A 56857-nucleotide genomic window follows, 5' to 3' on the forward strand; every position below is an offset into this window, starting at 1 on the left:
ATATGAAAATTCGATAACCCAATTAGATGCTAATCTCAATATATTGCTCAAGGAAGAAAAGGAGGCCGAACAGAGTTTAAAGAGAACTTTTGAGTATGTTGGCAAAATCGAACACGCTCTATCAAACTTGAAAAAAATTGAGCCTTCGAGTGAGTTAAACAAAGAAATTGAAGTACTTAACGGTAATATCGCATCAAAAAAAACATCATTGAAAAAATTGAATGAAAAGTTTGATAAGGAATCTTCTTTGAAAAAGCTTACAAAGCTAATTGGCAAATATGTAGCAATCTTATCAATTGAGTCAAAGGAGAATAGATTAGTCCATCTTGACCCAGACAATAGTTTAAACATCAAAATTGAAGATACTAAAACAAAAAATAGATATTACTTGGCAAGACTTGGAAGTGGAGCAAACTATATGGGATATCATCTAGCAACAATGTTTGGACTACATGAGTTTTTCTGGCAATTAAAAAAAAGTAACAAAGTAAATTACATACCTTCTTTCCTTATTTTGGATCAACCCAGCCAAGTTTATTATCCAGAAAGCCTTAATTCTAAAACCGACAAACTTCGAAAAAACTCTAAAGATGTAGAAGACACTAAAAAGATTTTTGAAGCTTGTGTTGAATTCTTGAAAAACACCGGAAACGAAATTCAACTTATTCTTTTGGAACATGTTCCAAAAGATATGTGGAGTGATATTGACCCAGAATACATCAACCTAGTGGAAGAATGGAGAGGAACAGAGGGGAATAATGATTTTAAAGCCTTAATACCACAGGAATGGTAAATTAGTGACTATGTATTAGTAAAGATTCCTTTTTACATTTAATTGTAAATTGAATAAATCCCATGTTTATTAAATCACATTACTCTAGTTAAAACTATGACCAAATATCATTTTTTAAAGATTAGGTTTTTTTGGATGTTTAAACTTTTTAAACTTAACCACTCCATTTTTTTATATAATTTAACACCAATCTGCATCAACAAACAACATCCAAAACTAAATTTAATTTTATTCACAAATAATTGAAAATCAATCATTTGAATATGATTCTATTGTACTTTTCACATATCAACAATCGTCTAATCTTTAAGCGTTTACGATATGCGAAAATCAAATTTCATCACCATTCTATTTCTATTTGTTTCCAGTTCCATTTTGGCCCAGATCGGGGGCATTGAGAATTCCGTCAATGACATTTCCGATACCATTCGAACCATCTTTCCCATCATCCTTGGTGTCATCTTTTTAGTAGGTTTCCTGTTCAATGCCGGACACTTCTTCGGCGAGAATGCCGATCTTAAAAAAGGCATTACCCGGGTATTGGTCTTTGTCCTGATCGCCGGGGCGGTTGTGGGAATCTTTACCTATCTCATTGGAATCGTGGTGTAAAATGAAAAAGTACGAAATCTATCGAAATATCCGTAAGAAGGCCATGATTATGAGCCTGCCAATATCCTTGTTTGCCTTGATGATGGTATCGGTCATCGGTTCCCTGCTCATTATAATATTCTCATTCAGTTTTGGTGTCATCGTTGCCCTGCTGTTGTTCAATGCCCTATTGTTCGGGGCATTGGCGCAGTGGGCCAAAAACCCGCAATTACTTTCCGTTCAAAAGGTCTTCCCCTATTGCATCAGCAACAAAAAATTAAGTCCCCTTTCCTATGCATAAGATCAACCTGAATTCCCATCATCCCATACTGGATATCCAGAACCATCTGGTCTTTGCCAACAATGGCAATGTGGTCCTGTGCTATGGGGTAACCCTTCCCGAGGTGTATTCCCTGTCCGAGCAAGATTTTGAGGAACTGCACAGCATGTGGTTTCAAGCATTCAAGTCACTTTCCACAGGCACTGTCATCCATAAACAGGACATTTACCAAAAAGTGGGATATAATGCCGAACAATTGCCTAACCGCACCTTTTTGGAAAAGGCAACCCATGACTATTTTCAGGGCAGGGAGCACTTGAGCCATCAAAGTTATCTGTTTTTTGTACTGCCCTTGGACAAAGCGCTGAATGCCTCCAAATACGTCAACCCCTTTCGCAAAGCGGAAAAGGGCTTCCATCGAAAACTAGATGTACAAGTGGCGGAGTTCATCACTGCGGTCAATGATGCGGTGTCCTTTATCAATAACAGCCAGCACGTGTCATTGATGCCAATGTTACCTGATAACATTCTCAACCATACAAACAATTATTACAATGGTTTCAATGTTGGTTTTGACACGGATGTTCTACTGGATAAAAAACAAATCAAGATCGGCAACCATTTCTTTGATGCCATTGCCGTCAACAACGAAGCTTGTTTTGGAGGACCTGTCCAGAGCAGTAAGACCAATGAAAAATTCACCTCGGACGATTTTACCTTTCACCAAGGTTTTCTCGATGGATTGGGATTGAACCTGACCGAGAACCATATCGTCAACCACATCCTCTATTTGGATGACAAGCACAAATGGCGCAAGCTCCTGGACAAGAAAGTGGAGGAACTGGGCAAAAGTTCCAATTTCGGTTCCCAAAACAAGGTGGTCCTCAAAAAGGTCCAGCATATTCTTGACCAAATCAATACCGATGATTCGTCACGCATCATCCGGGGACATCTCAATATCATCTTCTGGCATTCGGAATCCGAACAGGTAAAACGGATTGCGTCCCAAATCAAGGCGGGATTTAAGGAGTTGGATATTGTACCCTACCACCCCAATGGAGAGGAACGCAAACATTACTTTCTGAATTCCCATCCCTGTCATGCCACCAACTTCTCCAACGAAGATCTGTATGTAACAGATTTGAAGCATGCACTATGCCTCTATATCAACAACACCAACTATACCTCGGATGCCACGGGGATCATCTTTAATGACCGTCAGTACAACATCCCCGTATTGAAGGATGTATGGGACGAACAAAAGGAACGCATCAAGGCCCGGAACTTTGCCATTTTCGCCCCAACAGGTGAGGGTAAATCCTTTCTCGCCAACAATATTTTGCGACAATACTTTGAGCAGGGCGTTCGGCTGGTCCTTATCGATCTGGGCGGCTCCTACGCCAAGTTTGCCAAGCTCTATCCCGAACAGCATATCATCCTGCGCTACGAGCAGGGCAAGAATCTGGGTATCAATCCCTTTTATATTTCTGATGATTCCGGTCTGTCCCCGGAGCGTTTGGAAGACCTTGCTGTCTTTCTCTTGGAACTCCTTGCCCAAAACAATGCTTCCAAATCCCAAGAGGTGGCCATTAAAAAGGTGTTGCTGCTTTATTACAAAAAAGTCAGACAGAATCATTCCCTGACTTCCCTGTACCAGTTTGTGGATGACCGAAAGGATACCCTTATCCAAGAACTGCAGATCAAGGAAGCCCACTTCAGTACCTATGAATTTTTACATATCCTCTCTGAGTATGTGGAAGACGGGCCTTACAGTTTCTTGTTCAATACAGGGGCCGATCAGACCTATACCATCGAGGACAAAAGGCTGATCATCTTTGAACTGGACGAGGTAAGGGACAATAAGGAGATCCTGTCCGTGATGCTCAAGCTCATCAAGTCCGCCATCCAACGGACCATCTGGCAAAACCGTTCCGAGCGTGGCATCATTTTATTTGATGAGTTTGCCAAGCAGTTGAAATTCCCCAACGTCCTGGAGAGTGTGGAATTCTATTACCAGGCCATCCGGAAACAGAACGGAGCCATCGGCATCATCCTGCAATCCATCAACCAATTGCCCAATAATTCCACGTCCGCGAGCATTTTGGAAAACACCCAGGTCATTTACAGTCTGCGGAACGAAAAGGGATATGATGCACTTCAACAGCGACTCAACCTATCCAGCCATGATTTGAACCAACTCAAATCCATTCGCAATAATCTAGTGGGGGAACGGAAATACACCGAGATCTTTATCAAGATCGGAAAGGAAAGCAATGTGTTTCGATTGGAAGTCCCGCCCGAAGTATATGCAGCCTACCTGACTGACGGAAAGGAAAGCATCGAGATCATGGAGCACTATGAAAAGACCCAGGATATGGAACAGGCCATCAAAGCATTTATTCACAACAAAAAGCAATCCTATGAAAACCATTAAGAAACAGTCCATCAGTAAAAAGGCCCTGATCTTACTATTGGCCCTATACCTGCCCGGCCGTGCCACGGCCCAGGGGATGCCGGTGTATGACAATACGAACTTTATCAGTATGACCAAGTCGTTGGTGGAGTCGGCCAAGCAGACGGCCGAACTGTTGAAGACCGTACAGTTTTTAAAGGAACAAAAGGACAATATCGTCAAGGTCAACAATGCCATCAAGCAATTGAAGGCCCTTCAGGAGCTGACCAAGAACAATGAGATTCTTTTCCGTACCGTACAGACGGATCTCAGGGAGATATTGAACTCCCCCTATATAAAGGCAGGGGAAGTGGAACAAGTATCGCGCTCCTTTGAGCAAATCATGGATACGGCCATTGATGATTTGGACTTTGTCAACCAGATCCTTTCCAGCGACTTTCTGAAGATGACCGATGCTGAGCGTACTGCCATATTGATGGATAAGAAAGTCCAATCCCAAGAAATGGTGGCCGAACTAGAGGTCAAGACTAAACGCTACAGGGAGATCATCTCCTTTCGGAAAATGCAGGACATCATCAATAACCGCGAAACCAATTACTGATGGCAGGTATATTCTTAGGCATCGGATTGGAATATGTGGATGCGGTCTTCCAGACCATCAAGGACAGTGATTTTTCCCAATACACCATTGTTGGGATGAAAACCTTGGCCGTATTGTTCTTTCTGATCAACATCCTCAAAAAATACAACGAGGGCATAGCCACCACTGATGGCCACACCTGGGGCCTCACCCCTACGGACTTGGCCAAGAACATTTTAATTGTCCTCTTGGCCATCTTTTCCACACAGGTATTGGAGGTATTCGATGGTATTTTGGTTGCCATCGAATCCCAATACCGGGACACGGCTCCGGCACTCCTCCCCTTACAGCTACAGGATGTAGATCTGGAACGGGATGTGGGTGCCTTGGAAGCCGCCAAAAAGGCCATGGCCATCCTCTATGAGGCCTTGGTCACTCCTTTGTACGGCCTAAAAATGTTGGCCTTTATCATAGGGGTCATCCTATGGCTGCTGGATATTTTTATCTATCCAATCTTCTTGGCCGAACGCTATTTCCTATTGGGGATTATGCAGACCTTTTTTCCTTTGGTCATCAGTCTGTCTGTTTTTGAAAAGTTCCGAAACCTAGCCTACACCTATTTCAAGCTCTATGCTGGGGTCTATATGCTGGTTCCCGCATTTTTTTTGGTCAATGTGTTCGTCAATAACCTTTATACTGAGATCAACACCAACTTTTGGGGCAGCCTGTTCGGTTCGGATTGGGGCAGTGAATTCTTTGCCCCGATCATCCAGCTGGGGTCCATCGGATTTATCGTGTTGCTCAAATTCAAACTGTACCGAAAGGCCACAAGTTTTACACTGCGTTTGTTCACCGGATAAACAATTCTATAATGAAAATGAAAACACCTTTTAAAAACATCCAACAGGTTTTACGGCTGAACCGATTTGTGGTCTTGGCCTTGGTCATCATGACAGGGTTGGTCTGTATCATATCAGTCACACTGGTTGTCAAGATACACAGGGAAAGCCAGGAAAAGGCTTTTGTGGTGAGTTCCAGTGGAACTGTCATTCCCCTTCAACTGGCTTCCCAACGCGAAAACTTGGAAGTTGAGGCCCTCGCGCATTTAGAGCAGTTCCATAACTGTTTCTACGGCGTGGAAGCCAACAGCTATGAAAAGAACATGGAAAAGGCCCTTTGGTTGGGCAACTCCTCCGTGGATGCTGTATACCGTCAAAAAAAGGCCGATGGCTTCTATAACCGTTTGTTGCAATATTCCTTGGTACAACAGGTGGAACGCATCGATTCCCGAATCGATATGGACCAGGAACCCTATGCCTTTCAGACCCGGACCCTGATTCGCATCAATCGAGGTGCTGTCACCGACACCTATGAATTGGTTACTACGGGCAAACTCATCCAAGTGGCCCGAAATTTCCCCCATAATTCCCATGGGTTATTGATCACTGATTTTTTTGAAAACTCCATCCGTAAAATAGAAGCCTATGAAACCCCAGCAAAATAAGATTGTATTTGTATTGGTCCTGATAGGGGTGGTCCTTTTTATCGTGGCCTACTCCATCTTCACCTTTGGTAAGGACAAGAAAACCGACCTTAGACCGGACCGCATTCCGATGCCCGATCTGGAGGAAAACCAAAAAGTGTATGAATCCAAGATGGAAGCCCTGGATGCCCTCAAGGAGGAGCGCGAGACCACCGCTCCCCAGGTCTATCCCGACCATATGGTCGATGACAAGGGCTATTTCAATCCGGACTATATGGAATATGAGAAACAGCGTATTATCGATAGTGTCTACAGTACGGGCAATTTGGCCACACATCGAGAACCCGTTCCACCTTTGAAAGAAACCTCGCCAAGCAAACCGGAAACCGAACCAATCCAAATCGAAGAACCGCTGCCGGACAGCTCCATAAGTGTTAACGAACTGGCCCTTGAACACCAATTGTTCTTTGCCTCCCATCCTAAGGTTCTAGAAAGTGAAACCACTAAAGGCATTTTGGTCGAAGTGGACGGCAAACAGGTCTTGCGTAAAAACAGCCGCATTAGGTTGCGTCTGGTGAAACCTACCACAATCAAAGGACATCGCTTCCCCAAATACACCCTTTTGTTCGGCACCGTACGTTTCCGTCCCAATCGGACCATCCTGAACATTTCCCAAATCGACCACGTTCCCTTGCAATGGGAAGCCTTTGACCTACAGGATGGCATAGCGGGCCTCTATCTGGAGAACTCCCTTCGTGAGGAAGCCACCCAAGAGGTGATGGACGATATGGTACAGGATATCAATATTGCCGGTTTGCCCCAGGTCAGGGGTCTAAAGAGTGTTTTCCAACGCAGCCAGCGTAAGCAGAAAGTGACCGTTTTGGATGGTCATCGCCTGCTTCTAAAACCAAAACAGTAACATTAAAAGCAAAACCATGAAAAATCATATCCTTTTCCCCATCATCTCATGTCTCCTTTTCTCTATCCAAGCCCCAGGTCAAACCTTGGACACAATCTATGCCAACGACCATCAGGTGGTGTCCCTTTCCTTTACGGATCCCATCCAAACGGGCATGATCGGTTCCCCTAACTATGCCTTCAGTTTCAATAGGGAACAAGCGGACAACTTGGGATTGCTGCAGGCAGAAAAAGGCCAAGAAAGCAATCTATTGGTGCGGACCACCACAGACAACCTTTACTCCTTTATCCTCGCCTATCGGGAAGACCTCTCCCAATTGCATTATTTCATAGCCCCGGAGCAACAACTGAAGAACCCTTTTCAACATTCGTCCAATAGCTCCGCAACACATGATTCCATCCAGAAAACACCATCCATCAAAGAAGAGCGGTATACGCTTTTATGTACCCAATTGCTGCACAAAAAATCATCCACCCGCCACAGCAAACATCAAAAAGGAATAAGGGTCAAACTCATGGACCAAGTGTACCATGATGACCATGTCTATATAGTTTATGAATTGAAGAACCGTTCCACTATTCCCTATGCGCTTGGAAAGTTTCAATTATCCAAAGTATTGGGCACTCCAAAACGGAAAGCCTCTTATCAGGAATTGCCCATCGCTCCCTTGTTTGAATTCCAAATGCCAAATCAAATCGGTTCGGGCACTTCGGTCCGCTTTGTGGTGGTCTATCCCAAGTTCACCCTGAATTCAGAGGAACGCTTACAAGTAAAAGTCTTGGAGGCCAATGGAAGCCGAAATCTTATCCTCAAGTTGCGTTGATTGTTTCTCGAATAAGCCCCAGACTCCAATGGGACATTCATCATTGAACATATAATCTACCCTAACTTATAGACTGAAAAAGAAAGGATTCAACTTTACAGGGTTCAAAAAGAAAGAATGATTGGAATAGGAGCCAGAAACTTTAATACCCATGGAATAAATCGAAAAAAACACGCGCAATACTGGCGCCTGTTGCACAAAAAAGGGGAAAAGCCCGTAATGACCTTTGCCTATTGCCGGATTGATCGTACCTTTAGATATGCAGGCCAGTACGGGACAACCGCTTGGCCGTTGTTAGTAATTAAACCAAAAATTCTGCTGAAAGAATACTCCATATCGGATATAATACTATCCAATCCAAAAGACAGGTTTTTCTACGTTGGAACTTTTGAAGGGACAGAGGACCCAAAAGTAGAATGGCCACATAGACACGATTTTTATTCCATTGTTTGGTTCACGAAAAGCACAGGAATCAATGTCATCGACTTTGAGGAATATGAGATCAAACACAATAGGCTTTTTTTGATGCGACCAAAACAAGTACATAATTGGTCCTATTCAAAAAGCTCGAATGGATACATCGTCGTTTTTGACAGGCATCTAGTAAAAGAAATAACAGATTTTGCAACCCAACCCTTTATTGATTTATCCAATAAGAACACAAAACTCTTAACCCCTTTGTTTGAAAACCTTATCGATGAATCTGGGAAAAATGACGAATTGGGCAAAAAAACAATCATTCACGGGATTTCATTTTTATTACTTCAACTTAAAAGGCTATCAAATGAAAATCCTCAAGACAAAGGAATTAAATCAAAAGGCATTTTAAGATTTTCAAAATTAGTATCAGAGACTATTGGTGAAAATATTTCTGTCAATGAATATGCCTCAAGATTGAATTTGACCGTTGATAATCTCAACCAAATCTGCAAGGAAAATTACGGACAAAGTCCAAAAACTATCATCTTGGAAAAGAAAATTACAGAGGCCAAGCGACTTCTATATTTTACGGATTTATCGGTAAAGGAAATTGCTTTTCGATTGGGATTTGAGGATAGTTCCTATTTTTCAAGAATATTCAAGCAGAAAACAAACCTCTCGCCCACTGAATTTAAAAGTACCTGAAAACCTGGAAAAAATACTGTGATGGGACTTCCCTTACCCATTAGTTTTGCCTAAAAACAAAATGAAGTATCCATCAATTATCATTTTCACTTTGTGCGTTGCTCTAAGTGGATATGGACAATCAGAAAATCAGACAAAAATGGACAGTACAAAAACAGAACGATTTAAAAGAGGTTGGGAAAAACTTAAAGAAATAGACGGGCAAGCAGGCGTGAATGTCATCGAAAGTTTAAAAGACATTTCGCCCGACCTGGCAAAATACACCATTGAATATCCGTTTGGCGATGTTTACAGCCGAGAAATTTTGGATAACAGAACAAAAGAAATCGCAGTTGTTGCCGCCATGACGGCAATGGGAAATGCCAGGCCCCAATTAAAAGTCCATATCAACGCGGCTTTGAATGTTGGAGTATCTGAAGAGGAGCTTTCGGAAATTATGATCTTGATGTCGGTTTATGCAGGATTTCCATCCGCCTTAAACGGGACATCAGCCTTAAAAGAAGTCATAATGGAAAGAAAAAAGGAAGAATAACTGCTTTTACATAGATGTTAAAGGCAATAGCGGTTTGGGTGTCAACTCGAACCGCTTTTTTTATTGAATACAGTATCTTGTAAGTTGAAAAGTAGTTGCGTAAATCCGCTGCCTTTTATCCATAGAACGTAACCTTGAATATCATTAACGTTTGAGCAACAAAAAAATGTCCATAAATGCGAGAAAATAGTCTTGATTGGAAAGAATACGAAGCTATAACTAAATACATCTATGAAACCTTGGGTAAAGAATTTGGTGTTACTATTGAAGGTTATGGCATAACCTGCAAAGTAGAGGGGAGATCAGGAAGTTTTCATCAAATTGACGTTTTGACAAAGCAATCCAATGGAGTGCATCAGTTTCGAACCGCAATTGAATGCAAATGTCTAAAGAATAAAGTAACCAAAGGTACCGTGATGAAGTTGGTAAGCACCATCAAAGATGCTCGAATCGACAAAGGTGTCATCGTATCAAAAAGTGGTTTTGCCAGTGGTGCTGTAAATTTTGCACGTGAGTATAATATTGGACTTGTTGAACTAAGGGAAGCACAAGAAAATGATTTTCAGGAACATTCCAAAGAAATTCATATTGGTGATCTAAACCTGAACAGTAAAGTACGTATAACACGGCCACAAATTTTGAATATAGACATCGGCAACAACCAAAGTATTGAAATCAGGGATGAGTGGGATTATTATAATTATATAATAACATTAAAAAACCAGACCAAAATTCCTTTGTTAAAATATGTGAACGAATTTCGCAATGAAGTTAATCTCCAAAATAAAAAAGGAAAAATAATCAACAAGCATTATGAAATTCCAAACGCCAATCTTTTTAATAAAAAATCTTTGACCACTATAGAAATCAATGAAATCATCTTCACAGGGCAATTAATAGAAATCGATGCCAGTCAAAGCTTAAGCTTTAAGTTGGTCGATCAGGTTTGGTTGATCATGAAATCCATATTTGAAGAGCGGGTATTCACTTTTTCAGAGAGTGGTTTGATTGTAGAGCGCAAAAGCAAATAATATTTCCGACAACTAAGATGGCAAAGTATCATTGCTCATTTACCACCCTGAACTAAATTCCTTAATTTACAACTAAAGGAAGGAATCCTAAATCTCATCGTACAACTAAGATGATCATTTCCCGAACAGGGCCCTGATCTCTGCATGGATGCGATAAAAGTTCCCCTCCAAATCTATATTCTTAGGTGGTTTAGGTAACCCCTTCAGAAGCTGGGGCCTTTTGAACTGCACTTTTTTTTCCTTCCCATCAGCAAAGGCGATAAACTCCCCTTGTTGCAACCGAAAGAACACATCGGCCCTTATTTTGCTCACCTCCCGCTCACCTGTGGTCACACGGGTATCAAAATTAATGGTATGGCTACGATTGATGCTGGTGGTGGGTTTCTTTACGAGTTCAAAAAACCTCTCATAGTACTTGGCCGTCTCCGGGTCGTTCACCTTCCCAAAAAATTGGTAGGATAGGTTACTCAGAATCGCTCTACTGGCCTTGTCCCCATAGAGGATATCGTTCTGTACCTTGTCCTGCAACACATATACCGTAGCAATATCATAGCTCCGCAAGGTAGCTGGGATGCGGTGCATGTTCAATAGCCGTAAGGTTGGTGCCTCCTCCATCAAGAGAAAGGATGGCTTGGCGTTGCGTATGGCCATCTGCTTAGTCAGGGTATGTATGATCGTGGCAATAGCAGGGCTATAGGCCGTTTCATATTTGGGATTGTTGACCACAGACACGATGACGGGACGTTTTTGTACCTTGATATCGAGGGGCACTTCATCCTCGGATAGCACATAAAAGTTGCGCTGTGTGGAGATTTTCTTCAGGGCATTAGAGAGCGTACTGCGTACCCCAGCGGTCTGGCGTTCCGACTTGATGCCATTGACAAAGGCATCGGCCATGGCCTTGGCCGTATGGTTGCCCCGGAGAAAGGCTTCCAAGCTTTCCATGTCCAGATATTGGTAAAGGGCCATCAGATGGGGCAGGGTACAATAGTCAGGATAGTCCGATTTCAGTTTCCAGATCATCCCGCCCAACAGTCCCTCCACGGCATCGGTGAAAAACTTACCGCTGCCCGTGGCACCGGATTCCTTCTGTTCCAAAAGGTTTTCGACCAATACGCGGGAGAGTTCGTTGACACTTTCCTCCGAGTCCATATACCGTGGAGCAATGGGATTGACCCGGTAATGGATGGGATCAAAACCAACGGGGTAAAAGTCCACCTTTTCAGCATCAATCAAGGGGTAGGCAATTTCCGTAAGTTCAAAATCCTTGTAATCATGGATGACCCCTGAAAAGCCGTTTTGGACAAAATGGTCCAACAGGGGTGCGACCACACTTTCCGTTTTACCACTGCCTGCGGCCCCTATGATGGAGATGCCCCTACGGATGTTCTGCAAAACGAGTTTTCCTTTTTGCAATGGTATATTCACCAGAAAAGGAGTGGGCTTGATGGGGAGAGCTTCCCTAGCCACAAAGACATAACCTACCACATTGATTAAAAGCAGTGGACAGACCAATCCCAAAATCAACTGCGGTCCAGGGAATCCTGCAAAAACATAAAGACATATGCCCAAGCAGACCATGAACAACAAACCGATTCCCAAGGCAAAACGTATCCACCGGTAAAGTGCAAGTGAAAGCAAGGCCCCCACGACTGTGATTGCAATAAGTAAGTTCCATTCTCCTTCCATATGCGATGTGATTAGATACCGATAGAGCCTGATTTGATGGCCAGCTCCACACCCCGTTTCAGGGCCTTGATGGTCTTTAGGGCCAGCTGTACTTTGTTGGTCGGGATCTGTGGGAGATGGACACCTGATTTGCCCAGCAACTTAAGGGCGAAGGCCTTTTCATTGGCGGGCAGGCCCAAAATAGTACTATAGTACAGCTTCGGGTTCTGGACCATCAGTTTCCGGGACGGATAGTGTTCCACAAAATTCCGTTGGTATTCAAATTTTGCATCGAACACTTTTTCCGCTTGCGTAAAAAACTGGTCCCGATCGAACCCCCGTTTGACCGGCTTTCCATGGAGCATCACTTCTGAGGCCCTGTATTTACTCCCTGGCGAAAGACTGACGGAGTTACTGGCATCCCTTCGGCTGACAATAAGGTGCACATGGGTCTGGTGACCCAGTTTGGCCATCCCCTGGACAATGCGTTTCCCGTCCAGTTGGTGGGGAGCGGATTGTTCCAATTCGGAAATCTTTTCTTTGATCTGCTCTAGATTACCTGTTTCCTCCCCTCGCACTATCCTGCGTTTTTGATGTTGGAGCTCCAAGATCTTTGAGGCTATGGGCTGGTTCTCCCTGACCTCTCGGTCCTTGCCCTTGAAGTAGCGCTGGTGTTCCACTTTGGCGAAATATTTTATATCATCAACATTCGGTGCCCGTCCATGTATTTCCCGATGGAAGGATTGGGCATAGGCCTTCATCAGTTCCCGGGTATATACTTTCAAATCTCTTGAATGGTCCTTCAACCGCCTCAGCTCCGCCTGGCTCGGACTGACCGTAATGGCATAGAACTTGGGCTCGTGCCTGCTGAGTTTTTTCGTATTGCCATCGATTTCCGAGATGACCTGTTCCGCGGTGATCTTATCCCCATGCTGATTGAAAAAGTGTTCCTGTTCAGAAAGGGAAAGGGACTCGTTTTCCTTTTCAAGATAGGCCACATAATCGGCCGCACTTTGACTGAAATTTCCTTGTGTCTGTTGGGGTGTGATGGTGATATACATAGCGGTTCATTTTTTAGGTTCTTGGTGTTTTTGGGCCTCCTTTTTCCTTATCCAGTTCTGCAGTTCGGATTCCAGGGTCTTGGCCGTTTGCTTGCGTTCCGTCAACAGGGGCTTCTTTTCCGAGGGGTCCTCTCCTTCGAAGAGGGCATGCATCATGGCCGCGGTGGGTTTGGTCTGGTTCTTTTCGATGTCCTTGATCACGGCCAATACTGCATTGATCCGTTTTTTGATCAGGCTTTCCAAGGTATGGATATGGGGTCCCAGGGATTCTTTTGGGGAAATCCCATTGGCCTCGAAAAAGTCCAACATCAACAACAAGGTCATCGATTGGGAAGCTCCCAACTGCTTGCTGAATTTCTTGAATTTTTGGGCGATCGATGTTTTGATGCTCAAGCTTTCAAAACGCTCCTTTTCGTATCCTTTATCCATTTTTCCGTGAAAAATTTGCCGGTTTTAGGGGGCTGGCGGCGTTTTTCCGTGAAAAACGCGGACCATCTCCCCAAAAATCATTTTAAAAATTTATGTAATAGTTTAAATATCAACGTTTTGACAAAAACCGCAAACTAGTAACATGGCGCTAGCCTGTTACCCTCTTGCTTCTCCTTTGTCCCGCGATGCGGGACCAAAAACTCGAACAACCTGGCCAAGGCCAGTTGCCTTATTATGTACATGTCAAATTGATGGGTACGGACTTAGGGAAAGTCAAATCAAATGGATTTCCGCACTCAAATTATGGTGTTTACCAATACCCTAAATTTATGGAATTTAATACGTTGAACATAAAAAAAGCCCATCATAATGGATGGGCTTCGATGGTGTGTATTAGGGTTCACATATTGAATACAAAATCATAATTGTATAGATTTCGCATCGCTTCATCTTCCAAGAGGGCTTCATAGTCCTTATCATGGATTTTTGCAAATTGGCGCAATTCGGTCCCGGAACGACTTTCCACATCTTCTTTGGAATCGGAAAGTAAACGTTCCTGGGTCTCGCTATCAAGGTTTGTAAAATTCAAATAGACCATAATTCAATGTTAATGAAATTCATTGCTCACAAATCGTAAAGACTAGGATCAAATCCATCGGGATAATCCCCAAGATCTTGTTGTAGTTCCGACCCTATTTCAAGATCCGTCATATCTGTATTCGCTTCCATGAACATTGGATTATAAGATTCCATTATCGGCAAAACTGTAATACCGTCCATCGGGCGCAAGGATGATATGGTCCAAAACCTTGACATCAAAAAGCTGGGCGGCCTCTTTGATCTTTTGGGTCAATTGTTTGTCCTGATAACTGGCCTTGAGTTGTCCAGAAGGATGGTTATGGGCGAGTATGATCCCCACGGAAAGGGTCTTTAGCGTAATGGCAAAAAGGATGCGCAGATCTACCAAGGTTCCCGTGATGCCTCCATGGGATAAGGGGTAAATGCCCTTTACCTTGTTGGACTGGTTGAGCAGCACGATCTTAAAGGTTTCGTGTAGGCCTATGGTCTTGTTGTCCCAATTTTGGAACAATAGACTCGCCACCTCGTTGGAGTTCGTTACGGAAAGGGATTTCAGGGTACTGAGCTTTTCCCTATAACTGATCTGTATTTCATTGACACGGTGTTCCATTTCAAATGTTTTAAGGATGAAAAAAGAAAGGGATGCCCATAGACTGGACACCCCCTATCCATTTTACTCGGTGGTATTGTTATCACCACCGCCCAAAAGCAGGATCTCACTGGCCACGATCTCGGTCACATATCTTTTGTTACCCTCTTTGTCCTCATAGGAACGGGAGGTCAATTTCCCTTCGATGGCAACTTCCTTGCCCTTGGTCACAAACCCTTCGATAATGTCGGCCAGCTTGCCCCATCCAATGACGGTGTGCCATTCGGTGTTGGTGATGCGTTCCCCTTCGGAGTTCTTGTAGTGTTCATTGGTGGCCATGGTGAACCGTGCCACACGTTTCCCTTTGTCAAGGTCTGTGATGGTGGGATCCTGCCCCACGTTTCCGATCAACTGCACTTTGTTTCTCAATGTACTCATGATAAAAAGTTTTAAAGGCCTGCCGTCTTCCAGTATGGACAGATCAGCAAACAGGGTTAAAAATTTCCCCTCTATTTTTTTGGTCATTATTTCCCAAATTTTAAGGGGCGTTTGTTTGCTTCTTACGTGCGTAGCACTATAAAAGAAGGGGGTTCTGTCAAGGCTTTTGGCCGGAAATCGGGAGGCTCCGCGACGTAGCAAAACCTTTAGGTTTTCAAGGAAGTGGAAACCCTATTTATGGACAAAACCTGCCTTGGCCTTGACAGGTTCGATAAGGGCCCTAGGTATTCCTTCAGACCCATTGGCAAGGGAGCGTACGGGAAGTTAAGCGACTGCGGGCGATGGTGTCCTGATAGGAAGTCCTTGGGCACTGCCCTGTTTTTCGATGCCCCGAAAAACAACCAGGGCTTCTTTTATTAAGGACCCCTTAAAATTTGATGGGCGGACGGACGGATTTGCGTCCCTTCCCGCAAAGCCCCAAGAAGGGTTTGCAAAGGAAGGACGCACCAAAAATCCATTTGGACGACTTCCGTTTAGGCTAAATGCCGATACCTTAACTATTGCGATGGTAATGGGTCAATAATCCTAGAACTTGGTTTCTTTTTAATCTTTCCCGAACAGCTCTCCCTGATCGTGAGGGGAAGGTCCGATCAATTTGGGCGTTGAAGTTTTCATACTGTCCTTTAGGGCTTGTCGCCGTTTCTCATAGATCCAGACCCTTAACCCTTTCAAAAGACCCATCTCATATTCGGACAGTTGTTGGGGTGCCACATCCTCCATGGCCTCCATCTGCCCTGTTTTTTTGAAGGTCTTGGTATACTGTAGCCCACACCATGTGTAGATGTTCACCCATTCACTGGGCATGGGGGATTCGAAGGTCCTGGGCATCATGTAGGCCACTACCTCTGTCAAGGAAGCCATCTGTTCCCCACGCATCTGGGTCAACATCCGTGCCATTGTAATATTGTTTAAAAGGTCTTTGGGCACGGCATCCTGCCATTGTGATGGATACACAATGATGGGACTTTGCAATAGGTCCATAAAGTCAAGGACAAAATCGGATTTGGCCTTTTTGAAAGACTTGGGTCTTAGGTTTGGAATTGGTGTTTTCGCTGGCTCCAGTTCAAAGCCAAAATCCAGTTGCACTACGTTTTGTTTTTCCATGATCTGCGTTTTAAATTGAACAATAGTGGCAGACCGCCAAACGCAAGGGAAAATTTTGGAGTGGTAAGGAAACGGAATAAATAGTGACATCGGCAACGGCTTTATGCCGTCCCTTGTCCGAGAAATATTTTCCGGGTTTATCTTTGGGCAGTATTGATCGGAATAGGTTCTACACCCTTCTATTTGGCCATCAGTGCACCCGTACCTACCTGCCTTGGGTCAGGTTTCAAAGGCTGTTTGAGGGTCGAGATTACCTCCAAACTGAAATGCCCGAACTCCTCAGTCACCGTTCCGTGGCACAGATAGATGCCCTTTCCATGAATGGGTGTGGATGCCATTGTTTGGGGAAAGTGGACACAGTCAAAAAAATGCCCTTCCAGATCGAGCATGGTGGTAAAGCGCATGGTGTCCCCTTTGGATGTGGTGTTCAACCGGGTATGCACCATGGAGCCATAGATCCATATCTTTTGGTTGCCATTGGCCTCAAAATCACCGGCGGTTAACCGGCTCTTCACCTTGCCGTCCATGAGTTCATAATACCCGCAAAGCGGAAAGCCCAAGAGTTCCAATTGGTCATAGGCATCCTCAATGGGATGGGAAGGCAAATTCGGCAATGTGAAATGCCTGTGGTTGGGTTTGAACAGTAGTTTCTGGACCGTATCCTTTCGATGGGCCTTGGTCTTGAACACGGCCTGCCAAAGCACTTGTTTCTTGGGCATGCCAAAGACACGAAAGGCATCGATACGCACCAAGATGGTCAACTGTTCGATGGCAATGGGGACACGGTCGATAAAATCATCAAAATCCCTGAACTTGCCATGAAGCTGCCTTTCGTTGAGGATGCGTTGGATGACCAGACGTTCCAGACTCCGAAGCTGTCCCAGTCCCAAATAGATATGCTTCCCATAAATGGCATTGACATGGTCACTGCGGTTGATACAGGGCGGATGGATAATGCCTCCCCACATCTTGGTCTCATGGACATAGAGTTCCGTATCGTAGAACCCTCCCCCATTGTTGAGCACGGCCACCATGAACTCCAAAGGAAAATAACATTTCAGATAAAGGCTCTGGTAGCTTTCCACGGCATAGGAAGCGGAATGTCCCTTGGCAAAGGCATAGCCTGCAAAGCTCTCGATCTGTTCCCAGACCATTTGGGTCAGGGCGGCATCATGCCCCCTTTGCTTGCAGTTTTCAAAAAACTTGAGTTTCACCGCCTGAAATTCCTCCCGGGAACGGAATTTCCCACTCATCCCCCGCCGCAGCACATCGGCCTCCCCAAGGTCCAGTCCCGCGAAGAGGTGGGCCACCTTGAGCACATCCTCCTGATAGACCATGATCCCATGGGTCTCCGGCATGATTTCCAAAAGGATGGGATTGGCTTCCTTGCGTCGTTCCGGTTCACGTTCCCTTCGGATGTACTCATCCTTCATTCCCGAGGAGGACACCCCTGGTCTGATCACGGAACTGGCCGCCACCAGTCCCAAATAGTCATGCGTCCTTAGTTTTTTCATCAGCCCCCGCATGGCAGGGGATTCCACATAATAGGCCCCTATGGCCCTCCCTTGACTCAATAACCGATTGATATGGGCATCCTCTTTCATCGCCTCCACGCTCTTGATGTCCCAAAGCACGGCATCCGGTTGGTTGCCCTTGATGACCTCCACCGCCTCTTTTATCTTGGCCAATCCCCGTTGCCCCAAAATATCGAACTTGAACAGGCCCACATCCTCGGCAATGATCATGTCGAACTGCACCGTCGGAAATCCTTTGGGTGGAAGGGTCGTGGCCGAATAGTAATGCTCGGAACGGTCCAGAATCAAGATTCCCGAGGAATGCACACTGATGTAATTGGGCATCCCATGGATATAGGTGGCGTATTTCAGCACCAATCGGGCCAGTTCGTCCAAGCTTCCCTGCTCATAGCAACCCGCACTGAGCTTATCAATTTCCTCGGTGGGCAGACCGAACACCTTGCCGAGTTCCCGAACAGCGGCCCGGTACTTAAAGGTGTTGTAGGTTCCCAATAGGGCCACATGTTCGAAACGTTCAAAAATATAGGCCGTGACATCATCCCGGTCCCAAGTGGAGAAATCAATGTCAAAATCCGGGGGCGAGGCCCGAAAGGGATTGATGAACCGTTCGAAATACAGGTCCAGTTCAATGGGATCTACATCAGTGATCCCGATCAGATAGGCCACCAAACTGTTGGCCCCGCTCCCCCTACCCACGTAAGGGTATCCTTTGGACTTGGCATAGGAGACGATATCATGGTTGATCAAAAAGTAGGACACAAAATCCAACTCTTGGATGGTCTTCAGCTCCCGGAACATACGTTCCTTGACTTTTTCCGTGGGATGGGCATAGCGTCTGGGCAGCCCATCCAAGGCCAGTTCCCGCAACCGTTCCACATCCATGGCCTTGGACGCCAAAAAACGGGACTGGTTTTGGGAAACCCTATCACTTCCAAACCCAAAGGCAATGGAACAGGAATCCATCAACCGCTGTGTGTTCTCCCAGATATGCGGAAAATCGACCAAGGCATTTTTCAATTCCTCCATAGGCCGAAGGGTATCGGTGGACTTGGCCTCTTCGGACTGGGGCAATTTGCTCAAAAGTGTGTTCAAGCCTATGGCCCGAAGCAACCGATGGGTATTGAAATCCTTTTTGCTACGAAAACTCACGGGCTGTAACAACACCAATCTGTCGGTATAATCCCGATACTTGGAGAACCGTAATTTTCGGAGTTCGTCTACCGAGACCCCAATATATTCATAGGCCTTAAAATCCGTTCGTTCCTCTTCCTGTATCTTCTCGAAAGGATAGATCACATGGACATGTTCAAAAATTGGAGCCACAGCGGGAATGGGCGTTCCCTTGTGCAGGTGTTCGGATAGAAAGGCATTGATTTCCCGAAACCCCTCATTGTTTTGGGCCAGTCCCACAAACTCCTGTACGTTCCCGTTCCGAAAATCGATGCCCAAAATGGGACGTATCCCCTGCTCATTGGCCAATCGAACAAAGTTCATGCCCGCCGAACTGTTGTTGATGTCGGTCAGGGCCAGCGCTTCTACCCCATGGGAACGAGCCAACACCAATAGCTCCGTTTCGGAGAGTACCCCATAGTTCAAGGAGTAATATGTATGGCAGTTCAAGTACATGTTATTGCTGTCTATGGGCCAATAAAATGGGTGGTTGTCCATCAAAGGGGTTTCCGCCCCTTCCTATACTATGGGCACCCATGGCCGAGGCACGCATCAAACTGGACTCCCCAAAACGGTTCCTTACACGGTCCATGGCCTGATAGAGGTTCAGCAGTTTTTCATCATCGGCAAAAAGGTCTATCTGATAATGCCCACCAACGATATGACTGTAGTTGACCCCAACAAGTCGGATCAGCATCCTTCGGTCATAAAGGGAGGTGAAGAGTTCCTTCACCAAGGGCACCAACACATGGTCCGCAGAAGTATAGGGAACCCGTTTCTGCTTGGTGTAGGTCTTGAAGTCACTGTACCGGATCTTCACACTCACACAGCCCGTCATCTTATTGGCCCTTCGGAGTTGGTAGGCCAGGTTCTCCGCCATGGCGAACAAGGTGGTCTCCAGTTTGACCATATCGGTGGTATCCTTACCATAGGTCCGTTCCGTGGAAATGGACTTCCGTTCATGAAACGGGACCAAGGGGGAATTGTCCAACCCTTGGGCCCGCATCCAAATGGTTCGTCCGTGCAGGCCAAAGGCACTTTCCAGCATCTCCAAGGGCAGCTCCTGTACGGTCTGTATGGTGGTCACCCCCATATTGGAGAGAAGCCCATAGGTTTTCTCGCCCACCGAGGGCAGCTTACGGATGTGCAGGGGTGCCAGGAACTCCTTTTCCAGCCCAAGGTCGATCTTCATCTGGTTGTTGGGCTTGGCCTCCCCGGTGGCCACTTTGGAGACCACCTTGTTCTGGGAAAGTCCAAAGGAAATGGGCAACCCTGTTTCTTTAAGAATCCGTTGCCGCATTTCAGAGGCGTACTTATAGCAACCAAAAAAGCGGTCCATCCCCGAGAGGTCGGCATAGAACTCATCCACACTGGCCTTTTCAAAGACCGGGACGCTCTCCTTGATGATCTCGGTCACATTGTCCGAGAACTTCATATAGGTCCCCGCATTGCCCTTGATGACGGTGGCCTCCGGACACAATCGCCGCGCCACTTTCATGGACATCCCCGAGTGCACCCCGAAGCGACGGGTCTCATAGCTACAGGCCGCAACCACCCCTCTGTCCCCCATCCCTCCGACCAATAGGGGTCGCTTCATCAGACGGCTGTCCAACAGCCGCTCACAGGAGACGAAGAAGGTATCCAGATCGAGATGGAGAATGGTGGGTTTCATACAAATATTGGATTTATTCCTATTATTTGGAAAATATCCAAATGTACGGAAAGGGACGAGCCGTTTCAAAACTTTAACAATTTTGACTATCTTAATACAGCATAATTCAACCTCAAGATGTGCTACTCGACCAGACAGACCCGGGAACGGAAGGAGCTGGAGAAATTGCTCTCCGTAAAGGCCATGTACGGTGACATCGACACCGACCTGGAACTCATTTATTTCCATGCTAACGGCTGGAGCCATCCCGTGATGTGGACCCTGGGCCAGGAAGAGCCCAACAATATGCTCCCTGCCATGTGGGGCATCATGCCCCCTAAGGAAAAACAGGAAAATTACACGGAGTATTTCAAAAACCCAAAGACCTTTGGGGGATTGAATGCCAAATCCGAAAAGCTCTTTGACCATTTCGTGTACCGGTATTGTTGGGAGAACCAGCGGTGCATCATTCCCGTGGATGGTTTCTTTGAGCCCCACAATACGAAAGTGAAAGTCAAGGGCAAAGACTTTAAGGTTCCCTTTTACTTCCATAGAAAGAACGGCGACCCCATATACCTAGCGGGCATCTATACCAACACCGCAGACGGTAGAAGGACCTTTGCAGTACTTACCAAGGACGCCACCCCCATGTTCGCCGAGATCCACAACGAAAAGAAACGGCGTCCGGTGATCATCGACGACGAGAATCTGGAATCATGGCTATATAACGGAAACAATGCATCCGATGTCCAGGATCTGATTGATGACGACCTTTGGGAAGGGGATCTCGAAGCCCATCCCGTCACCAAGGACCTCTATAGCAGAACTGTGGATTCCAACTACCCGGGAATCATTGACAAAGTGGACTACGAAGAAGTTTCCATTTCCCATGGGTGACCATAAAAAAAGAGGAGCCTCTTGCCAGACCCCGCTATATGTGAATTATTCTATAATTATTTTGGTCTGCTGCTCCATGGGAAGCTGCAAAGGTAGCATTACATCCCTAAAGCACTTATCGGAGCATCTTGAAAAAACAAAAAGTCATACACCTATTTATCAAAGTTAAGATTCAAAATGGTTCCAATCAACCATTTTTGGTGGTTTTGATTCCCATCAAACATACTCCAACCCTACCAATTCTATTAAAAAATTACATCTCAAAAACTGCCTCCAAGTGACCAACGACCCTAATTCGAAAGTAGCCCGATTTTCCATCAATTTTAATACCAGCACTTAGGCCGAATAGGAAGGTCGCTTCATCTTGGTACGGGAATGGCCAAACTCGTATTCTTTGCTGTGGAGCATTCGATGGTACACGGTCTCGTCAACGTTGACGGGAATCTCAAGATTGGGGAACTGGATCTGATAGGAATTTCCCTTTTTTCCGATGAGCCTTACCTTAACTGGTTTTTTTTCCATAACCTAAATTTTTAATAAAGTTAAACCATAAAAAAATACCGTTTCATTATTGTCAAACGCTGTTCCAAATCTGGAATTCCATGAATCCCATAGCTTTATTCATGGTAAAACGCCATTTAAAATGTCAATATGACGTATTAATTGTAAATATTTTATTAAAATGACATTATAAAACTCCGAATATTCCGAAAAAATGACATGAATTTTTAGAGGCTCTTAACAAAAAAATGACAGAAATCTATTTTGGCATTCCCTTTGTCCATTTAAAATTGGGGTATGGAAAACCCAAAATTTTTGGACAATATGTTAAACTTAAATTTTTTAAATCATGAGTAATTTAATTTCTGTACCAAAAAATGGAAGTTTGGCAAAATCAAACCTGGACTTCCCGACGTGGTCCAATTGGATCGACAGCTTTTTCGGATCGGACCTGCCTTCAGTGTTCACCTCCAACTTCAGCACCGGAATCACAGTGCCCAAGGTCAACATCAGGGAAACGGCGGATGCCTATTGGGTAGAGATGGCCGTGCCCGGAATGAAAAAGTCCGATTTCCAGATCGATCTGGACAACCAACAGCTTTCCATTTCTACCGAGGTAAAACAGGAAGAGGAATGCAAGGAGGACAACTACACCCATAGGGAGTTCGGCTACGCATCGTTCCGAAGGTCTTTCACACTTCCCGATTCCATCGAAGAAGAGAAGATCAAAGCCACGTACAACGATGGTATCCTGGTCATCCATCTTCCGAAGAAGGAGGAAGCAAGGCAAAAGCCTGCAAGAACCATAAAGATCTCCTAACAATATACATAGCTAATGGACCGGGGGGCCGAACCACGGCCCCTTCCATTCAACCCATCAATTGTTGAACCTAAATTTTTGCAACATGAAAGTATTTGGCAAAGAGGTGGGTACGGCAATCCAATTCCCACCCATCCTAAAACGGTTAAAGAAATGGACAGAGCATGCACTGGGCATGGACAAGCCCAGGTCATTGGCCATGCCATCGACGGGCAGCACTATCAGTGAGACCGATTTTGGCCTTTCCATTGCCATGCCCGGGTTCGATAAGATCAACGTAAAGATGGAACTTCGGGGCTACACCCTTATCATAAGTGGCAAGAAGAAAGAATCACGTGAGGTCAAGGAAGGCCATAGTGTGCACAGGGAGTTTGTGCGCCCCACCTTCCGCAAGACCTTGGACCTCCCGCGGGATGTCGACCCTGAAAGCATACATGCTACCCTGAAAAATGGGCTATTACAGGTTCGTTTTTCCAAAAGGGAAACGATGTACAAGCGGGTCCTTAGGGTAGCCTGAGCCAATTGTTCAACACATTAAACTACCGGCACTTATGGCACGCAAATTCAAAGCAGGCGATTGGGTCAAGGCCAAGGGAGCTTCCGACGGTCCCAAAATGGAGGTGTCCAAATATATGGCAAAGAAGGAGCCGATATTTGGATTCATGGACAGGGACACTTATGTGGAATGTGTTTGGTACCGCGATGGTGAGCGAAGGTCCCGGATATTCCACCAGAACCGTCTATCGAAAATATTGGACACGAAAGGAATCTTCAAGACCTAGCGAAGAATCGATGATCAAAAGAATGTTGAACCAAAAAAACATGAGAAATGAAAATTCAAATTCTATTTTGTACAGTTCTGTTATTGGTCCTTACCAGCTGTCAGGGCCAAGAGAAGAAGGAAAACGAAATGGCCAAGGATGGTGAAAACAAAGCGATGGCCCGACCCAAGGGAAGTTGGAAGGTCGACCGAGAATTCGACGAGAACGGAAACCTCATTCGCTACGACAGTATCTATTCCTGGTCCTCCGATTCGTTGAACGACCTTTCCGGTCTGGACAGGGACAGCCTTTTGAGCAACTTTGAATCCAAGTTCTACAGCCACTTTTCCCAGTTCAGGGACCAAGGGTTCGGGGACCTTTTCGAACCGGACTCACTTTTCAGCAAAAGGTTCTTTAACGATGGTTTTTTTGAAAGCGATTTCGGGGAGGACTTTATAGAACTTGACAACATCAGAAAGCGAATGATGGAAAGACAAAGAAAGTTCCTGGAAAAGTACCGCTCCGACTTGGGGGTGGAAGAAAAGGACAGTGTATAGGGAGCAATTGACCGGTCATTGACCAAACCCAGCTTCTTTTAAAATGAACACTTGAAGAAAGGGGGTGCTATACCTCCTCCTATAAAAATTTTTGAAGATGAAATCGGAAAAATTGATCGATGCCACACTTGGATTGGTACTCTCGGGAGGAGGGGTGAAAGGGATGGCACATATTGGGCTCTTGAAGGCCCTGGAACAACGTGGGATCTATCCAAGCCAGATATCTGGCGTAAGTGCCGGGGCGCTCGTTGGTGGACTTTACGCGGATGGGGCCACCATTGAGGAAATGCTCCTTTTCTTCAAGGAAACCCCTTTGCTCAAATACAATTTTGTAACCTTGAACAAACCAGGGCTGTTCGATACGGACAAGTACCTTCACTTCTTTGATGACTTTTTCACGGCACGTCGGTTCGAGGAACTCGACAAACGGCTTGTGGTGGTGGCCACCAATCTGTTAAAGGGTGAACCGGTGTATTTCGAAAAAGGGGAACTGTTCGGGCCCTTGTTGGCCTCGGCGGCCTTGCCTCCGGTGTTCAGCCCTGTGTCCATCGATGGGCAGCTCTTTGCCGATGGCGGGATCATGAACAATTTTCCCGTGGAGCCCCTGACCGGAGCCGCCGACGTGATCATAGGATGTTATGCCACGTCCATGAAGGAAGTGGGTAAGGGACAGATCAAGAGCGGCCTTCAAATTTCACAAAGGGCCAACCTTTTGATGCTGCACGCCAATGCCATGGACAAACTGTACATACCCGATCTGTTGATCATGCCCGACGAGCTTGGAAAAATTGGGGTTTTGGACAAAAAAGGAATCGACAAGGCATTTGTCCTTGGCTACGACCACGCCAACCGGAGGCTGGATGAATGGTTACAGTAAACCGGAAGTGTTGAGCAGAATAAAACACGCAAATGACCTAAAACTATTCGGATATGGGAAAATTGGCAATCGGAATATCTTTGATAATGGCGATCTACGCCCTTTTCCTGCACATCACTTACCTGTATTTCTTTGAGAATGGAAGTTCCCGGCACTTAAGCCTTAATGGATTTATCAAAAAATTCAAAGGGTTTTTAAGGTCGATAGGGAAAGGTTTGCCTGATGGTACAAGGCTTTAAGAAATAGCCCCACAGTACCAACAATTGTGAAGGCCCATACCTGATTGTCTGATTGAACGAATCAACGTCATCTATGTGCATGGCGTCCCTGAATCCGCTTTTTAAGGGAAGATACAATGGATGTGAATATTGGCCTGAGAATGGTAAAGGGTGTAACAGGAAATTGGGCTGTGGGCCTTGACAGGGGCTACCCAATCGTATTTTCATATGAAATCATCATTCGGGCAAGCTTGCCCGAATGAACAGTTAATTATTGTCTGACCAATGGTTTCAAAAAGGTGTGGATTTGTATGAAAAAGTGGAACAAGATTTATCCTATTGATCGCTTAAATAGAGCATTGCATAATCAGCAGCAAGCAGTTGAAAATCAAAACTCATACGTCAAAACCTACAATGGTTCAAATTGTCCGTTTCTAGGGGTGTTCAGTATCCAACCTTCCTTACGCCGTAAGGGCAATATAATGGATGACCATACCAATGGCTTGACCATAAAAAAGAGGGGCCTGTTACCAGACCCCTCTACATATTATATTTAATCTTCATTGGCCTTGGCCTGCTGTTCCAGAACTGCAATCCTTTCCTTGATCCGTGTCTCTCGTTTTTGACGCCTTTCGGCATAGATTTCTTCAATCGCCGTGATCTTGTCCTTGAAAAAGGAGTGCATCGCCCCGTAAAAGGATAGGTTGGTCAGGTCATTCGTATGATTACTTTCACCAAGATGCACCTGCCGAGTCAATAGAAACCTTAGCAGTCTATGGAAAGTCTCCTTCTTGAAGTTTGCTTTGAACCGGGCCACCAGTTCATCGTGGGATAACCTTGAATCATCCCCAAAGAAGTCCTTAAAATGTTTCCTTTGGCTATAAAACCCGATGTTGTTTTCGAACAATGAGATGGAAATGGCCACCATTTCATCAGTGGTCAAAGGTTTCTTTCGATCAATATAATTGGTATCTCGGATCATGTCGACCGCCTCCTTGAACTGGTTGTTGTTCTCTATCTCCTTTTTCCGAAGTTCCCGGTTATTGATCTTGATGATCTGCTCTTCTGGGGTACACTCGGCCATTTTCCGTTTCTCCAAGGATTTGGTGCCTGAACTACCCCCATCGTCTTCTTCCCTGACCTTTACATATATGGCCTGGGTCGAATAGGTCACCGTATCCAGAAGGATCCCCTCTTCAAAGCCATGTTCCGTAGCATTGTCCCATGCCTCCTTTTTCTCGGTGAAGGATTCCAAAGCCTCGTCCAGGAATTCAGCCAATTCTTCCTCTGTGTATTCATAGTGCCGGTGCTCCTCTTTAATGCTTTCCATGGTAGGGGCAACAGGCTCTTTTAAAATGTCAAGTTCATTGGTCAAATGCACCTCAAGGCCCACCTTTTCCATTTGGGCCATGAACCATTGGTTGTGTTCCTCGTCCACCCAATATTTGCTGATGTTGGGCACCAGTTTCAATCCCTCCTTTTTCACTGTTTTCAAGAGTTTCATAAAGGTCTTGGTCTTTTTGTTCTCAAAACAGGAGGTCCGTGTACAGACCATCTTTCCCTCCCCGAACAGGTTACCCTGGTTGGCAGCGTTGAAAGGACAAACGGTACAGGCCCCTGCTTTGGGCACCAAGGTCTTGTCGGTAACGTCAAAACAGGCTTTGGTCAAATCATAGGTCCGGCTTTCGATCATCCGTTTGATCCGATGTCCCTGAAAATCCCCTTCCAGACTGTCCAACATTAGCTGCTGCTCCTCGGGCTCAAAAAGCGCCACTGCCACAGCAAGGGAGATGGTCATTTCCCCAGTTCGGACGAAGACCTTGAATCCCTCGATCAAGCCGGCCAATTTGATGCGCTGCCGGATAAAGTTCTCGGAACGCCCCAGACGTTTTGCAATCTCACCAGGTTCGTAACGGTCCAACAGAAACTGGATCGCCTCGGCCTCCTCTGTGGGTTCCACATCCTTCCGTTGCAGGTTCTCGATGATCTGGACCTCCAGGATTTCAGTATCCTTATAGTCCCTGACCATGGCCGGGATAGTGGTCAACCCTGCCAATTTACCGGCTCTAAACCGTCTTTCACCCATGATGATGATATAGCCATCATCGGATTTGCGGACCGTGATGGGCTGCAATACCCCATGTTCCGCTATGCTCTGTGCCAACTGTTTCAAGCTTTGCGCATCAAAGGTCTTTCTGGGTTGTGTAGGATCTGGAGAAACCGAACCGATTTCCAACATCTGGATCTGTGGAAAGTCAACTGCTTTTCCAACTGTTTTGGATTGTTTCGGTTTCGAAGATTGCTTCGCATTTCTTTTTCGTGTCGCTCTTTGTTTTGTTTGTGCTTCCATGATTTTTGGATTTTGGTTAAACAATATTTGAGCGGTTACCAAGCGGAAGACAAAATTTTGGAGCGGCAAGGAAACGGAATAAACAGTGACCATTGGAACGGCTTTATGCCGTCCCTTGTCCGAGAAAAGATTGCGAGCTTATCTTTCGATACTATTGGATTAAATAGCTTATGCTCTGAAGAGATTACTTTTTTGCCCCATTTTTATTGGCATGTATTCATTACCTTAGTAGCATGAAATTCCTTGCGGTAATACTGTCCTTGGTCACTTTGACGCTTTCTTCTTATCCTTGTTGTCAGGAGACAAGTGCCTGTTCCGGTATTTCTGATATTGTGGACCATTGCGTAAATGACGATCTACCGGAAGCCCCTCACGACAAGGACACTCCCTGTTCTCCATTTTACACATGTGGCAGGTGTCCCGGTTTTACCATTTCGTATGAGACCCTGGAATTTATTTCCATGGATTGCGAGCTGCAGACAGCTCCCATTCCCTATATTGAGCAACTACCCAAGGAAGTATATTTTCATTCGCTGAAGCCCCCACGCACATTTGAAGTATAGTCAATTCTCATTTTAAATGTTCTAGGTCAATTCCTTTTGGCCTGGATTCAACCTACTTCAAAAATCGTAATATGAAAGTAAAAGTAATTTTGATACTATCCCTTTTGGGGATGGTATCGATTCATGCGCAGAACAGTCTTGATCTTGTGGTCAAGGATTCCCTTAATGGTGAGCCTCTCATTGGGGTCACCGCGGTATTGGTCTCCCTGAACAAAGGGGCCATATCCGATGAGATGGGAAGAATACATATGGAGGATATCCCCAATGGTACCTTTCAACTGCGGTTGAGCTATATTGGGTATGCCACTTTTGAACGCAACCTTGCCTTTCCCTTGGATGAAAAAGCTCAAGGACAGGTCTTTTCACTGATACCTCAGACGGAAGAAATGGAAGAGGTGACACTTGTCTCCACCAGGAGCAGCCGGACCATTGAGGACATCCCTACCCGGGTCGAGGTCATTGCAGGGGAAGAACTCTCCGAAAAGGGTAATATGAAACCTGGGGATATCCGGATGCTGCTCAATGAGAGTACTGGGATCCGTACCCAACAGACTTCTGCCACCAGTTACAATAGCAGTATCCGCATCCAAGGGCTGGATGGGAAGTATACCCAACTCCTTCGGGATGGATTTCCCCTGTATTCAGGATTTGCCAGTGGCCTCAGTCTTATGCAAATTGCCCCTTTGGACCTGAAACAAGTGGAGGTCATCAAAGGGTCAAGTTCCACCCTCTATGGAGGAGGGGCCATTGCCGGTTTGGTCAATTTGATTTCAAAAACACCGGAAGAGGAACCCAAGCTCAGTTTTATGGCAAACGGAACCTCGGCCCTTGGTCTGGACCTCAGTGGCTTTTATTCACAAAAGTCCGACAAAGTTGGCACCACGGTATTCGCCTCCTACAATCTGGGGACACCTTATGATCCTGCGAATATCGGTTTGACTGCCATTCCAGAGTTTGATCGCTTAACCCTTAACCCCAAATTGTACCTCTATCTCGGGGAGGATACCGAACTCCTGCTGGGAATAAATGCTATTTGGGAGGACCGCCTTGGGGGAAACATGGACTATGTCAAAGGGGAGGCTGTGACAGATCCTTACTTTGAATCCAATGAAACAGAACGGCTTTCTACACAACTGGGATTCAAACATTCCTTTAATGCCCGAAATCGATTGGAAGTCAAGAATAGTTTTAGTTTTTATGACCGTACCATCGAGATACCGGATTTTACTTTTTCGGGATACCAACGTTCGTCCTTCAGTGAACTGAATTTTTCCACAAACACCCCAAATGATGTTGAATGGGTATTTGGAGCCAACCTTTGGACGGAATATTTCAACGATACAAGGGAAGATCAGACCGGGGCCTTGGACCAATCCTACCAGATTTTTGGCTTGTTTGCCCAAAATGTTTGGCCCATTGATGAAACGCTGTCATTGGAGACTGGTCTTCGGGCAGATTTCCATTCTGATTACGGAGCCATGGCTCTTCCTAGGCTTTCGGTGCTGTACGAACCCAACCGAGCTTTAACTTTTCGGTTGGGCGGTGGTATGGGATATAAGACCCCTACTGTGTTCACTGAGGATGCAGAGCGGGTGCAATTCAGGGACGTTCTGCCCATTAATGTGGATCAAGCGGAACTTGAACGCTCATTGGGAGGGAATTTCGATGTCAATTATAAGTGGGTTCCCTTGCCAGGGATGACAATGTCCATCAATACGCTCTTGTTTTATACCAAGATCAATGACCCCATGACTTTGGTGGCGAATGACAATGGGTTGTATGAATTCCAACAATATGGAGGATATGTGGATACTCGTGGAGCCGAGGTCAACCTAAAAATAAAATATGGGGATTTCAATCTCTTTACAGGGTATACACATGCCAATGTCAAACAGCATGAAAATGGGATGGTATCGGATTTTCCATTGGTGGCCAAGCACCGTTTGAACAATGTTTTGATGTTTGAAAAGGAAGACAATCTTTGGGTGGGCCTTGAGGCCTATTACTATAGTCCACAGAAACTGGGCAACGGGGATACCGGGCAGTCCTATTGGATCGTAGGCCTGATGAGCGAAAAGAAAATCGGGGAAAAGTTTTCGGTTTTTTTGAACTTTGAGAATTTTTTGGATACCCGTCAGACCCGGTTCGGAGCCATTTATACGGGCAACATATCCAATCCCCAGTTTTTGGACATCTGCGCACCCATGGATGGTTTTGTGGTCAACGGCGGGTTTAAAATTCGATTATGAGCTTGGGTCAGCAACCAAACCCATTAAATGAACCTAAAAAAATACTGGGGAATAAGGATGCTTGGCCCAAGGCGATTCCAAATCTGACCTATGGAACGGTATTATGTTGTCCCTTGTCCGACAAATCGTTTTCGGGCTTATCTTTCGGGGTTGGATTGTAGGGCAAAGACAACGTTCGAACGGCGCAAGGCAAACTTACACCGTCAAAGTTTAAACCTATATCACATTCTATCAATATAGTATATTTTCAAATCCTATAGTATCAATAATTCATTTGACAGTTTGACCATGGGGCCGTATCTGTTGCTTTTACGTTTTAATGAAGAAGACATTTGTATCCGTACATCACAAACGGAAGGCGAAATATAAACGCCATCAATTGGGATCTTGGCAGCTTTCAGAAAAGGAATAAATCACACTAGAAGCACTATTGGTCCCTACGGCCCAAGTGATTGTCTTTAGCTGAAAAGTTGCACTAATTTCTTGTTGGCCAATAGAACAATGGAGCAAATAGCAGTGAGAAAAAAACAGCCCCAAGGACAACATGCAAAAGGGAGAGGGAGTGATGGTAATATCTGCTCAGGCCATAACCCGTCATACTACCATAAAGAACCATGGCATGGAGAACATAAATGGACAATGTATTCCGGCCAATATCAAGGAAAATCTTTTGGTTCAGCAAGTTTCTCAAACAAATGAAAATGGCAAAGACCAAAAGAACCAGAACTAGACGGGCAAATAGGTAGCTGTCGTCAAGTGCACTATGAAAAAACCGCATATTGGTCAGGTTTCCAAGATACTATACGAATCCATAGGATTGCAAGATTAGCAGTGTACCAAGGGACAGCTCCCATTTTGCATGTCCATAGGAGAGCGTCTCCAGATACTGAGTGCCATCATTAGGGGATGACAGGGCCCAATACCGGACCGACCCCATATAGCGTGTGAAACGGGATTGAAACAGGAATGCTTTGTGTTGTTGCGGGCGTATTTGATAACGAAAAAAATGGAGGTCAACCATCAGGAACACCGGATATATCAATTTTCCAAAAATCCTTTTTCCATCATATCAAAAAAGACCTTGCCCCAGTGCCTATACCAATCCGGGCCCTAAAACAGGGAAAAAACCTATATAGGTCCTTTTGATAAGCTTCCACGGTCAAGGCGGGTCATTGCTTCCCTCTTACATTTAGTTTCCGGGCACTTTCCAAGTTGCCTTTGTATATGTTCAAATCCTGACCATACAAGAAACCCAAGTCAATCCAACACTTCTGAAAGGGATGTATCCATCAAACTAAAGCGTTAAAAATGCCAGGACGGACAAACAAACCGAAATGAGAAAAGTGGTTGAATTGATGGTGCCGTATAACAAATTATGAGCCAATTTCCCTATAAGTTTCATGGAAGGGTCATAATAGTTGTATTGATGTTTATCAATCATGAGGTATCTATAAAACCCTCTAAGGGATCCCACTATGAAGTGAATCAGAATGAACTTTGTAATCATGGTCTCCATGTTCATATCCGAGGATCATTTATCTGTTTTGATAACATCGCCCACACCTATAAAGGGAATGGCGCCTGCACCCGTTACCCGGGGCAAGATCCCGTTCCATTTTTCTATGGCCTTTAGGTTTGCCTCTATTTTCCTGAGTTCGATCAGGTCGGGTGAAATATTCATTTTTTGTAGCCGTAATGCCTCTGCTTCAGCTGTTGCTGCAGCAATGGTCTGTTCGGCTTCGACCTTTATCCTGTCCAGGTCCCTTTTGGCCTTCAATGCATTTTGTTCAGCGGTTTGTTTTGCCTCTATGGCATCGGTAAAGGTCTGGGAAAAACTGAATGAGATGATCGAAAAGGCATCAACCGATATGTTTGATGCGAGCAATCTTGAAGTAAGGGCTTCTTGCATTTCCGAGCTTACCGAAGGTCTTTTGGTAATCAATTCCTCTGCGGTATACTTGGCCGACACTGCTTTCATAACCTCTTGAATGGCAGGGTCGATGATACGTTCCTTAAATTCCACACCGATGGTCTGATACACCAAATTGGCTTTATCGGGTATGATATGATAGTTAAGTGCAACGGACAAATCCACATCCTGAAGATCAGAGGATGAGGAAGCGGCATCGGTCATGATCTTTTGGATCTTTACATCCATGGGGATCACGGTCTGTACTATGGGTATTTTGAAGTGGATCCCTTCATCCAATACCACGTCCTGTACCGCTCCAAAATTCTGGACAATACCTCTTTCACCTGCACCGATCTGCACCCATGGTTTAAATAGGAAAAGGAACACCACTAACGCAACACCGATGATCAAACCTCTCCATTGCCTTTTTTTCAGTACATTTTTTATCTCCCTCAAAGGGTCATTATCCATAATAATTGTGTTTAATTGCAAAGATGGGTTTTAGCATCCCCAATATGTTATACCTGATCGGTAAGGTCTTACATAAATCACACTATGTCAAGCCTTGGTACATGGCCCTTTCCCATATTCCGGTAACCAAAAAATCCAGAATTGTGAAAGAAAAGGTGAATCCGATAGAAAAGGGATTATGGGAATTTGGCCTTTGGCGAAAGACCATTCCTGGAACAAAGAGTGTTTTAAGCCCCTCCGAAGCGTTTCGGGAGCGTTTTATCATTATCTGGCATTATGGACTTTACAGCACTTTGCCGGTACGGGGACAATTTCAAAATCTTAGGCCATTAAATAGTCCACATCACCCATTTTATCTGTCTTAGCGCCATGTTAAACCCATCCCTTTTATGTAAAGCTTAGACTATCTTTACATGCTACATCCAAGTGTTTATAAGGGAGCGTTTTGCCCCCATCACTAATAGTTAAATAGAGAAGAGTTATGAAGCCGAAAAAGAAAGTGCCCCAGGAAAACAGTCCGAGCATTGACAGACCGATAAGTCGTCATGAGAGCTGGAAAAGCCATCGAAGGCACACTGCACCGATGCTAATGCGTTTTTCTTAATACCATAAATCGTAAAGAGGGCTTTCGCCCTCTTTTTTGTGGAATATATTCTTGTCCAGCACATCCATTTTCCTAGTGTATCCTGACATAATTTAGGTTATGGTACCATACATGGCATATTCCTTTTCTTTTCCAATGGCCCACATGACATTGCCATAATCAAAATGCCAATATTCTTTCAGATCACACACAAAATCTTCATCTTCAAACAATCCGATCAACAGCGCCCTATTCTTCTTCGCTTCAGGGCCAATGCCCGGGTGGTAGGGGTAACATTGCTTTGAGAGCTTGATTTCCAGACCAGTATTCGTTCCAAAGTCCATGACACAATCTTGAACGGCATCATAGATCAATGCATCTATTGCACCGCCTGTGGTATGCATTGACTTTTGGGGCGGAGCAATAAAATGGCTGACCATCTCTTCGATCTCATCCGAAGGTTTTTTAGGATACATTCTTTGCATCCGTTGAAAGGATATGAATTTGGTTTCCCAAAGTAGTTGTTGGTGCTCAAAGGACCTCCATGCGGAGCGAATGATCAGAATCTTGTTCTGTGCGCCCAACTTTCGACTTATTCGGGCTATTTTTTCGATCATATCCTCCCGGACCAGATATTGATAATCATCCATGAACGAAGGTTCAAAAATCAAATCAAGACCTGTCGCTTTTAAACTTTTAAGGGCGGTGTGATTTTCCCGGATCGGAATGGTCGGGACCAAGATCTTGTTTCGGGCATCTTTGGCTTCCACGGCTTCACAATACTTCTTGGCATTTTTGATAGTTGACATGGTTTTTTGTTATATGTATAGAATTCAGCCCTCTCAAGAGGGCATTGTAGTCAAGGTCGAATGTCACGGTATCCCCCACTGTTAAATTTGCCTTATTGTTATCCACCACAATATGATCGCTACTTGCCCCTAAAATGGTTACCTCTTGTTTTGGTACAATTCCGGAAACCAAAACATCCTGTTGGCCAATGCCCAAAATGGCCCTGCTCATTAATCCAATATCTTTAAAACAGGGGATTTCACCGTTCATGTTTTGATAGGCTTTACCATAAGGCATGGAAGGTTTTTGTTTTGCCTCTATTACCTCGGTCACAAGGGTAAATATATCCGTGAAAAGCCCAGGGATGGGTTCCCTGCAAAGTGCTTCCCTACCCAGAAAAATGGATTCGCCCAAACGCAAACTGTTAATTCGGCCCAGTTTTTTTGACGATTTGAACCAACGGTAGTTTGCGGAGTTCCCCCCGGACACAATGTCCAGGCAAATATTGAACTTGTTTTCTAAATGTACAGCTATGGAGGATAGCTTGGCCATGTTATCAGGGTCAGGTGCTATTCCACCAAAACAGGCAAGGTTTGTGCCGATTCCCACCAAAACAATTCCTTTCAAGCCAACCACTTCCCGTACTATATATTCCATTTCAGAAGGCATGATCCCTTCACGCAGATCTCCAAGTTCCACCATTAGGATCACTTTATGGATACTATGATTTTTCAAGGCATGCTTTGAAAGTTCCTTGAGCACTATGAGTTCCGAATTCAAGCTGATATGGGCATGGGTGACCACTTTCTCCACTTGGCTGAGTGCGGGAGACCTCAGCAACATGTACTGTGCCCTTATACCGGCTTTACGCATTCTCAATATGTTATCCAATCTGGAGTCCGCAAGGATCTTGATGCCGTTGTCCACCAAGATCCCAGCGATGGTCGGATCTCCACCAATGACCTTGGTTACACCTATTATCTTGATGCCCTTGGAACCATATAGTGTTGTCAATTTTTGGACGTTATGTGCAATTTTCGCAGAATCGATATCTATTCTCGGAAGGTTCAAACGGATACCGATTCCCTTGCAAGCTCTGGAAATGTCCGGAGCAATGCTTTTACCAATTTATCGCACCCATACTTCAAAACATCTGTGACGGGCAGATTAAATTCGGATTCATATCGCTTAATGAATTGGCTTATTTCGGCATTGTCCATCTTTTCATGATTAATGGTAATAGCTATGATTCTGGCCTTGGAGAACATCTCTATCATTTCAATCTCACCTACTAGCCCCAACATTGGAATTTTCGGATAATCACAATAGCTTTTTCGCTTGGGGGGGTGTTGTAAAATAATGGCATCGGGCATTGCACCTCGCAATATGGCACTTGAAGAGGTAAATGCGGGATGGCTCAACGCCCCTTGCCCTTCCACTACAATGATATCAGGTTCCTCTTTCTCACAGGCATTCAGAATGGCATGCTCAACTTCCCCCGTGGCAAACCCAGAGGTCAGTACGTCCACTGCCACCCCATATTCGGAACCTTGGAGGAGGCCCGTTTGACCGGTGGTGACAAAAACGGCATTCAAGCCTTCATTCCGAAGCGCCTCCACCAAAAACAAGGCAGTGGTTCTTTTGCCGACCGCACAATCAGTTCCCATGACCGTTACGATCGGAACCTTTATGTATTGGATACGTCCTGTAAAATTGTGGAGGTTTTCACGTGCGGGGGGCTTTCGCACATCTTGGATGGCCACTCCATATTCATGGGTCATTTGGGCAAATTGCGGGTCATCATTGAAAAATTCGGGAAGACCGTTAACGATGTTCATCCCATTTTTGATAGCCGTAAAAATAACCTCTCTTTGTTCATTGCTTAAAAACGAAGCGAGTGGTGCGATACCATAGATAAAGTATTTGGGGATCCTGCCCAATTCTTCCAATGCACTTTCAATGCTCTTAAAAATTGGAATTGCCCTTTTTACTCCATCAAGATACTCTCCTGCATCTTGTCCGGCTTTGGTACTGTCCACTACCCCAACAATGGTATACTTTTCCGATTGCCTAATGAGTCCATTGGCCACTTTACCGTCTATATTCCCAAATTCGTTTTCACAATAAACCAAAGCACTTTGTTTCATACTATTTGTTGTTGATGTTTAACAATCGACAGATTGCCTGTATACGGCCTAAGCTCGCTATCGAAATAAACCAGTTCATTTGCGGCAGTGTTGTTCTGGATGGCACAGTAATAGACCTTTCGGACATACAATCGTACAACAAGAATGACACAGGGCCTTACCTTGGCAAAAACGAGATCTCCTTTTTTGTATCTATTTTTCATGGTCTTCCTTCTTGGTCCCACTTGCTTTTGAATCTTTAAATTCATCAAAGTGTTCATTCATTTTGGATCGTGGCACAAATCATTTTGAACTTATGGTTTGCTTCAATGGAACTGGAAGTGTATGCAGGGATAAGTATTGAATCCCCACGCTGCATAAAAGTGGAATTACCTTTTATGACCACCTCGGCCTTTCCTTCAATGATATGGATGAATCGAACAAAAGGGGATTCATTATGGGACAACACCTTGCCAAAATCAAATGCGAATGCCTGTATGATACAGCTGTTCTGGACACTTATGTTTTTTACCACGATGGCATTGGAATTGAACTCCAGTATATCGGCTAGGTTAAATGTCTTGGATTCCTCAAACTCACCCTTTTCCATAATTAAACAATTTAATATTGGTCCCTTCCTGCTATTCCGACCTATTTTTGGCGTTGCGCTTGGCCTTTTTGGCCGCTTTTTTTTCTTTAGGGGTTTTTGAGGGCGGTGTTTTTCCTGACCTTGGCTTTCCTTCTTTTTCTTTTGACATGGATTATATTTTTAATTGATATGGAATATATATTTTATTGTACGGCAAGGAGAAAAAGCATTGCCAAGTAGACGATGAAAAGGATAAGACATTTTCGCATCAGGGTATTGATTTAAAAGTGCTGGGCGCTATCGTGTGCTTGGGATTTCATAAAGCCAAGACCATGGAGGCCATCGCCCTTTGGGGAGTTTGGAGCTGAGGTTGAAAAGGGCAGTGTTTTTTGGTTCCTGCCCTTTTCTGAGCCTCTGACAAAAATTCAGAAGCATTTACCGACCAATTAAACAAGTACTGTTGTTAAACTGAAAGTTTTCCCTTTTTCCGTGAATGCTTTCATCTTCCTTGGCATTAAATAAACCAGGGCAAATCCTTGTCCATTTTTTGTCCTTCCTTGATCTGCCCGTTTCTTCCATTATAAAACATGGGTCTAAAGAAACGCCCGATCTTTTCAAGGGCCACATGTGCAAAATTTTTCTTTTTCATAGTGTATGATCGTTGCTGTTTAATTTTTTGATTAAAAACGAACAATACAAAGATGGTGCATACATTTAGGGAGTCCACAACACAAATCTTTATAAATCTTACATATATCCTAGGTGGTGGAATCTGGATTACATTTTCCAAAACAAAATGACCACAGACATAACCTGATCCCATAGGGTTCGAACCCATGACCGTTCCCTTCTCGAAAACCCGTGGTTGTACCTGGAGAAATTTGTAGCGCCCCTCAAATCCGATTTTTGGACACCCCTTTGTATTCATGGCTTAAAAAAGTGGAGTTTCCAATAAATTATCGTATATTCCATGGAACTCCATTTGGAAAGAAAGGGTCAGGTCAAAAATCTCATTTATCAGTGGATTTTCTGTTTCTTCATTTTACATGGCCCTATTGCTCTTATCAGCAGAAGGTACGTTGAAATTCGCTCCTGATGTTTGCATGATTCCCACAAAGGGTCATATAAAACACCCAGTAACGAACACATTGCTTCGCTTGCCCTAGAACTACAAACACAAAAACAATGTTGCTATATATAAAATACATGGTAAGCCTGCGCTGTAAAATGGCAGTAAAGGAGGAACTCAAAAAACTCGGCATCCATTATGTCAATGTAGACCTTGGAACCATAGAGATCTTGGAAGATATCACCGATCTTCAAAGAGAGCAGTTACGTGAAAGCCTTATGAAATCCGGTCTCGAACTTCTTGACGACAATAGGAAGATCATCATTGAAAAAATCAAGTCGGTGATCATCGAAATGATCCATTATTCTGATGAACTGCCCAAAGTGAACTACTCTGACTACATCAGCGAAAAATTGGGATATGACTATACCTATTTGGCAAACACGTTTTCGGAAGTAAAGGGGATTACCATTCAGCAATTCATAATCATGAACAAAATAGAAAGGATAAAGGAACTTTTGTTGTATAATGAGTTGAACCTGACCGAAATATCCTATTTGCTGCATTACAGTAGTGTCTCACATTTATCGAACCAGTTTAAAAAAATCACGGGGCTGACCCCTTCCTACTATAAAAAATTGAAAAAGAAACGCCTTAAGAACCTGGAGGACATCTGATCCTTTTTGGAAAAAGGAACATTATCCGGACAATATTCGCGGTCTACCACCGAAGCTACTCCTGCTCCTAAAAATCCCTTGATAAATGTGGGAAAACTGTAACTATTCCCGTTTCCCGTGTAATACATTATCCTTAGAAATGACGCACCTTTATTCAGGTGGCAGGAAGGAATAAAAACGCATAACCCTCCTCCCATAAAACTTTGGATATGGAAAATATAGAGGTCGAAAAATCAAAAGTCTTCATCATTGTCGAGATCATTGAATACGTTCCCAATGCAGTGGTCATCAAGACCATCATAAAAAAAACCACTGGAAATGTCACGGCGGTATCTTTTGACTCAGGTGAAAACCTAACGGAAAAAACATTGCCATTCGATACGTTCATCCAAATCATAGAGGGCAGGGCCGAAATCTTGATCGAAGGCCATTCGCATACCTTGGAGACCGGACAGGCCATTATCATCCCTGCCCACTCCAAAAATGTCATAAAGGCCAACGAACGGTTCAAAATGATCTCCACTATCATTAAAAGTGGTTATGAGTAGCCCCATCTTGAAAAAAGCCATCAACGAACAACATTAAACTAGTCTGACATGTATACGTATCCCATGATTATCGTTCCCGTATTGATCATCCTATTGATAGGGATTAAAATCGTTCGCCCCACCCAAAGGGGCCTGATAGAAAGATTGGGGAAATACTCAGGTTTTGCCGGTCCCGGTTTCCATTGGATCATCCCGATCGTTGACCGTATGTTCATTGTCAACGTTACGGAGCAAATGGTGGATGCGGAGCCCCAAGAGATCATCACCAATGACAACCTGAATGCCAGCGTGGATGCCCAGGTATATTTTAGGGTAAAGGATGACGAAGAAAGTGTTAAGGGATCTATCTACAATGTAAACGATTATAGGTATCAAATCGTAAACCTTGCCCGTACAACGCTCAGGAACATCATTGGTACCTTGACCTTAAAATCCGCCAATAGTGAGCGGGGAAAGATCAATGCGGACCTATATAAAACACTCCACACGGAGACCATGGGTTGGGGCATTGAGATCGTGAGAACGGAGCTAAAAGAAATTGACCCACCCAAGGATGTACAGGAAACCATGAACAAAGTGGTAAAGGCGGAGAATGAAAAAATCGCGGCCGTGGATTCGGCCACAGCTGCGGAAACTGTGGCAGATGGTATAAAAAGGGCCAAAATAAAAGAAGCCGAAGGATATAAACGGGCCAAGATATTACACGCCGAGGGGGAGGCCGAAGCAATAAAGCTCGTGAACGAGGCGGCCGACAAGTTTTTTATCGGCAACGCTCAGATCCTTAGAAAGCTGCAAGCTGTGGAAACCTCCTTACAGACGAACACCAAAATAGTGGTTCCCACGGGCAGTGAACTGGTAAACATTATCGGTGAAATGGCCGGAGCGGTACTTCCGATCACCCAAAAATCCAAAATGGAATAAACCCGATAGTTCAATGAAAGCACTCAAAACCATGGAGAAAAAGAACATCTTGGTGATCGTTGCACATCCCGACGACGAGACCTTGTGGTGCGGTGGCACCCTACTGATGTATCCAGGGCATCATTGGTTCATTGCCTGTCTATGCAGAAAAAATGACCGTGATCGCGGCCCAAAATTTAAAAAAGCCCTTGCCATTTATAACGCTGAGGGCTGTATGGGCGATCTGGACGATGGTGAGGAGCAAAGACCCTTGAACAAAAATATGGTAAAGAAGGCCATCTTGGACCTACTTCCCGAACGGAAATTCGATCTTGTCCTAACGCACAGTCCTACAGGTGAATATACACGGCATTTGCGTCATGAAGAAATAGGAAGGGCCGTAATCGAATTGTGGAACGAACAAAAAATTTCCACGGATCAGTTATGGAACTTTGCCTTTGAAGACGGATACAGAAAATACTATCCCCAGGCGATAAAGGATGCAAATATCCATCAAGCGCTTCCAAAAACCATTTGGAAGGAAAAGTACCGGATAATCACTGAGGTGTATGGATTTGAGAAAACAGGATTTGAAGCAAAGACAACACCCAAGGAAGAGGCCTTCTGGAAATTTGAAAACCGGATAGATGCCCAAAAATGGCTGGAGCACGAGGGAATTCAACAGCAACCCACTTAAGATTCAGGAAATGAAAGTTCTGGTCCTTTACGATTATCCACCTTCTCCCGGTGGTCTTGCCACGCAGGGCGACCTGCTTTATCGTGGGCTTCTGGAACTTGGAGTGGACGCACATGCGGTCCATTTTGAGTCGGCACAGGAAAAAGAATGGTATTACAGATGGTTCGAGCCCGATGTGGTGGTGGGCATTGGTTATTGGGGCCATACTCCCCACTTGGTACTGCACCCCCAGCGCTATGGCATTGTGCCCATACCTTGGTTGGTTGCCGATGGTTACATTGCCAACTATCAAGAAGTCCTGAACGATCTGCCCCTGATCCTGGTAACTTCAAACTGGGTCAAGGAAATGTATGTAAGGGATGGCATCAAGGCCTCAACTATCGAGGTGTTGCCCGTTGGTTGTGATACCACATCTTTTGTCCCTTTTGACAAAAATGACCCTAAAATTGTGGCGGTACGTGAATCATTGGGCATTCCCCCGGACCAATTAATGATCTTGACCGTTGGTGGTGATGCCGCTTCAAAAGGTGCCCAGGAGGTCATGCAGGCCCTGGCGATCATTGACGCCAAGGCCCCTGATTGGAAATATGTATGTAAAGTATGGCCACAACCGAGGACCAAGGCCCAGAACCTCCTAGACCTGGAAATGGCCACCCATTTGGGCATTGAAAAGAATGTCACCTACGCCACCAATACCGTTTCCCGAAATTTCATGCCGTATCTCATTGGCGCATGTGATATTTATGCGGCCCCCTCACGTCTTGAAGGGTTCGGTATGCCCCAGGTGGAGGCGGGAGCTTGCGGAAAACCTGTCATAGGGATCAGGGCCATGGGAATGTTGGACACACTTTTACATGAAAAAACGGCCTTTCTCGCCGAGGTGGCACAAAAAATCGTTGTTAAGGAAGTGCTTTTGGGAAAAGAATCTGGCTATGAAAACAAACACAAAATCGTGTTCGATATTCCAAGAACGGTCGATTACCGGGCCAATGTGCAGGAAATTGCCAAGTATATGCTCCTGCTCATGGGCAATGAACAACTACGGATAGCCATGGGCCGTGCGGCAAGGGAACATGTGGTGGAACATTTTGATTACAGGGTCGTGGCCAAAAAATTCATCCAAATAATACAGGATAAATTAGGTATTGTGTAAATGACCTCGGAAAACAAACAATTCATAAAATCCGCGGAAAGGGCCGCTCTGGAAGTGCTCCTGCACAATTCAAAGGGGCCGTTCCTTGATCTGCCGCGAACAGCCGGTTGGGGATATCCCGAACCCTATACCCGTGACCTTTTGGTTTCCGTCCTGGGGATTGCTGTAACGGACAATGCCGACCTTTTGCAAACTGTACGGCATGTTTTGCTCATCTTGGCCCAAAACCAATCCAAGCGGGGCCATATTCCCTCTCTGGTCCATGACAGGGAAGATCGGGGTGCCAGCGATACCACCCCCTTGTTTCTAATTGCTGTCGATATTTTCAGAAAAGTGGCCCAGGAACCTCATTTTTTGGAAACTGCCATCCGAAAGGCCCTTTTATGGATGGAGTATCAAAGTCCGTCCGACCGATGCATCGTGGCACATTTGCCCACCAGTGATTGGCGGGACGAGCAATGGGTGTTGGGCCATGGATTGTTTGTGAACACATTGGCGTACACCTATTTAAAACTGTACGGAAACACCAAGAGGGCCGAACAATTACGGCTCGAAATGGAGCGACCAATCTTTTATCCGGATAAAATGAGCAACAAAGAACCTGAAGGACTGACCATTGACGGTCAACCCTATTACGCCCTATGGTCCTATAAGGTCTATAGTAGCGAGCGCTTCGATCTATTGGGCAACAGTATGGCCATCTTATCGGGTATGGCCTCACCATCAAGGGCAAAGGCCATAATCAAATGGATTGAAACATCATGTTCTTCGATGAGAAAAACAAAGGAACTGTCCATTGACCTCTCCCCTAATTTTTTCCCTTTTATCCGCCCGGGCGATTCGGATTGGGTCCCTAGATACGCTGGTTTCAACCAACCTGGAAATTACCACAATGGCGGTATATGGCCCTTTATAACCGGGTTTTACATTGCGGCCCTTGTGGCCAACAAAAACTATGGTCTGGCGGAAAAAAAACTCTTGGCGTTGACCCGGCTTATCAAAAAAGCCAGGAACAAGGAACTTGAATTCGGTTTCAATGAATGGTACAAGGCCCAGGACGGAAAACCCATGGGGCAGGACTGGCAGACCTGGAGCGCATCAAACTACTTATATGCGGCCCGATGTGTGGCAGAAAAAAGGACGCCTTTTTTTGACGTCCCAGGCTAATGGTCATAAAAAGAAGGCACCTTATTAATGGGGTCCAACCGCCATTAAGGACAAAACAGTACATTTATTGTTCCCTTGATAAATCATACATCTTGTTTCCTTATACGGCCTTTATCACTTTTCAAATACCTTCCATATCACTTGATCGACCAAAGCATTACCGTAATTTCCTTCCAATTTGCTTTTTATATCCCAGACGTTCTGCATGTCCCGTGCCCTATGATCTTCCACATCCATTTATGCAATGCCTTTGCATGATCATGGGACGATCTTAACATTATTGGTTATGCCCCTTACACCGGACAGAAAACGCACAGCACTTTCCGCGGCCTCTTTTTGGTGGTTCCAGGGGAGCTCACCCTCCAATGTGACCCAACCATCCTCAACGTTTACGGTCAACCCATCATGGGGCACACACGGATTGGACATCAATATTTTCAAGACTTTTCCGCCCATTTGCCCATTGGCATTTTTGAAGGCGTCCCTGAACTCCACTTGGATGTTCTTTACCAATGTCTTGACACCAATAACCGCACTGGCCACATTTTCTGCCTCCAATTTTTTTGCGCAGCTATCCACGGTGCCAAAAAGGGAAACAACGCCGTGGTCGGCAGTAACCCCGATCTGATCGGCATGCAACAGGGGTTGCCGTTTAAGGGCATTTTGAACATCCATCCGCAATGTTGCATTACTTTTCATGATCAACCAATTATTTCGTGTAGGAATCACTTTCCACAACCTGATAAAGGTCGAACATTGGATCGGTACCGTCATTGTACATCAACGGAAAGCAATTACATAAATCACACATGGATTTTCTTATGGGATCCCGTGTTCCGTATTAAGGTCAAAAACGGAACCCAAAAAAAGGAACTACCCAATCCCCCATTTTTCAAGCATGGCACAAATCTGTGATTTATGCAACTATACTCCTTTTTTATTCAACTTTTTTTTATTGATTTTCAATATCTTATCCTTGTTTTTCGATGTGGTTTCGGAAAAGCGGATTTCACTAAACCCAAAGAAAATGTCAAAAGGAAACAAGACCCCTGCAAAATCAAACAAACCAAAACTCGCACTGAACCTAAAGAAAATAAGTGCACACAGGGATACCAAAACAAGCATTGTAAATAGAAACTATAAGGGGCGCATCCTATAGAGGGGTTGCCCCCTTGCTCCAACAAAATCCCATCCAAGATGAAGCTAGCCTATATCGGCACCTATCCACCACGTGAATGTGGTATTGGCACGTTTACCCAAAACCTTGCCCACTCCATGTTGAAAAACGGCAAGGGGGTCAAAGAAATTATGGTTTTCGCCATGAACGACCATAACCAGGACTATCACTATCCGCCCGAAGTAAAACTGAGCATCAACCAAGAACAACAGACCGATTATCTGGAAGCCGTCAACTACATTAATCTCAGTGGGGCGGATGCGTGCATATTTGAACATGAATTTGGCATATATGGAGGTCTGGGCGGAGTCTACATCCTGCCCCTCCTACACCGCCTGAACATCCCGTTGATCACAACCTTGCATACCATTCTGGAAACACCATCCTATAATGAAAGGGCCATCTTAAAGGAAATTTGCAAAATGTCCGATAAAATTGTGGTAATGAGCCGTAAGGCCATCCACTTTCTTGTAGAGCTATATGATGTGCCCGAAGAAAAAATAGTACTTATAGAACATGGTGTCCCGGACATCCATTATGATAAGGAGGAGTCGAGAACGGAATTTAAACTGAATGAAAAGAAGTTGCTCCTGACCTTTGGCTTCATCGGTCGCAATAAGGGCATTGAAACCGTGATCAAGGCCTTACCACAAATCATTGAAAAGCATCCTGAAGTGTTGTACATCGTCTTGGGAAAAACGCATCCCAATGTGTTGCGACATTCGGGGGAAGAATATCGAAATTATCTCCAGGTCCTTATAAAGTCACTGAAACTCAATGAGCATGTATTGTTGCTCAATGAGTTTATAGATGAAAATGAGCTCTTTAAATATCTTTCTGCCTGTGATATTTACATCACCCCCTACCTTAGTGAGGCACAGATCACCAGTGGCACACTTTCCTATGCCATGGGCGCGGGTTGTGCCGTAGTCTCCACCCCCTATTGGCATGCCGCGGAATTGCTTGTGGAAAACAAAGGGCGCCTTTTTGATTTCAACGACTCTGATGGCCTGTCCGAAGTTTTAAACGAATTACTGGAAAATCCAGAAAACCTGCACGAGATCCAAGAAAATGCAACGGAATATGGGCAAGACATCACCTGGCCCAAAATCGGACAAAAATATACCGATCTTATAACACAGGTACTATCGAGACCCAAGGAGCCCTTGCCAAAGAAAGAAAACGTCATAGATCCTTTGCTGTTGCCCCCATTTTCCCTGGTCCATATCAAAAGATTGACCGATGACACCGGTATTATCCAACATGCAAAATTCGGGATTCCGAACTTAAAGGAAGGCTATTGTCTGGATGATAATGCCCGGGCGCTTTTAATGGTCTGTATGACCTATAAACAGAAAAAAGATCCACTTGCCCTGGAATTCATGCCCGTATATTTGAGCTATATCCATTACATGCAGAACAAGGACGGCACCTTTCGGAATTTTCTGAGCTTCAACCGTAATTTTTTGGATGAAAAAGGTTCTGAGGATTCCTTTGGCCGAACCATTTGGGCCCTGGGATATCTTTTGGCAAATGCGCCCAACGATGCCTATTATCAAACGGGCAAATTGGTCTTTTTCGATGCCGTTCCCTATTTTGACAGTATCAAATCCATAAGGGGGATCGCCAATACCATGATCGGGATCAGTCATTATCTCAGGACGAATGCTTCCGATGATGCCATGAAAGGGACCTTGCATAAGTTGGCCAATATACTGGTTTCCCATTATGATCAAAACCATACAGAAGATTGGAAGTGGTTTGAGTCACTTCTGGCGTATGATAATGGTATTTTACCCTTGGCACTCCTACACGCGGCGGAAGTTCTGGAGGACGGGGATATTTCCAAAGTTGCCTTTGACACCATGGATTTTCTTACCGAACATACCATGAAGGATGATTATTTGTCCATTATCGGGAACAAGGATTGGTATGTAAGGGAGAAGGAACGTTCCATGTTCGCACAACAGCCCATTGATGCCGAGGCCATGGTGCTGATGTACCATCAGGCTTATGTATTGACGGGTGATCGGGATTTTCTGAAAAAATTGTTCACCTCGTTCATGTGGTTTTTGGGCGAAAACGATATGCGTATGAGTCTGTATGATTTTGAGACCAAAGGGTGCTGTGATGGTTTTGAAAATTATGGGGTGAACCGAAATCAAGGGGCCGAAAGTTCGTTGGCCTATCTTATCTCACATTTAACCGTACTGCAGGCCTATGAAGAGTCTTTTCAATCTAAGGAAAATAAGGGTTCAAATACTAAAAAACTGGTGACAAATACATTGTAACATATAAAAAAAGGGGTTTTCGGTCTTGGCTTGGGACCTACACGCACAGCATATGTCCCTAATATGAGGTAGTCTTGGTTCCACCAAAGTTTTGGCAAAAGCCCATTGGAAACTCATCCGTTTTACCTGTGGTGATGCCATCAATACTGAAGTATAAAAAAAGGGCTTTCGCCCCCTTTTTTAATTGTTATCAAGAAAACCGTATTAGTTTCAACAAAGTATGTCTTCGTTGGTTCCTCCAGCTCGCGTGGCGGCTCAATATTTTCTCAAAACTAGTTTTAACATCGTTTCGCAATCTTTTTTCATGTTTCATTTATTTCTATTTACTTCTTGTGATGGGGCAATAATACCTTTATCTACACTCAATATGACATTAATAAATCAGAAGTGACCCATCTTTGGCAAGAGTTTAACGTATTGTAAATGAAATAATTACGAATAAATGCTTTTTTGCCAGCAAGGAGTCTAGAGATGTCTCTTCTAAGGATACTATCTTCTTAAATACAATACACCGTACTTCTCTCAACCTGCGCTTAAAAGAGCTCTTGGAGGCTTAAAAGTCCATCATGATTTTAAATAAGCTTTCGCGTGGTGGTCAAGGATATTGTCAAAAATTAAATCGATTACCTATATAATTAAAAGAATCATTATCCTTTATCAAGATTCTTTTCATGCTTTATGAAACTGAAGTTATGATATTTTGTTTATCGGTGTTTTTGAAAAATAAAGCAGTAAATTACTTTCTACATTTTTAATTGAGGGAAGCCTTACTTTTTAACGCTTTAAATAATGCAGCCATTTCCACTACGGCATAGGTAGCGGAATAATCCGATACGGCATAGGGCAGAATCAAACTGTCATTATGGATGATAGATCCGCAAGAATAGACCACGTTGGGTACATAACCTTCCCGTTCTTCCTCCAAGGGCATTAACAAAGGTTCTTCCAAACGGCCCATCTCTTTTGACGGGTCCTCAAGATCAAACAAAGAAACGGAGATACAATACCTTCTCATGGGCCCCACACCATGTGTGATGACCAACCATCCGTGTTCGGTCCACAAAGGGGACCCGCAATTTCCTATTTGTGTAAATTCCCATGGAAACCTTGGTTTTTGAAGGAGGATGGGGTCGTTCCATAACGTTGCCCTATCTGAATACATGAGATAGTTGTTCACACCATCGATCCTGGAAAGCATCGCGTATTTCCCCTTGATCTTTTTGGGGAAAAGTGCCAGGTTCTTGCCTACGGCACCATTTCCGTGCAAAGGCATGATCCTGAATGTATAGAAATCATCCGTAGAAAGAAGTTTTGGCAATATGGCATGGCCGTTATAGGCGGTATAGGTGGCATATACCTTTTCGGTGCCATCATTTTCAACAAAGCGGACAAAACGGGCATCTTCGATCCCCTTGCTTTCCGAATCCGAAATAGGGAATATAACGCGTTCGCTCAAATCGGAATCATGCTCAAACGCTATATCGTAATAGGAATCCACCAACCAGGTAATTTCTTCAAGTGCCAACCTTTTCTCAAGACTAATGGCCGTGTCGGCCATTACTTTCCTTACCGCGTTCTTTAGCGCGTAATACTCGAATCTATCCGGCAGGTCATCCATGATACTTTTTGAATACTTAATGGGGATGCGCATCTCCCGCATCTTCTTTACAAATCGTCCTTTATCATAGAGCTTCTTATGGGAGATTTCCGCCATGTCGATAGAATTACCGACACTCATTAAATGCAGGTCGTTGTTTTTATCGATTATCCCCCTTCTGAAAACTATGGAAGAAATATGTCCTTCCCCTGTTGCCCGAAACGAAAGGATCACGCGCATTTCACCCTCTTCCAAATAGGACTGGTCAAAATCTTGGATGATGGAGGGATTAAAAAAGGCCGCGGACTCTATGGAGTATTCCATGGTAAGGTAAGAACCGATGAGCAATTTTCGTTCCATGGAAATAGCGTCAAAATCCATGTTCATTTGCCCAATGATATTCCTGATGCCATCACAATGTTTATGGAAAAGTTTGGTGATGTTACGGTGCCTACTTGCAAATTCCCTTAGGGTCTGTTCCAAGGATTCCCGCACTTGACTTTCGCTCATCCCAAAGATCAGGGACAGCAAATCCTTGGTCCGCTGTTCCCCGTTCATAAAGGAGCGGGCCACCACCCTACTGGCATCTGGCAGAAATTTTACGTGCTTACGTGTTACGGAAACCCTCATAAGTATAGAAAAAAATAGTAGGATAGATTATAAAAAAGTAATTGAGCCATTTTAAAAACATCATGTAGCGTATTTGTTCCAGGCTATATTTTCTCAAATACAAGCCTATAATGATCCATTATCTCTTTTTCAAAGCATATTTTGTTGGGGCTGATCTTAAAGACGGCTACTTGATGCCTAAATTCCTTGTCCATGATGTATTTGGGAACCAAGGATAGATAGAGCCAATATTTTTTCAGGTTGAACTTCCTGAACTTCTTTCGCCATTGGCTTATCGTCTCAATATAGTCCAGTCTTCCACTGCTTTGCGAGATCAATTTAAAATTCGGTTCTGCATTCCGTATCACCATTTCAGGTCCATAGGGCAACCATGAGCCCGGAAACTCCTTGACCATCAGCGCCATGACATGGGCCGCGGAGCCCTTTTTGGCCTTGACATCCAGTTCTTCATAATCGATCATATTTTTACTGAACGTCATGGTCTGCATATAGAACCTCCCACCTTTTGGCAACAAATTGGCAACGGTCTTAAAAAAGTCACTGTACACTTTCTCTTGTTTTCCTTCTTTCCATTCCTCAACGGAACAGAAATGTTCCAATCCCCCAATGCAGCTAATGGCATCAAACATTCCAAAATCTTCCGGTACGATGTAGCGACAATCCTTCACAAGGACCTTCATTCCATGCTTCTGACAGGCTTCCGCCTGTCCCTCGGACAAGGTCAAGCCTGTGCAAATGCCTCCCCTATCTTGGGAAGCATATTTGATAAAGGGGCCCCAGCCGCAGGCCATGTCCAAGACTTTGCTTCCATATTTAATATATAAGCTATCCGCTATAAACCGGTGTTTTTCCATTTGTGCCTCTTCCAAGGACATTGAAAAATCACCATCATACTTGGCTCCGCTGTAATCGGCGGTTTCCCCCATGCTCAAACGGAATATCCTATCTATGGTGGTGTACGTAAAATCCAAATCCTTTTTATCGGCCATTTCTTTAATTTAAGGTTTAAGTACTCAATTCTTTTGAAGGCATCCTTGAGGTGCCATTTCTTATCAATTGCGGTTTTATTTCTTTTCCGCATGTTGGTTTCATTTAAAAACACTGAAGTTTAAAAAGGATACGGTAGTTTCCCAATTGAATCGTGAAGTGTTCGTAAGCAAGTACTGATCCCTTACCTGTTTTTGGACGTAAAGTACCTGTGTAGGATGCTATGCATGATTTTCTAAAGGTAGTCATTTAACTGTTCCCATGGACAAGGGAACTACTATTCTTTACAATATGTAATTCATTTAATCACAGCAATTTAACATACTTTTTAAATGACAGGTTATAATTAAGCCTACCTTTAGTATCAATCGTCCCGTGCTGCGGGCAATCCATTACCGAATTTCATTTTGGTCTTAGTTTGGTCCTGCCCCCACGGAAAAAACAATGCAATAGTGCAATAAACGGTTTAAGCCAAGTTTTTAAGGAATAGCGACCAGGTTATCTGATGTTATTCTTGATGTAAGTATTCGTCTTCATTATAGATATCCTATTTAATTTCCTCACAGTTCCACAAGTTTCAAACAACAACCAAACCTTTGGTTTGCAATAGGGACTCATGATAAAAACGCTTCCATTGCAATGGAAAACGGACAAAGGCTTTAAAAAAGAACAGTATCAAAAATCCAAAATTTGCGAAAAGAGGAGGATCCGACTTTTCAAGAGCATTAAAAACAAGGGTCAACCAGTATTTTGATTCCAAGGGAATCAGTAAATATGCCAATAAGGGCATGATAGTCAAATCAGTCTTAATGTTATCGCTATTTGTGGTTCCCTTGTTACTCATCAATTTGGGAATGGTCACAAGTCCCTGGCTTCTTTTTCTGCTCTATTTTATAGGAGGACTTGGAATGGCGGGAATAGGAATGGGGATCATGCACGACGCCATCCATGGATCGTATTCACGAAATAAGACCGTTAACCGATATATGGGATACACCATGAACCTGGTGGGTGCCAGCTCGGCGGTATGGAGGATACAGCACAATGTTTTGCACCACACCTATCCCAATATTACCGGATCGGACGATGATATCAATGCACCCTTTTTTCTGCGCTTTTCCCCAAATGCAAAGAGGTATGCATTGCACAGGTTCCAATTTATATACGCCTGGTTCTTTTATAGTATATCGACGATTTCCTGGGTCACCACCAAGGATTTTGTCCGCATGAACCGCTATAGGAAAATGGGATTTTTGAGCAAACGCAATGAGTTCCAAAGGGAAATCTCCATACTGATTTTGTGGAAGCTTGTCTACTATACCTTCGCGCTCGTCCTACCATTGATCGTGGTCCCCCTAGCTCCCTGGATCATCATACTGGCTTTTATAAGTATGCACCTGGTGACCGGATTTTTGATCAGTACCATATTTCAGGTTGCGCACATCATGCCCAGTTTGGAGTTTCCCATGCCTGATGAAAACAATACGGTCGCAGGCGATTGGGCCATGCACCAAATGGCCACAACTACTAATTTTGCGCCAAGGGGTGCCCTCTTCTCATGGTTGATAGGAGGGTTGAACTACCAAGTGGAACACCATCTACTGCCCAACATCTGCCATGTACACTATAAAAATCTATCCCGTATCGTGGCAGAGACCGCCAAAGAATTCGGCATGCCCTACCATTCACAAAAAACCTTTGGCAGTGCTATTTGGAACCATATTAAGATGTTGCGCTCCTTGGGAAAAACTGTTCCCGTAAGCACTTAACGGACACGTATTCCCTATTTTGGTGTACCCTGACAGCATTCAGGTTGGTTGAATTACAGTAGATTTCCATTCCATGCTGAAATGCACACAAAATGGTAAAAAAACAACAACCCTCCTAGACTCCAATCCGTCCCGTTGCAAGGCCATCAGGTATAAGCCCGGGTTGTATGGGTTTTTCGATGGGCTTGGATGGGTTTGGTCCAAGGTTCCAATTTTTTGTGGGAATTGCCAAAGGGCCACATTGGTTGTTTCTTCTTTTATCACCCGTTCCAAGAGATTTGTCCTCAATGTACAAGCAATTGGGAAGAATATGGGACCTGCCCCTAGGGAAATGTGTGAATCATGCAACTAATACAGCTTACTGCATAACACTTATCAATGGTTATCGGACCATCTTTGTCCCGTGAAATGTTTCACTTAAAAATTTAAATCATGAACTACAAGACAAAAAAAATATCAACCCTGATCTTTGGATTGGCTTCCGTTGCCATGGCCGTCATAGTGTTCAATGGCTGCAAATCGCCCGTCAAAGACAAGGAGACAACAAATACAGGTGAGGCCAAGGAAAATCTAGTGGAAGCAAAGGAAAGTCTAGATGAGGCCAAGAAAGAATATGTCCTTAGATATGAGGCTTTCAAACTGGAATCGGACAATAAAATTGCAGAAAACGAAAAGGTCATTGCCGAATTAAAGGCGAAAGCCAAAATGGAAAGCAATGCGGCCAAACAGGATTTTGAAAAAGAACTTGCCGCATTGGAACAAAAAAACCAATCGTTGAAAGAAAAAATGAGCTACTATAAGGATGAGGGCGATGATGAATGGGAATCATTTAAGGTTGAATTTGATCAAGATATGGATAGCTTGGGACGAGCATTAAAAGATCTGACCAAAAATAATACGAACTAATCTCTACAAAAAGCTAACATTATGGCAAACTCACTTTACACGGTGGCCGTGGTATTGATCATTGCATGGGCCATTGGATTTCTTGGATATCATGCCGGGGGAATCATCCATATCCTATTGGTCATCGCGATCATTGCAATCATATTAAGTATGGTTCAGGGACGAAAATCCGGGTAACCACAATTTATACATAAGAACGACAAGTACAATCCCCAGAGTATCCAAGAACATGCAGCGATGTTCTTGGATACTCTCTTTTATGCCCCATTATTCTTTAACGGGAGCTCTTTACCCCCTGATTCAATTATGAGTAAAAAGCGATATCTTCTCTTGTGGACCATTGCGATGCCAATTTTGGCATGGCTCGCCTATTTTGGCATTCCGCTGGATCTGGGGGAACTCTATTCTCTGTTCCTTGGCATTTTACTGATCGGATCCGTCATTGCTGCGGTACACCATGCGGAGGTAATCGCCTATAGGGTGGGAGAACCTTTTGGTACATTGTTGCTGGCATCAGCGATTACGGTGATCGAAGTGGCACTGATCGTTTCATTGATGTTGAGCGGGGGGCGGCTTGAGGCAGTTACGCTTGCCCGTGATACGGTTTTGGCATCGGTAATGATAATCCTCACGGGGATCATAGGGATCTGCATACTGGTAGGGGCCATACGTTACAAGGAACAGGTGTTCAGGCTCCAGGGTGTTAGCGCGGCCTTGGTTACCCTTACCGCCATATTGGTGTTCGCCCTTATCCTTCCCAAATTCACTCCAAGTCTGAATGGTTCCACAAACAATCCTACACAATTGCTCTTTGTTGCGATAGCTTGTCTTGTCCTGTATATCACATTTGTAATGGTGCAGACCGTACGGCATCGCGCCTTTTTTTTATCCCCCGAAACCACTGAGAACAAAAATGTGCTACCCCCTCCCCCGACGGTAATGGAAACATTTATAAGTGCCCTATTGTTGGTTTTGTGTCTTGGCATAGTGGTACTGCTCGCCAAGGCCCTTACATCCGATATAGAAAACATCGTTTTGAATGCAGGGGCTCCAAAATCCCTGGTAGGGGTGATCATAGCGGCAGTAGTGTTATTGCCCGAGGGACTTGCCGCCTATCGCGCTGCCAGAAAAAACCGCCTCCAGACCAGCCTTAACCTTGCCTTGGGCTCTGCTCTTGCAAGTATAGGCCTCACCATACCGACAGTTGCTATTGTATCCATTAAAACGGGAATGAAAATAACACTTGGCATTGATATAAAGGCCATGGTTTTATTGGTACTGGCCCAGTTTACCATTGTACTTTCATTGGCCACCGGGCGTACCAATGTGCTGCAGGGAATCGTACTTTTAACGATCTTTGTGGTTTATCTTTTTGCAATTATCTCCCCATGACATGGCCACTTGGCACCGCTATGGGGATTCGAGTCCTTGCTTCCAAATATCATGATGATATAACTAACGGTAAATACTTTATCCATAGTTTTTTTGGCGCGACCAAATACCATGTGTGAAATATGCAATTCATTTTGATCATTGTGTATCGTATTGGTCAGGTATAAGGATGACCTTTATGCCATTGTGAAAATTCATTCACAACATAAAAATAATTCCTATGAAAACGAATGCAGAATTACAGGTTGATGTTCAGAATGCCATTAAATGGGAGCCTTTGTTGCATGCAGCTGAAATTGGGGTCACAGCCAAGGATGGTGTTGTTTCTTTGACCGGCGTGGTGGACAGTTATACAAAAAAAATGGAAGCGGAAGATGCGGCCAAAAAAGTCATTGGCGTGAAAGCCTTGGTTGAAAATATTGAAGTGAGGTTTCCAAGCCATTGGGCAAAAACGGATGCCGAAGTCGCCACCGAGGTCTTGGACGCCTTGAAGGCCAATCACAATGTTCCCAATGATAAGGTGACCGCGAAAGTAGAGGATGGATGGGTCATATTGGAGGGTGAGCTGCCCTGGAATTACCAAAGGGAAGCAGCAAAAATAGCCATACATGGTCTTTCAGGGGTAAAAGGTGTGAGCAATAATATCAAGATCAAATCCGAAAGCAACGGGACAATTGAACTGAGTGCCATTGAAAGTGCACTGAGAAGAAGTTCGATCGATGACAGTGATATCGATGTATCCGTATCCGGAACAACCGTCACATTGAGCGGAAAAGTAAATTCTTGGTATCAAAAAGAAGAAGCGGGCCGCATTGCATGGAAGGCTCGTGGTATCTGCGATGTAAAAAATGAATTGTCAGTCGAATATGATTACCTGTTGGTTCTTTAACCCTTTCAAAATGGTGGGGGAATTATCTTCCACCGTTTTCTCTTACATCGACAGGGATATGTAATGTATTCCAATCCTGACGACTCCAACCCTATTTGAAGGTTCCCCATTCGATTGGGAAAAAACAGAAGTGATAAGGTTGGAGCATGGAAACGGAAGTGGGTTCAAGGAAGCCCGGATATTTCCAATATTGGACCTGACCATTGGAAAAAGCCATGGGAAACGGGACAAAAAATGGATAACATTAAAACAGAACATCATGAAAATAGTGACAGGGATGGTCGAAACCAACCGACAGGGAGTTGCCAAGGTATTGGCAAAAAATTTAGCGGACGAAACGGTACTTTACATCAAGACAAAAAAGGCCCATTGGCATGTTGAAGGGGCCGATTTTTATGATAAGCATAAATTCTTTGAGTTTCAATTTAAACAATTGGATGAAATCATGGATAGCGTCGCGGAACGCATACGTTCCATTGGCCACTATGCACCGGCTACGTTAAAATCGTATCTAAATTTGACCCATCTGACAGAGTCAGAAAGTGAGAGAAACGATAGCCAGGGGTTCATCAAAGAACTACTGGCCGATCATGAACGTATTATTATAGATTTACGAGGTCATATAAAATCGTTTACCGATGATTTTCATGATGCGGGCAGCAGTGATTTCATTACCAGTCTTATGATTACCCATGAAAAAATGGCTTGGTTCCTGCGTTCACATTTAACAAAATAAAGCCACCATGTATTACAACAGTTATCATTTTTTGGGAATGCATTTTATATGGTGGTTCGTTTGGGGCATCCTACTTTTCTGGATTTTTGCCATACCTTATAAAATTCCTGGACAAAGAACCAAGAAAGACACCCCGGGTGATATACTGAAAAAACGCTTTGCCTCCGGGGAAATCAATAAGGAAGAGTACCAAGAAAAGAAGAAAATCCTAGAAGGTTGACCACTCCATTGCCCTAAGAAAACAAGTCCCATATGGATCTCCCCCGATAGTTCTTCCACTATGGTCATCCACTTGCCCTTCCCTTGATCATGTTCCCAATGGAACTCTCGAAGATATCTGGGAGTAAAAAATAAAGGATATCCCTTTGGTCCCGAGAATAGAATCAGGGTAGGTTTTTTATGGCGCGGCAATGTATAGACCTCCCCACAACATAGCAATCCCGAACAGCCAACATTTCAACACTGGCCACTGGCCTGGTACAGGTCCCATTGAATAAAAAACAAGTATAACCCTTTAATAACGAAAACATGAAAAATTTAAAACAGATCGCGAGTATGATAGTACTGCTTGCCATGATACAGGCGCACGCCCAAAATGGCCCGACAGGGATCCTGAACTCAACCACTACCAACACCTTCAACTACATCAAAGAAGGTGTTAAAATGCCTTATTCCGTTACGGTACAAGAGAGCCGGAATTACAAAACCATGTTTGCTCTTGCAGATATGGGAAAAGTTGATAAAGACAGGATAAATACTCCTGTCAAAGTATCGAAACTCATTACCGTCACAAACAATGCCAATCCACGTGACAATAGTGTCATAGCCTTACGATATGACAAACAGGTTGCAGATACTTTTAAATTGGTGTCCACTGAAAAGGGATTTGCCATATCTGTAGCCAATAGGACCATGGATTATATCATGGGCAAGGGAATTCAGTTTGCGAATACCGCGGATAGAGAATTCTTTATGGTTGACGAATTTGATGGTATGGAATAAATGGAATTTATTTGATTTGTTCATGCAGAATCCCTAGAAATAGGGATTTTTCTATTATTGTGGCAGTAATCGCTCTAATTTCCACACCTTTCTTTTACCCCTTTTTGGCCCAAGGGCAATAAGATGGGCCAAAGGAAACTTCGGCCATCAAATGCC

At 44.3% G+C, this 56857-nt stretch carries 62 protein-coding genes (1 of these 62 cut by a window edge); 41 read left to right on the forward strand and 21 right to left on the reverse strand.

All coding sequences use genetic code 11. The features are described 5' to 3' along the window. The 12 genes from PY091_RS10565 to PY091_RS10620 all read left to right on the forward strand — a co-directional run. On the forward strand, positions 1–793 hold the end of the coding sequence (locus PY091_RS10565) for a DUF3732 domain-containing protein (protein ID WP_275649634.1). Its footprint begins 1220 nt before the window's first position; only the last 793 of its 2013 coding nucleotides appear in the window; its start codon lies off the left edge, out of view; it ends in the stop codon at positions 791–793. A gap of 321 nt (positions 794–1114) precedes the next feature. Next, complete coding sequence (locus PY091_RS10570) at positions 1115–1402, forward strand: hypothetical protein (protein ID WP_275649635.1); 288 nt, start codon at positions 1115–1117, stop codon at positions 1400–1402. A 1-nt stretch (position 1403) separates the two neighbouring features. Further along, complete coding sequence (locus tag PY091_RS10575) at positions 1404–1682, forward strand: hypothetical protein (RefSeq protein WP_275649636.1); 279 nt, start codon at positions 1404–1406, stop codon at positions 1680–1682. Further along, on the forward strand, positions 1675–4095 hold the full coding sequence (locus PY091_RS10580; protein WP_275649637.1) for a TraG family conjugative transposon ATPase: 2421 nt from the start codon (positions 1675–1677) through the stop codon (positions 4093–4095). Before PY091_RS10575 ends, PY091_RS10580 begins: the two co-directional genes overlap by 8 nt. After that, positions 4082–4675, forward strand: coding sequence for a conjugal transfer protein (locus PY091_RS10585; RefSeq protein WP_275649638.1), 594 nt, complete (start codon positions 4082–4084; stop codon positions 4673–4675). The genes PY091_RS10580 and PY091_RS10585 overlap by 14 nt, the downstream gene beginning before the upstream one ends. Continuing rightward, positions 4675–5514, forward strand: coding sequence for a hypothetical protein (locus PY091_RS10590; RefSeq protein WP_275649639.1), 840 nt, complete (start codon positions 4675–4677; stop codon positions 5512–5514). The genes PY091_RS10585 and PY091_RS10590 overlap by 1 nt, the downstream gene beginning before the upstream one ends. Positions 5515–5531: 17 nt before the next feature. Then, positions 5532–6158, forward strand: a complete 627-nt coding sequence (locus PY091_RS10595) for a conjugal transfer protein TraK (protein WP_275649907.1) — start codon at positions 5532–5534, stop codon at positions 6156–6158. Beyond that, complete coding sequence (gene traM / locus PY091_RS10600; protein WP_275649640.1) at positions 6139–7056, forward strand: conjugative transposon protein TraM; 918 nt, start codon at positions 6139–6141, stop codon at positions 7054–7056. The genes PY091_RS10595 and traM overlap by 20 nt, the downstream gene beginning before the upstream one ends. 16 nt (positions 7057–7072) lie before the next feature. Beyond that, complete coding sequence (locus tag PY091_RS10605; protein WP_275649641.1) at positions 7073–7879, forward strand: DUF4138 domain-containing protein; 807 nt, start codon at positions 7073–7075, stop codon at positions 7877–7879. 117 nt (positions 7880–7996) lie between these two features. Beyond that, positions 7997–9004, forward strand: a complete 1008-nt coding sequence (locus tag PY091_RS10610) for an AraC family transcriptional regulator (protein ID WP_275649642.1) — start codon at positions 7997–7999, stop codon at positions 9002–9004. Between the two features lie 139 nt (positions 9005–9143). Further along, entirely contained in the window at positions 9144–9536 is a 393-nt protein-coding gene (locus PY091_RS10615; protein WP_275649643.1) for a carboxymuconolactone decarboxylase family protein, read from the forward strand. Positions 9537–9712: 176 nt separating this feature from the next. Continuing rightward, positions 9713–10567, forward strand: coding sequence for a restriction endonuclease (locus tag PY091_RS10620; protein WP_275649644.1), 855 nt, complete (start codon positions 9713–9715; stop codon positions 10565–10567). Between the two features lie 114 nt (positions 10568–10681). Here the strand turns inward: PY091_RS10620 and PY091_RS10625 are convergent, their stop codons facing one another. The 6 genes from PY091_RS10625 to PY091_RS10650 all read right to left on the reverse strand — a co-directional run bounded on the left by PY091_RS10625 (position 10682) and on the right by PY091_RS10650 (position 15331). Continuing rightward, a complete protein-coding gene (locus PY091_RS10625) occupies positions 10682–12256 on the reverse strand; it encodes a type IV secretory system conjugative DNA transfer family protein (RefSeq protein ID WP_275649645.1) in 1575 nt (524 codons plus the stop codon). An 11-nt stretch (positions 12257–12267) separates the two neighbouring features. Beyond that, positions 12268–13296, reverse strand: coding sequence for a MobB family relaxase (gene mobB, locus PY091_RS10630; protein ID WP_275649646.1), 1029 nt, complete (start codon positions 13294–13296; stop codon positions 12268–12270). A gap of 6 nt (positions 13297–13302) precedes the next feature. Further along, entirely contained in the window at positions 13303–13725 is a 423-nt protein-coding gene (locus PY091_RS10635) for a BfmA/BtgA family mobilization protein (protein WP_275649647.1), read from the reverse strand. Positions 13726–14125: 400 nt separating this feature from the next. Beyond that, the gene (locus PY091_RS10640) at positions 14126–14323 is read right to left on the reverse strand and encodes a hypothetical protein (protein WP_149304188.1); all 198 of its coding nucleotides are present in this window, start codon (positions 14321–14323) and stop codon (positions 14126–14128) included. Between the two features lie 141 nt (positions 14324–14464). Beyond that, entirely contained in the window at positions 14465–14914 is a 450-nt protein-coding gene (locus PY091_RS10645) for a JAB domain-containing protein (protein WP_275649648.1), read from the reverse strand. A gap of 63 nt (positions 14915–14977) precedes the next feature. After that, entirely contained in the window at positions 14978–15331 is a 354-nt protein-coding gene (locus PY091_RS10650; protein WP_275649908.1) for a single-stranded DNA-binding protein, read from the reverse strand. 237 nt (positions 15332–15568) lie between these two features. On the opposite strand from PY091_RS10650, the gene PY091_RS10655 reads away from it, so the two are divergent. Then, on the forward strand, positions 15569–15751 hold the full coding sequence (locus PY091_RS10655) for a hypothetical protein (RefSeq protein ID WP_275649649.1): 183 nt from the start codon (positions 15569–15571) through the stop codon (positions 15749–15751). Between the two features lie 183 nt (positions 15752–15934). Here the strand turns inward: PY091_RS10655 and PY091_RS10660 are convergent, their stop codons facing one another. The 3 genes from PY091_RS10660 to dinB form a co-directional block, all read right to left on the reverse strand. Continuing rightward, on the reverse strand, positions 15935–16495 hold the full coding sequence (locus PY091_RS10660; protein WP_275649650.1) for a hypothetical protein: 561 nt from the start codon (positions 16493–16495) through the stop codon (positions 15935–15937). A 179-nt stretch (positions 16496–16674) separates the two neighbouring features. Then, positions 16675–19656 carry a DNA polymerase III subunit alpha gene (locus tag PY091_RS10665; RefSeq protein ID WP_275649909.1) on the reverse strand — a complete coding sequence of 994 codons (2982 nt, stop codon included), beginning with the start codon at positions 19654–19656 and terminating at the stop codon, positions 16675–16677. A gap of 1 nt (position 19657) precedes the next feature. Next, positions 19658–20872: a DNA polymerase IV gene (dinB, locus tag PY091_RS10670; protein ID WP_275649651.1), complete on the reverse strand. Its 1215-nt coding sequence runs from the start codon at positions 20870–20872 to the stop codon at positions 19658–19660. Between the two features lie 117 nt (positions 20873–20989). Here dinB and PY091_RS10675 point away from each other — a divergent pair, with 117 nt between their 5' ends. Then, complete coding sequence (locus PY091_RS10675) at positions 20990–21748, forward strand: SOS response-associated peptidase (protein ID WP_275649652.1); 759 nt, start codon at positions 20990–20992, stop codon at positions 21746–21748. Positions 21749–22084: 336 nt separating this feature from the next. On the opposite strand, the gene PY091_RS10680 is transcribed toward PY091_RS10675, so the two are convergent. Continuing rightward, the gene (locus PY091_RS10680; RefSeq protein WP_275649653.1) at positions 22085–22270 is read right to left on the reverse strand and encodes a hypothetical protein; all 186 of its coding nucleotides are present in this window, start codon (positions 22268–22270) and stop codon (positions 22085–22087) included. Between the two features lie 328 nt (positions 22271–22598). Here PY091_RS10680 and PY091_RS10685 point away from each other — a divergent pair, with 328 nt between their 5' ends. From PY091_RS10685 to PY091_RS10710, 6 genes are all read left to right on the forward strand, one after another. Next, complete coding sequence (locus PY091_RS10685) at positions 22599–23069, forward strand: Hsp20/alpha crystallin family protein (protein WP_275649654.1); 471 nt, start codon at positions 22599–22601, stop codon at positions 23067–23069. An 85-nt stretch (positions 23070–23154) separates the two neighbouring features. Continuing rightward, the gene (locus PY091_RS10690) at positions 23155–23586 is read left to right on the forward strand and encodes an Hsp20/alpha crystallin family protein (RefSeq protein WP_275649655.1); all 432 of its coding nucleotides are present in this window, start codon (positions 23155–23157) and stop codon (positions 23584–23586) included. A gap of 34 nt (positions 23587–23620) precedes the next feature. Continuing rightward, positions 23621–23851, forward strand: coding sequence for a YodC family protein (locus tag PY091_RS10695; RefSeq protein WP_275649656.1), 231 nt, complete (start codon positions 23621–23623; stop codon positions 23849–23851). Positions 23852–23898: 47 nt separating this feature from the next. Continuing rightward, the gene (locus PY091_RS10700; RefSeq protein WP_275649657.1) at positions 23899–24387 is read left to right on the forward strand and encodes a hypothetical protein; all 489 of its coding nucleotides are present in this window, start codon (positions 23899–23901) and stop codon (positions 24385–24387) included. Between the two features lie 97 nt (positions 24388–24484). Beyond that, the gene (locus PY091_RS10705) at positions 24485–25264 is read left to right on the forward strand and encodes a patatin-like phospholipase family protein (protein ID WP_275649658.1); all 780 of its coding nucleotides are present in this window, start codon (positions 24485–24487) and stop codon (positions 25262–25264) included. 529 nt (positions 25265–25793) lie between these two features. Then, positions 25794–26039: a hypothetical protein gene (locus tag PY091_RS10710; RefSeq protein WP_275649659.1), complete on the forward strand. Its 246-nt coding sequence runs from the start codon at positions 25794–25796 to the stop codon at positions 26037–26039. On the opposite strand, the gene PY091_RS10715 is transcribed toward PY091_RS10710, so the two are convergent. Beyond that, positions 26036–27832, reverse strand: a complete 1797-nt coding sequence (locus PY091_RS10715) for a ParB/RepB/Spo0J family partition protein (RefSeq protein ID WP_275649660.1) — start codon at positions 27830–27832, stop codon at positions 26036–26038. The genes PY091_RS10710 and PY091_RS10715 overlap by 4 nt on opposite strands. A gap of 233 nt (positions 27833–28065) precedes the next feature. Between PY091_RS10715 and PY091_RS10720 the strand changes: the two genes are divergently transcribed. From PY091_RS10720 to PY091_RS10730, 3 genes are all read left to right on the forward strand, one after another. Continuing rightward, positions 28066–28395 carry a DUF6660 family protein gene (locus PY091_RS10720; protein ID WP_275649661.1) on the forward strand — a complete coding sequence of 110 codons (330 nt, stop codon included), beginning with the start codon at positions 28066–28068 and terminating at the stop codon, positions 28393–28395. A gap of 71 nt (positions 28396–28466) precedes the next feature. Continuing rightward, positions 28467–30644 (forward strand): TonB-dependent receptor, encoded by a 2178-nt coding sequence (locus tag PY091_RS10725; protein ID WP_275649662.1) that lies wholly within the window; start codon positions 28467–28469, stop codon positions 30642–30644. 544 nt (positions 30645–31188) lie between these two features. Beyond that, complete coding sequence (locus tag PY091_RS10730; RefSeq protein ID WP_275649663.1) at positions 31189–31374, forward strand: hypothetical protein; 186 nt, start codon at positions 31189–31191, stop codon at positions 31372–31374. Between the two features lie 801 nt (positions 31375–32175). On the opposite strand, the gene PY091_RS10735 is transcribed toward PY091_RS10730, so the two are convergent. Then, positions 32176–33027 (reverse strand): prohibitin family protein, encoded by an 852-nt coding sequence (locus PY091_RS10735; protein WP_207098937.1) that lies wholly within the window; start codon positions 33025–33027, stop codon positions 32176–32178. A gap of 23 nt (positions 33028–33050) precedes the next feature. Here PY091_RS10735 and PY091_RS10740 point away from each other — a divergent pair, with 23 nt between their 5' ends. Then, positions 33051–33392 carry a hypothetical protein gene (locus PY091_RS10740; protein ID WP_207098936.1) on the forward strand — a complete coding sequence of 114 codons (342 nt, stop codon included), beginning with the start codon at positions 33051–33053 and terminating at the stop codon, positions 33390–33392. Positions 33393–33723: 331 nt separating this feature from the next. On the opposite strand, the gene PY091_RS10745 is transcribed toward PY091_RS10740, so the two are convergent. Genes PY091_RS10745 through PY091_RS10765 form a run of 5 tightly spaced genes read right to left on the reverse strand, consistent with a single transcriptional unit; the run spans position 33724 to position 37135 of the window. Next, positions 33724–34419 carry a M15 family metallopeptidase gene (locus tag PY091_RS10745; RefSeq protein ID WP_207098935.1) on the reverse strand — a complete coding sequence of 232 codons (696 nt, stop codon included), beginning with the start codon at positions 34417–34419 and terminating at the stop codon, positions 33724–33726. Next, positions 34385–35470, reverse strand: coding sequence for an alanine/ornithine racemase family PLP-dependent enzyme (locus tag PY091_RS10750; protein WP_275649664.1), 1086 nt, complete (start codon positions 35468–35470; stop codon positions 34385–34387). The genes PY091_RS10745 and PY091_RS10750 overlap by 35 nt, the downstream gene beginning before the upstream one ends. Further along, on the reverse strand, positions 35467–36546 hold the full coding sequence (locus tag PY091_RS10755; protein ID WP_275649665.1) for an N-acetyltransferase DgcN family protein: 1080 nt from the start codon (positions 36544–36546) through the stop codon (positions 35467–35469). Before PY091_RS10755 ends, PY091_RS10750 begins: the two co-directional genes overlap by 4 nt. Next, positions 36543–36794: a hypothetical protein gene (locus PY091_RS10760; protein ID WP_275649666.1), complete on the reverse strand. Its 252-nt coding sequence runs from the start codon at positions 36792–36794 to the stop codon at positions 36543–36545. Before PY091_RS10760 ends, PY091_RS10755 begins: the two co-directional genes overlap by 4 nt. 8 nt (positions 36795–36802) lie before the next feature. After that, positions 36803–37135 carry a cupin domain-containing protein gene (locus PY091_RS10765; protein WP_275649667.1) on the reverse strand — a complete coding sequence of 111 codons (333 nt, stop codon included), beginning with the start codon at positions 37133–37135 and terminating at the stop codon, positions 36803–36805. A 185-nt stretch (positions 37136–37320) separates the two neighbouring features. Here PY091_RS10765 and PY091_RS10770 point away from each other — a divergent pair, with 185 nt between their 5' ends. Next, positions 37321–37482, forward strand: a complete 162-nt coding sequence (locus PY091_RS10770) for a hypothetical protein (protein WP_275649668.1) — start codon at positions 37321–37323, stop codon at positions 37480–37482. Between the two features lie 146 nt (positions 37483–37628). Here the strand turns inward: PY091_RS10770 and PY091_RS10775 are convergent, their stop codons facing one another. Next, positions 37629–37763, reverse strand: a complete 135-nt coding sequence (locus PY091_RS10775; protein ID WP_275649669.1) for a hypothetical protein — start codon at positions 37761–37763, stop codon at positions 37629–37631. A gap of 536 nt (positions 37764–38299) precedes the next feature. Here PY091_RS10775 and PY091_RS10780 point away from each other — a divergent pair. The 6 genes from PY091_RS10780 (at position 38300) to PY091_RS10805 (ending at position 43325) form a co-directional block, all read left to right on the forward strand. Then, on the forward strand, positions 38300–38860 hold the full coding sequence (locus tag PY091_RS10780) for a helix-turn-helix domain-containing protein (RefSeq protein ID WP_275649670.1): 561 nt from the start codon (positions 38300–38302) through the stop codon (positions 38858–38860). A 209-nt stretch (positions 38861–39069) separates the two neighbouring features. Beyond that, complete coding sequence (locus tag PY091_RS10785) at positions 39070–39408, forward strand: cupin domain-containing protein (RefSeq protein WP_275649671.1); 339 nt, start codon at positions 39070–39072, stop codon at positions 39406–39408. A 48-nt stretch (positions 39409–39456) separates the two neighbouring features. Continuing rightward, the gene (locus tag PY091_RS10790; protein WP_275649672.1) at positions 39457–40329 is read left to right on the forward strand and encodes an SPFH domain-containing protein; all 873 of its coding nucleotides are present in this window, start codon (positions 39457–39459) and stop codon (positions 40327–40329) included. A 13-nt stretch (positions 40330–40342) separates the two neighbouring features. Beyond that, a complete protein-coding gene (locus tag PY091_RS10795) occupies positions 40343–41005 on the forward strand; it encodes a PIG-L family deacetylase (RefSeq protein ID WP_275649673.1) in 663 nt (220 codons plus the stop codon). Then, positions 40956–42158, forward strand: coding sequence for a glycosyltransferase family 4 protein (locus PY091_RS10800; RefSeq protein ID WP_275649674.1), 1203 nt, complete (start codon positions 40956–40958; stop codon positions 42156–42158). The genes PY091_RS10795 and PY091_RS10800 overlap by 50 nt, the downstream gene beginning before the upstream one ends. After that, on the forward strand, positions 42159–43325 hold the full coding sequence (locus PY091_RS10805; protein WP_275649675.1) for a glycoside hydrolase 100 family protein: 1167 nt from the start codon (positions 42159–42161) through the stop codon (positions 43323–43325). Between the two features lie 258 nt (positions 43326–43583). Here PY091_RS10805 and PY091_RS10810 read toward each other — a convergent pair whose 3' ends face one another. Further along, complete coding sequence (locus PY091_RS10810; protein ID WP_275649676.1) at positions 43584–44024, reverse strand: BON domain-containing protein; 441 nt, start codon at positions 44022–44024, stop codon at positions 43584–43586. A gap of 328 nt (positions 44025–44352) precedes the next feature. Here PY091_RS10810 and PY091_RS10815 point away from each other — a divergent pair, with 328 nt between their 5' ends. Then, on the forward strand, positions 44353–44484 hold the full coding sequence (locus PY091_RS10815) for a hypothetical protein (protein WP_275616190.1): 132 nt from the start codon (positions 44353–44355) through the stop codon (positions 44482–44484). A gap of 38 nt (positions 44485–44522) precedes the next feature. After that, entirely contained in the window at positions 44523–46793 is a 2271-nt protein-coding gene (locus PY091_RS10820) for a glycosyltransferase family 4 protein (RefSeq protein ID WP_275649677.1), read from the forward strand. A 751-nt stretch (positions 46794–47544) separates the two neighbouring features. Here the strand turns inward: PY091_RS10820 and PY091_RS10825 are convergent. Both PY091_RS10825 and PY091_RS10830 read right to left on the reverse strand, forming a co-directional pair. Beyond that, positions 47545–49020, reverse strand: a complete 1476-nt coding sequence (locus PY091_RS10825; protein ID WP_275649678.1) for a glycoside hydrolase family 130 protein — start codon at positions 49018–49020, stop codon at positions 47545–47547. An 83-nt stretch (positions 49021–49103) separates the two neighbouring features. Beyond that, positions 49104–50009 (reverse strand): SAM-dependent methyltransferase, encoded by a 906-nt coding sequence (locus tag PY091_RS10830; RefSeq protein WP_275649679.1) that lies wholly within the window; start codon positions 50007–50009, stop codon positions 49104–49106. Positions 50010–50816: 807 nt separating this feature from the next. Between PY091_RS10830 and PY091_RS10835 the strand changes: the two genes are divergently transcribed. From PY091_RS10835 to PY091_RS10870, 8 genes are all read left to right on the forward strand, one after another. Next, positions 50817–51776 carry a fatty acid desaturase family protein gene (locus PY091_RS10835; RefSeq protein WP_275649680.1) on the forward strand — a complete coding sequence of 320 codons (960 nt, stop codon included), beginning with the start codon at positions 50817–50819 and terminating at the stop codon, positions 51774–51776. Positions 51777–52208: 432 nt separating this feature from the next. Next, entirely contained in the window at positions 52209–52682 is a 474-nt protein-coding gene (locus PY091_RS10840; RefSeq protein ID WP_275649681.1) for a sll1863 family stress response protein, read from the forward strand. A gap of 21 nt (positions 52683–52703) precedes the next feature. Further along, positions 52704–52859: a lmo0937 family membrane protein gene (locus PY091_RS10845; protein ID WP_207098917.1), complete on the forward strand. Its 156-nt coding sequence runs from the start codon at positions 52704–52706 to the stop codon at positions 52857–52859. A 129-nt stretch (positions 52860–52988) separates the two neighbouring features. Then, positions 52989–54074, forward strand: coding sequence for a calcium:cation antiporter (locus PY091_RS10850; RefSeq protein ID WP_275649682.1), 1086 nt, complete (start codon positions 52989–52991; stop codon positions 54072–54074). Between the two features lie 220 nt (positions 54075–54294). Next, positions 54295–54963: a BON domain-containing protein gene (locus PY091_RS10855; protein WP_275649683.1), complete on the forward strand. Its 669-nt coding sequence runs from the start codon at positions 54295–54297 to the stop codon at positions 54961–54963. A 130-nt stretch (positions 54964–55093) separates the two neighbouring features. Beyond that, a complete protein-coding gene (locus PY091_RS10860) occupies positions 55094–55699 on the forward strand; it encodes a Dps family protein (RefSeq protein WP_313790385.1) in 606 nt (201 codons plus the stop codon). 7 nt (positions 55700–55706) lie between these two features. Next, positions 55707–55919 carry an SHOCT domain-containing protein gene (locus PY091_RS10865; RefSeq protein WP_275649684.1) on the forward strand — a complete coding sequence of 71 codons (213 nt, stop codon included), beginning with the start codon at positions 55707–55709 and terminating at the stop codon, positions 55917–55919. A gap of 308 nt (positions 55920–56227) precedes the next feature. Beyond that, positions 56228–56701 (forward strand): hypothetical protein, encoded by a 474-nt coding sequence (locus PY091_RS10870; protein WP_275649685.1) that lies wholly within the window; start codon positions 56228–56230, stop codon positions 56699–56701. Positions 56702–56857 lie beyond the last annotated feature (156 nt).

The organism is Flagellimonas okinawensis (assembly GCF_029194005.1).
GTDB classification, from domain to species: domain Bacteria; phylum Bacteroidota; class Bacteroidia; order Flavobacteriales; family Flavobacteriaceae; genus Flagellimonas; species Flagellimonas okinawensis.

Coding starts and splice junctions, on each gene's coding strand:
- PY091_RS10570 (WP_275649635.1), top strand. CDS start 1,115: ATGCGAAAATCAAATTTCATCACCATTCTATTTCTATTTGTTTCCAGT.
- PY091_RS10800 (WP_275649674.1), top strand. CDS start 40,956: ATGCCCAAAAATGGCTGGAGCACGAGGGAATTCAACAGCAACCCACTT.
- PY091_RS10715 (WP_275649660.1), bottom strand. CDS start 27,832: ATGGAAGCACAAACAAAACAAAGAGCGACACGAAAAAGAAATGCGAAG.
- PY091_RS10575 (WP_275649636.1), top strand. CDS start 1,404: ATGAAAAAGTACGAAATCTATCGAAATATCCGTAAGAAGGCCATGATT.
- traM (WP_275649640.1), top strand. CDS start 6,139: ATGAAACCCCAGCAAAATAAGATTGTATTTGTATTGGTCCTGATAGGG.
- PY091_RS10835 (WP_275649680.1), top strand. CDS start 50,817: ATGTTATCGCTATTTGTGGTTCCCTTGTTACTCATCAATTTGGGAATG.
- PY091_RS10740 (WP_207098936.1), top strand. CDS start 33,051: ATGGGTTTTAGCATCCCCAATATGTTATACCTGATCGGTAAGGTCTTA.
- PY091_RS10865 (WP_275649684.1), top strand. CDS start 55,707: ATGTATTACAACAGTTATCATTTTTTGGGAATGCATTTTATATGGTGG.
- PY091_RS10655 (WP_275649649.1), top strand. CDS start 15,569: ATGGACAAAACCTGCCTTGGCCTTGACAGGTTCGATAAGGGCCCTAGG.
- PY091_RS10700 (WP_275649657.1), top strand. CDS start 23,899: ATGAAAATTCAAATTCTATTTTGTACAGTTCTGTTATTGGTCCTTACC.
- PY091_RS10665 (WP_275649909.1), bottom strand. CDS start 19,656: ATGTACTTGAACTGCCATACATATTACTCCTTGAACTATGGGGTACTC.
- PY091_RS10825 (WP_275649678.1), bottom strand. CDS start 49,020: ATGAGGGTTTCCGTAACACGTAAGCACGTAAAATTTCTGCCAGATGCC.
- PY091_RS10870 (WP_275649685.1), top strand. CDS start 56,228: ATGAAAAATTTAAAACAGATCGCGAGTATGATAGTACTGCTTGCCATG.
- PY091_RS10585 (WP_275649638.1), top strand. CDS start 4,082: ATGAAAACCATTAAGAAACAGTCCATCAGTAAAAAGGCCCTGATCTTA.
- PY091_RS10735 (WP_207098937.1), bottom strand. CDS start 33,027: ATGGATAATGACCCTTTGAGGGAGATAAAAAATGTACTGAAAAAAAGG.
- PY091_RS10680 (WP_275649653.1), bottom strand. CDS start 22,270: ATGGAAAAAAAACCAGTTAAGGTAAGGCTCATCGGAAAAAAGGGAAAT.
- PY091_RS10855 (WP_275649683.1), top strand. CDS start 54,295: ATGAAAACGAATGCAGAATTACAGGTTGATGTTCAGAATGCCATTAAA.
- PY091_RS10805 (WP_275649675.1), top strand. CDS start 42,159: ATGACCTCGGAAAACAAACAATTCATAAAATCCGCGGAAAGGGCCGCT.
- PY091_RS10625 (WP_275649645.1), bottom strand. CDS start 12,256: ATGGAAGGAGAATGGAACTTACTTATTGCAATCACAGTCGTGGGGGCC.
- PY091_RS10590 (WP_275649639.1), top strand. CDS start 4,675: ATGGCAGGTATATTCTTAGGCATCGGATTGGAATATGTGGATGCGGTC.
- dinB (WP_275649651.1), bottom strand. CDS start 20,872: ATGAAACCCACCATTCTCCATCTCGATCTGGATACCTTCTTCGTCTCC.
- PY091_RS10840 (WP_275649681.1), top strand. CDS start 52,209: ATGAACTACAAGACAAAAAAAATATCAACCCTGATCTTTGGATTGGCT.
- PY091_RS10765 (WP_275649667.1), bottom strand. CDS start 37,135: ATGGAAAAGGGTGAGTTTGAGGAATCCAAGACATTTAACCTAGCCGAT.
- PY091_RS10595 (WP_275649907.1), top strand. CDS start 5,532: ATGAAAACACCTTTTAAAAACATCCAACAGGTTTTACGGCTGAACCGA.
- PY091_RS10790 (WP_275649672.1), top strand. CDS start 39,457: ATGTATACGTATCCCATGATTATCGTTCCCGTATTGATCATCCTATTG.
- PY091_RS10760 (WP_275649666.1), bottom strand. CDS start 36,794: ATGAATTTAAAGATTCAAAAGCAAGTGGGACCAAGAAGGAAGACCATG.
- mobB (WP_275649646.1), bottom strand. CDS start 13,296: ATGTATATCACCATCACACCCCAACAGACACAAGGAAATTTCAGTCAA.
- PY091_RS10725 (WP_275649662.1), top strand. CDS start 28,467: ATGAAAGTAAAAGTAATTTTGATACTATCCCTTTTGGGGATGGTATCG.
- PY091_RS10695 (WP_275649656.1), top strand. CDS start 23,621: ATGGCACGCAAATTCAAAGCAGGCGATTGGGTCAAGGCCAAGGGAGCT.
- PY091_RS10615 (WP_275649643.1), top strand. CDS start 9,144: ATGGACAGTACAAAAACAGAACGATTTAAAAGAGGTTGGGAAAAACTT.
- PY091_RS10780 (WP_275649670.1), top strand. CDS start 38,300: ATGTTGCTATATATAAAATACATGGTAAGCCTGCGCTGTAAAATGGCA.
- PY091_RS10775 (WP_275649669.1), bottom strand. CDS start 37,763: ATGAAAAAGAAAAATTTTGCACATGTGGCCCTTGAAAAGATCGGGCGT.
- PY091_RS10650 (WP_275649908.1), bottom strand. CDS start 15,331: ATGAGTACATTGAGAAACAAAGTGCAGTTGATCGGAAACGTGGGGCAG.
- PY091_RS10745 (WP_207098935.1), bottom strand. CDS start 34,419: ATGTCAACTATCAAAAATGCCAAGAAGTATTGTGAAGCCGTGGAAGCC.
- PY091_RS10690 (WP_275649655.1), top strand. CDS start 23,155: ATGAAAGTATTTGGCAAAGAGGTGGGTACGGCAATCCAATTCCCACCC.
- PY091_RS10755 (WP_275649665.1), bottom strand. CDS start 36,546: ATGAAACAAAGTGCTTTGGTTTATTGTGAAAACGAATTTGGGAATATA.
- PY091_RS10820 (WP_275649677.1), top strand. CDS start 44,523: ATGAAGCTAGCCTATATCGGCACCTATCCACCACGTGAATGTGGTATT.
- PY091_RS10675 (WP_275649652.1), top strand. CDS start 20,990: ATGTGCTACTCGACCAGACAGACCCGGGAACGGAAGGAGCTGGAGAAA.
- PY091_RS10580 (WP_275649637.1), top strand. CDS start 1,675: ATGCATAAGATCAACCTGAATTCCCATCATCCCATACTGGATATCCAG.
- PY091_RS10710 (WP_275649659.1), top strand. CDS start 25,794: ATGAAAAAGTGGAACAAGATTTATCCTATTGATCGCTTAAATAGAGCA.
- PY091_RS10645 (WP_275649648.1), bottom strand. CDS start 14,914: ATGGAACACCGTGTCAATGAAATACAGATCAGTTATAGGGAAAAGCTC.
- PY091_RS10640 (WP_149304188.1), bottom strand. CDS start 14,323: ATGGTCTATTTGAATTTTACAAACCTTGATAGCGAGACCCAGGAACGT.
- PY091_RS10785 (WP_275649671.1), top strand. CDS start 39,070: ATGGAAAATATAGAGGTCGAAAAATCAAAAGTCTTCATCATTGTCGAG.
- PY091_RS10830 (WP_275649679.1), bottom strand. CDS start 50,009: ATGGCCGATAAAAAGGATTTGGATTTTACGTACACCACCATAGATAGG.
- PY091_RS10610 (WP_275649642.1), top strand. CDS start 7,997: ATGATTGGAATAGGAGCCAGAAACTTTAATACCCATGGAATAAATCGA.
- PY091_RS10705 (WP_275649658.1), top strand. CDS start 24,485: ATGAAATCGGAAAAATTGATCGATGCCACACTTGGATTGGTACTCTCG.
- PY091_RS10815 (WP_275616190.1), top strand. CDS start 44,353: ATGTCAAAAGGAAACAAGACCCCTGCAAAATCAAACAAACCAAAACTC.
- PY091_RS10720 (WP_275649661.1), top strand. CDS start 28,066: ATGAAATTCCTTGCGGTAATACTGTCCTTGGTCACTTTGACGCTTTCT.
- PY091_RS10605 (WP_275649641.1), top strand. CDS start 7,073: ATGAAAAATCATATCCTTTTCCCCATCATCTCATGTCTCCTTTTCTCT.
- PY091_RS10730 (WP_275649663.1), top strand. CDS start 31,189: ATGCAAAAGGGAGAGGGAGTGATGGTAATATCTGCTCAGGCCATAACC.
- PY091_RS10685 (WP_275649654.1), top strand. CDS start 22,599: ATGAGTAATTTAATTTCTGTACCAAAAAATGGAAGTTTGGCAAAATCA.
- PY091_RS10850 (WP_275649682.1), top strand. CDS start 52,989: ATGAGTAAAAAGCGATATCTTCTCTTGTGGACCATTGCGATGCCAATT.
- PY091_RS10795 (WP_275649673.1), top strand. CDS start 40,343: ATGAAAGCACTCAAAACCATGGAGAAAAAGAACATCTTGGTGATCGTT.
- PY091_RS10620 (WP_275649644.1), top strand. CDS start 9,713: ATGCGAGAAAATAGTCTTGATTGGAAAGAATACGAAGCTATAACTAAA.
- PY091_RS10845 (WP_207098917.1), top strand. CDS start 52,704: ATGGCAAACTCACTTTACACGGTGGCCGTGGTATTGATCATTGCATGG.
- PY091_RS10810 (WP_275649676.1), bottom strand. CDS start 44,024: ATGAAAAGTAATGCAACATTGCGGATGGATGTTCAAAATGCCCTTAAA.
- PY091_RS10660 (WP_275649650.1), bottom strand. CDS start 16,495: ATGGAAAAACAAAACGTAGTGCAACTGGATTTTGGCTTTGAACTGGAG.
- PY091_RS10635 (WP_275649647.1), bottom strand. CDS start 13,725: ATGGATAAAGGATACGAAAAGGAGCGTTTTGAAAGCTTGAGCATCAAA.